General features: G+C 69.8%; 51 protein-coding genes and 1 pseudogene (1 of these 52 cut by a window edge). 23 read left to right on the top strand and 29 right to left on the bottom strand.

Annotation, left to right across the window (positions count from 1 at the left end):
* From ABT061_RS37155 to ABT061_RS37135, 5 genes are all read left to right on the top strand, one after another.
* Nucleotides 1-1,230, top strand: partial view of an MFS transporter gene (locus ABT061_RS37155; RefSeq protein WP_350926967.1) — the 3' portion only. It extends 201 nt beyond the left edge of the window; 1,230 of the gene's 1,431 nt are visible here — the last part of the coding sequence; its start codon lies off the left edge, out of view; the stop codon is at nucleotides 1,228-1,230.
* Nucleotides 1,231-1,361: 131 nt separating this feature from the next.
* Nucleotides 1,362-1,643 (top strand): metal-sensitive transcriptional regulator, encoded by a 282-nt coding sequence (locus tag ABT061_RS37150; RefSeq protein ID WP_350926965.1) that lies wholly within the window; start codon nucleotides 1,362-1,364, stop codon nucleotides 1,641-1,643.
* Nucleotides 1,644-1,701: 58 nt separating this feature from the next.
* A complete protein-coding gene (locus tag ABT061_RS37145; RefSeq protein ID WP_350926963.1) occupies nucleotides 1,702-1,917 on the top strand; it encodes a heavy-metal-associated domain-containing protein in 216 nt (71 codons plus the stop codon).
* Nucleotides 1,914-2,921, top strand: a complete 1,008-nt coding sequence (locus tag ABT061_RS37140; RefSeq protein ID WP_350926961.1) for a DUF8832 domain-containing protein — start codon at nucleotides 1,914-1,916, stop codon at nucleotides 2,919-2,921. Before ABT061_RS37145 ends, ABT061_RS37140 begins: the two co-directional genes overlap by 4 nt.
* A 31-nt stretch (nucleotides 2,922-2,952) precedes the next feature.
* Nucleotides 2,953-5,202: a heavy metal translocating P-type ATPase gene (locus tag ABT061_RS37135; protein WP_350926959.1), complete on the top strand. Its 2,250-nt coding sequence runs from the start codon at nucleotides 2,953-2,955 to the stop codon at nucleotides 5,200-5,202.
* 307 nt (nucleotides 5,203-5,509) lie between these two features.
* Here ABT061_RS37135 and ABT061_RS37130 read toward each other — a convergent pair whose 3' ends face one another.
* Entirely contained in the window at nucleotides 5,510-6,262 is a 753-nt protein-coding gene (locus ABT061_RS37130; protein WP_350926957.1) for an SDR family NAD(P)-dependent oxidoreductase, read from the bottom strand.
* A 470-nt stretch (nucleotides 6,263-6,732) separates the two neighbouring features.
* Here ABT061_RS37130 and ABT061_RS37125 point away from each other — a divergent pair, with 470 nt between their 5' ends.
* A complete protein-coding gene (locus tag ABT061_RS37125; protein WP_350926955.1) occupies nucleotides 6,733-7,125 on the top strand; it encodes a hypothetical protein in 393 nt (130 codons plus the stop codon).
* Nucleotides 7,126-7,408: 283 nt separating this feature from the next.
* On the opposite strand, the gene ABT061_RS37120 is transcribed toward ABT061_RS37125, so the two are convergent.
* The 3 genes from ABT061_RS37120 to groL all read right to left on the bottom strand — a co-directional run bounded on the left by ABT061_RS37120 (nucleotide 7,409) and on the right by groL (nucleotide 11,317).
* Nucleotides 7,409-8,326 (bottom strand): aldo/keto reductase, encoded by a 918-nt coding sequence (locus ABT061_RS37120; RefSeq protein WP_350926953.1) that lies wholly within the window; start codon nucleotides 8,324-8,326, stop codon nucleotides 7,409-7,411.
* Nucleotides 8,323-9,375, bottom strand: a complete 1,053-nt coding sequence (locus ABT061_RS37115; protein ID WP_350926951.1) for a glycoside hydrolase family 113 protein — start codon at nucleotides 9,373-9,375, stop codon at nucleotides 8,323-8,325. Before ABT061_RS37115 ends, ABT061_RS37120 begins: the two co-directional genes overlap by 4 nt.
* A gap of 316 nt (nucleotides 9,376-9,691) precedes the next feature.
* Nucleotides 9,692-11,317: a chaperonin GroEL gene (gene groL, locus ABT061_RS37110; protein WP_350926949.1), complete on the bottom strand. Its 1,626-nt coding sequence runs from the start codon at nucleotides 11,315-11,317 to the stop codon at nucleotides 9,692-9,694.
* A gap of 220 nt (nucleotides 11,318-11,537) precedes the next feature.
* Between groL and ABT061_RS37105 the strand changes: the two genes are divergently transcribed.
* Nucleotides 11,538-12,152, top strand: a complete 615-nt coding sequence (locus ABT061_RS37105) for a TetR/AcrR family transcriptional regulator (protein ID WP_350926947.1) — start codon at nucleotides 11,538-11,540, stop codon at nucleotides 12,150-12,152.
* A 158-nt stretch (nucleotides 12,153-12,310) separates the two neighbouring features.
* Here the strand turns inward: ABT061_RS37105 and ABT061_RS37100 are convergent, their stop codons facing one another.
* From ABT061_RS37100 to ABT061_RS37080, 5 genes are all read right to left on the bottom strand, one after another.
* Entirely contained in the window at nucleotides 12,311-13,843 is a 1,533-nt protein-coding gene (locus ABT061_RS37100) for a long-chain-fatty-acid--CoA ligase (RefSeq protein ID WP_350926945.1), read from the bottom strand.
* Between the two features lie 113 nt (nucleotides 13,844-13,956).
* On the bottom strand, nucleotides 13,957-14,766 hold the full coding sequence (locus ABT061_RS37095) for a helix-turn-helix transcriptional regulator (protein ID WP_350926943.1): 810 nt from the start codon (nucleotides 14,764-14,766) through the stop codon (nucleotides 13,957-13,959).
* A gap of 155 nt (nucleotides 14,767-14,921) precedes the next feature.
* On the bottom strand, nucleotides 14,922-16,493 hold the full coding sequence (locus ABT061_RS37090) for an ABC transporter permease (RefSeq protein WP_350926941.1): 1,572 nt from the start codon (nucleotides 16,491-16,493) through the stop codon (nucleotides 14,922-14,924).
* Nucleotides 16,490-17,380, bottom strand: coding sequence for an ABC transporter ATP-binding protein (locus tag ABT061_RS37085; protein WP_350926939.1), 891 nt, complete (start codon nucleotides 17,378-17,380; stop codon nucleotides 16,490-16,492). The genes ABT061_RS37090 and ABT061_RS37085 overlap by 4 nt, the downstream gene beginning before the upstream one ends.
* Entirely contained in the window at nucleotides 17,377-18,012 is a 636-nt protein-coding gene (locus ABT061_RS37080; protein ID WP_350926937.1) for a TetR/AcrR family transcriptional regulator, read from the bottom strand. Before ABT061_RS37080 ends, ABT061_RS37085 begins: the two co-directional genes overlap by 4 nt.
* 29 nt (nucleotides 18,013-18,041) lie before the next feature.
* On the opposite strand from ABT061_RS37080, the gene ABT061_RS37075 reads away from it, so the two are divergent.
* Nucleotides 18,042-18,317: a hypothetical protein gene (locus ABT061_RS37075; RefSeq protein WP_350926935.1), complete on the top strand. Its 276-nt coding sequence runs from the start codon at nucleotides 18,042-18,044 to the stop codon at nucleotides 18,315-18,317.
* A 41-nt stretch (nucleotides 18,318-18,358) separates the two neighbouring features.
* On the opposite strand, the gene ABT061_RS37070 is transcribed toward ABT061_RS37075, so the two are convergent.
* The 5 genes from ABT061_RS37070 to ABT061_RS37050 all read right to left on the bottom strand — a co-directional run bounded on the left by ABT061_RS37070 (nucleotide 18,359) and on the right by ABT061_RS37050 (nucleotide 21,622).
* Complete coding sequence (locus ABT061_RS37070; RefSeq protein ID WP_350926933.1) at nucleotides 18,359-19,438, bottom strand: threonine aldolase family protein; 1,080 nt, start codon at nucleotides 19,436-19,438, stop codon at nucleotides 18,359-18,361.
* 18 nt (nucleotides 19,439-19,456) lie between these two features.
* Complete coding sequence (locus ABT061_RS37065; protein ID WP_350926931.1) at nucleotides 19,457-20,032, bottom strand: helix-turn-helix domain-containing protein; 576 nt, start codon at nucleotides 20,030-20,032, stop codon at nucleotides 19,457-19,459.
* On the bottom strand, nucleotides 20,032-20,754 hold the full coding sequence (locus tag ABT061_RS37060; RefSeq protein WP_350926929.1) for an alanyl-tRNA editing protein: 723 nt from the start codon (nucleotides 20,752-20,754) through the stop codon (nucleotides 20,032-20,034). Before ABT061_RS37060 ends, ABT061_RS37065 begins: the two co-directional genes overlap by 1 nt.
* Before the next feature lie 90 nt (nucleotides 20,755-20,844).
* Nucleotides 20,845-20,979, bottom strand: a complete 135-nt coding sequence (locus ABT061_RS37055; protein WP_350926927.1) for a hypothetical protein — start codon at nucleotides 20,977-20,979, stop codon at nucleotides 20,845-20,847.
* 19 nt (nucleotides 20,980-20,998) lie between these two features.
* Nucleotides 20,999-21,622, bottom strand: coding sequence for a TetR/AcrR family transcriptional regulator (locus ABT061_RS37050; RefSeq protein WP_350926925.1), 624 nt, complete (start codon nucleotides 21,620-21,622; stop codon nucleotides 20,999-21,001).
* 159 nt (nucleotides 21,623-21,781) lie between these two features.
* On the opposite strand from ABT061_RS37050, the gene ABT061_RS37045 reads away from it, so the two are divergent.
* The 3 genes from ABT061_RS37045 (at nucleotide 21,782) to ABT061_RS37035 (ending at nucleotide 24,437) form a co-directional block, all read left to right on the top strand.
* The gene (locus ABT061_RS37045; protein ID WP_350926923.1) at nucleotides 21,782-22,516 is read left to right on the top strand and encodes an NAD(P)-dependent oxidoreductase; all 735 of its coding nucleotides are present in this window, start codon (nucleotides 21,782-21,784) and stop codon (nucleotides 22,514-22,516) included.
* A gap of 223 nt (nucleotides 22,517-22,739) precedes the next feature.
* Nucleotides 22,740-23,462 carry a DUF4386 domain-containing protein gene (locus ABT061_RS37040; RefSeq protein WP_350926921.1) on the top strand — a complete coding sequence of 241 codons (723 nt, stop codon included), beginning with the start codon at nucleotides 22,740-22,742 and terminating at the stop codon, nucleotides 23,460-23,462.
* 219 nt (nucleotides 23,463-23,681) lie between these two features.
* Entirely contained in the window at nucleotides 23,682-24,437 is a 756-nt protein-coding gene (locus tag ABT061_RS37035) for a helical backbone metal receptor (protein ID WP_350926919.1), read from the top strand.
* 72 nt (nucleotides 24,438-24,509) lie between these two features.
* Here the strand turns inward: ABT061_RS37035 and ABT061_RS37030 are convergent, their stop codons facing one another.
* Nucleotides 24,510-24,980 (bottom strand): hypothetical protein, encoded by a 471-nt coding sequence (locus ABT061_RS37030; RefSeq protein WP_350926917.1) that lies wholly within the window; start codon nucleotides 24,978-24,980, stop codon nucleotides 24,510-24,512.
* Between the two features lie 190 nt (nucleotides 24,981-25,170).
* Here ABT061_RS37030 and trpM point away from each other — a divergent pair, with 190 nt between their 5' ends.
* The 6 genes and pseudogenes from trpM (at nucleotide 25,171) to ABT061_RS37005 (ending at nucleotide 30,898) form a co-directional block, all read left to right on the top strand.
* Nucleotides 25,171-25,335: a tryptophan biosynthesis modulator TrpM gene (gene trpM / locus ABT061_RS48450; RefSeq protein WP_502991563.1), complete on the top strand. Its 165-nt coding sequence runs from the start codon at nucleotides 25,171-25,173 to the stop codon at nucleotides 25,333-25,335.
* Between the two features lie 245 nt (nucleotides 25,336-25,580).
* A pseudogene (gene trpB, locus ABT061_RS37025) lies at nucleotides 25,581-26,468 on the top strand (tryptophan synthase subunit beta); the annotation flags it as partial.
* Nucleotides 26,465-27,277, top strand: coding sequence for a tryptophan synthase subunit alpha (gene trpA / locus ABT061_RS37020; protein WP_350926915.1), 813 nt, complete (start codon nucleotides 26,465-26,467; stop codon nucleotides 27,275-27,277). The pseudogene trpB and the gene trpA, both read left to right, overlap by 4 nt.
* A gap of 695 nt (nucleotides 27,278-27,972) precedes the next feature.
* The gene (locus ABT061_RS37015) at nucleotides 27,973-28,542 is read left to right on the top strand and encodes a TetR/AcrR family transcriptional regulator (RefSeq protein ID WP_350926913.1); all 570 of its coding nucleotides are present in this window, start codon (nucleotides 27,973-27,975) and stop codon (nucleotides 28,540-28,542) included.
* A 70-nt stretch (nucleotides 28,543-28,612) separates the two neighbouring features.
* Nucleotides 28,613-29,788 (top strand): GDSL-type esterase/lipase family protein, encoded by a 1,176-nt coding sequence (locus tag ABT061_RS37010; protein WP_350926911.1) that lies wholly within the window; start codon nucleotides 28,613-28,615, stop codon nucleotides 29,786-29,788.
* 126 nt (nucleotides 29,789-29,914) lie between these two features.
* Nucleotides 29,915-30,898, top strand: coding sequence for a DUF2804 domain-containing protein (locus ABT061_RS37005; RefSeq protein ID WP_350926909.1), 984 nt, complete (start codon nucleotides 29,915-29,917; stop codon nucleotides 30,896-30,898).
* 24 nt (nucleotides 30,899-30,922) lie between these two features.
* Here ABT061_RS37005 and ABT061_RS37000 read toward each other — a convergent pair whose 3' ends face one another.
* Both ABT061_RS37000 and ABT061_RS36995 read right to left on the bottom strand, forming a co-directional pair.
* Complete coding sequence (locus ABT061_RS37000; RefSeq protein WP_350926907.1) at nucleotides 30,923-32,671, bottom strand: glycoside hydrolase family 2 protein; 1,749 nt, start codon at nucleotides 32,669-32,671, stop codon at nucleotides 30,923-30,925.
* A complete protein-coding gene (locus ABT061_RS36995; RefSeq protein ID WP_350926905.1) occupies nucleotides 32,668-33,957 on the bottom strand; it encodes an MFS transporter in 1,290 nt (429 codons plus the stop codon). The genes ABT061_RS37000 and ABT061_RS36995 overlap by 4 nt, the downstream gene beginning before the upstream one ends.
* A 362-nt stretch (nucleotides 33,958-34,319) precedes the next feature.
* Here ABT061_RS36995 and ABT061_RS36990 point away from each other — a divergent pair, with 362 nt between their 5' ends.
* Nucleotides 34,320-39,785: an ATP-binding protein gene (locus ABT061_RS36990; RefSeq protein WP_350926903.1), complete on the top strand. Its 5,466-nt coding sequence runs from the start codon at nucleotides 34,320-34,322 to the stop codon at nucleotides 39,783-39,785.
* A gap of 96 nt (nucleotides 39,786-39,881) precedes the next feature.
* Here ABT061_RS36990 and ABT061_RS36985 read toward each other — a convergent pair whose 3' ends face one another.
* A complete protein-coding gene (locus ABT061_RS36985; RefSeq protein WP_350926901.1) occupies nucleotides 39,882-40,832 on the bottom strand; it encodes a GlxA family transcriptional regulator in 951 nt (316 codons plus the stop codon).
* Nucleotides 40,833-41,009: 177 nt separating this feature from the next.
* On the opposite strand from ABT061_RS36985, the gene ABT061_RS36980 reads away from it, so the two are divergent.
* A complete protein-coding gene (locus ABT061_RS36980) occupies nucleotides 41,010-41,150 on the top strand; it encodes a hypothetical protein (RefSeq protein WP_350926899.1) in 141 nt (46 codons plus the stop codon).
* Between the two features lie 34 nt (nucleotides 41,151-41,184).
* Nucleotides 41,185-41,613, top strand: a complete 429-nt coding sequence (locus tag ABT061_RS36975; protein WP_350926897.1) for a DUF6010 family protein — start codon at nucleotides 41,185-41,187, stop codon at nucleotides 41,611-41,613.
* A gap of 140 nt (nucleotides 41,614-41,753) precedes the next feature.
* On the opposite strand, the gene ABT061_RS36970 is transcribed toward ABT061_RS36975, so the two are convergent.
* The 4 genes from ABT061_RS36970 to ABT061_RS36955 form a co-directional block, all read right to left on the bottom strand.
* Nucleotides 41,754-43,040, bottom strand: coding sequence for an RNA polymerase sigma factor (locus ABT061_RS36970; RefSeq protein WP_350926895.1), 1,287 nt, complete (start codon nucleotides 43,038-43,040; stop codon nucleotides 41,754-41,756).
* A 15-nt stretch (nucleotides 43,041-43,055) separates the two neighbouring features.
* Complete coding sequence (locus ABT061_RS36965; RefSeq protein ID WP_350926893.1) at nucleotides 43,056-43,475, bottom strand: YciI family protein; 420 nt, start codon at nucleotides 43,473-43,475, stop codon at nucleotides 43,056-43,058.
* Between the two features lie 309 nt (nucleotides 43,476-43,784).
* Nucleotides 43,785-44,279 (bottom strand): cupin domain-containing protein, encoded by a 495-nt coding sequence (locus ABT061_RS36960; protein WP_350926891.1) that lies wholly within the window; start codon nucleotides 44,277-44,279, stop codon nucleotides 43,785-43,787.
* Between the two features lie 55 nt (nucleotides 44,280-44,334).
* Nucleotides 44,335-44,706, bottom strand: coding sequence for a DUF4267 domain-containing protein (locus ABT061_RS36955; RefSeq protein WP_350926889.1), 372 nt, complete (start codon nucleotides 44,704-44,706; stop codon nucleotides 44,335-44,337).
* A gap of 87 nt (nucleotides 44,707-44,793) precedes the next feature.
* On the opposite strand from ABT061_RS36955, the gene ABT061_RS36950 reads away from it, so the two are divergent.
* Nucleotides 44,794-45,366, top strand: a complete 573-nt coding sequence (locus tag ABT061_RS36950; protein ID WP_350926887.1) for a TetR/AcrR family transcriptional regulator — start codon at nucleotides 44,794-44,796, stop codon at nucleotides 45,364-45,366.
* Between the two features lie 126 nt (nucleotides 45,367-45,492).
* Here ABT061_RS36950 and ABT061_RS36945 read toward each other — a convergent pair whose 3' ends face one another.
* Complete coding sequence (locus ABT061_RS36945) at nucleotides 45,493-47,997, bottom strand: heavy metal translocating P-type ATPase (RefSeq protein ID WP_350926885.1); 2,505 nt, start codon at nucleotides 47,995-47,997, stop codon at nucleotides 45,493-45,495.
* 1,005 nt (nucleotides 47,998-49,002) lie between these two features.
* Between ABT061_RS36945 and ABT061_RS36940 the strand changes: the two genes are divergently transcribed.
* A complete protein-coding gene (locus ABT061_RS36940; protein ID WP_350926883.1) occupies nucleotides 49,003-49,638 on the top strand; it encodes a DUF305 domain-containing protein in 636 nt (211 codons plus the stop codon).
* A gap of 345 nt (nucleotides 49,639-49,983) precedes the next feature.
* On the opposite strand, the gene ABT061_RS36935 is transcribed toward ABT061_RS36940, so the two are convergent.
* Both ABT061_RS36935 and ABT061_RS36930 read right to left on the bottom strand, forming a co-directional pair.
* Nucleotides 49,984-51,084, bottom strand: a complete 1,101-nt coding sequence (locus ABT061_RS36935; RefSeq protein ID WP_350926881.1) for a winged helix DNA-binding domain-containing protein — start codon at nucleotides 51,082-51,084, stop codon at nucleotides 49,984-49,986.
* Entirely contained in the window at nucleotides 51,081-51,404 is a 324-nt protein-coding gene (locus ABT061_RS36930; RefSeq protein WP_350926879.1) for an aldo-keto reductase family protein, read from the bottom strand. Before ABT061_RS36930 ends, ABT061_RS36935 begins: the two co-directional genes overlap by 4 nt.
* 222 nt (nucleotides 51,405-51,626) lie before the next feature.
* Here ABT061_RS36930 and ABT061_RS36925 point away from each other — a divergent pair, with 222 nt between their 5' ends.
* A complete protein-coding gene (locus ABT061_RS36925) occupies nucleotides 51,627-53,714 on the top strand; it encodes a DUF4132 domain-containing protein (RefSeq protein WP_350926877.1) in 2,088 nt (695 codons plus the stop codon).
* A 275-nt stretch (nucleotides 53,715-53,989) separates the two neighbouring features.
* Here the strand turns inward: ABT061_RS36925 and ABT061_RS36920 are convergent, their stop codons facing one another.
* The 4 genes from ABT061_RS36920 to ABT061_RS36905 all read right to left on the bottom strand — a co-directional run.
* Complete coding sequence (locus tag ABT061_RS36920) at nucleotides 53,990-54,625, bottom strand: class I SAM-dependent methyltransferase (protein WP_350926875.1); 636 nt, start codon at nucleotides 54,623-54,625, stop codon at nucleotides 53,990-53,992.
* A gap of 72 nt (nucleotides 54,626-54,697) precedes the next feature.
* Complete coding sequence (locus ABT061_RS36915; protein ID WP_350926874.1) at nucleotides 54,698-55,582, bottom strand: F510_1955 family glycosylhydrolase; 885 nt, start codon at nucleotides 55,580-55,582, stop codon at nucleotides 54,698-54,700.
* Nucleotides 55,583-55,631: 49 nt separating this feature from the next.
* A complete protein-coding gene (locus ABT061_RS36910; RefSeq protein ID WP_350926872.1) occupies nucleotides 55,632-55,784 on the bottom strand; it encodes a hypothetical protein in 153 nt (50 codons plus the stop codon).
* Between the two features lie 143 nt (nucleotides 55,785-55,927).
* The coding region (locus tag ABT061_RS36905) for a M48 family metalloprotease (RefSeq protein WP_350926871.1) at nucleotides 55,928-56,548 on the bottom strand (621 nt) is incomplete at its 5' end.

The following is a 56,548-nucleotide window of genomic DNA, read 5'->3' as shown; positions in this document are numbered from 1 at the left end:
CTGTCGGACCTGTTCGGCGCCCGCAAGGTCTTCACCACCGGCTGGATCATCCTGATCGCCGGCTCCATCGTCGCCGCGGCGGCGGGTAACGCCTGGGTGGAGATTCTCGGCCGCGGCGTCCAAGGGGTCGGCGGCGCGCTCATCGCCCCGGCCTCGATGACCCTGCTCATGATGCTCTTCGGACACAATCCGCGCGAGCTGGGCAAGGCCATGGCCCTGTACGGCGCCGCCGCCCCGGCCGGCGGCACCGCCGGCGTGTTCCTCGGCGGCGTCATCACCGAGTATCTGAGCTGGCCGTGGGTCTTCATCGTTTACGTGCCGATCGGCCTGGCCACCCTGGCCGCGGTCCCGGCTCTACTGCCTGCCGTCCAGGGCAAGCGCGGTTCGGTCGACGTGCTGGGCGCCATCGCGGTCACCGCGGGCATCGCCCTGGCCGTCTACGCCATCGTGCGCGCTCCCGAGCAGGGCTGGAGCTCGGCTGCGACGCTGCTGGAGTTGGCCGGAGCCGTCGCACTGCTGATCGTGTTCCTGGTCATCCAGCGCACCGTCCGCGAGCCCCTCATGCCGCTGGGCATCTGGCGCACCCCCGGCCTGGCCACCGCGAACCTGGCGATGGCGCTGCTCGGCGCCGCCTGGATCCCGATGTGGTACTTCCTCAATCTCTACCTGCAGCAGGTTCTCGGCTACGGCGCCTTCGCCAGCGGCGCGGCGCTACTGCCGATGACCATCGCCATCATGATCTTCATGATCGGCATCACCGCCCGACTGCTCGGCCGGTTCGGTGCCAAGCCGCTCATCGCCGGTGGCCTGCTCGTCCTGGCCGCCGGGGTGGCGGGCCTGTCTCTGGTCCGTCCGGACGGGGCGTTCATCTCCGACGTGCTGCCCGCCTCGCTGATCGCCGCAGTCGGCATGTCCCTGGCCTACATCCCCGCGATGATGACAGCCATGTCCGGGGTGCGGCCACAGGAGAGCGGGCTGGCCTCCGGCATCGTCAACACCACCTACCAGGTCGGCTCGGCTCTGGGCCTGGCCGTCATGACCGCGATCGCCACCTCCCAGGGCGCCGCTGAGCTGGGGAATCTGCCCAGGCTCACCGACGGATTCCAAGGCGCCTTCATCGGCGCCGGGACCGTGGCCGCCATAGGGGCCGTGCTCACCCTGCTGCTCATGCGCAAGGCCAAGCCGACGCCCACCGACACCGACGCGCAGCGAGAAGCGGCGCGCGCCTGACACGGTTCGGGGGCGTGCCCCGGCACGCCCCCTTCCGCTCTCCCCACGGTGCATCCGATTCACCAACCACCCGGAATACCATAGGGGGGTATAGTGTTAGAAGAGATGTAAAGCTGAACACAGGGGGACAAATGCATGGATACGCCGACACCAAGCAGGATCACCTGCGGCGGCTGCGCCGGATCGAAGGTCAGGCCCGCGGGCTGCAGCGGATGGTCGAGGAAGACAAGTACTGCATCGACATCCTCACCCAGGTCTCAGCGGCCAACCGGGCCCTGCAGTCCTTCGCCCTATCCCTGCTGGAAGAGCACCTGGCGCACTGCGTGGCCGAAGCCACCGCCAAGGGCGGGCCCGAGGCCGAAGCCAAGATCAAGGAAGCCTCCGACGCCATCGCCCGCCTTGTCCGCTCCTGACCCCACCCATAACCATCCTGATCAGCACACGGATCCACGCATGAAGAGGAGGGCCGGCATGGCCACCACCAGCACCTACACCGTCAAGGGTATGACCTGCGACCACTGCGTCAGCTCGGTCACCGAAGAAGTCACCGAGGTCCCGGGCGTCACCGGTGTCACCGTGGACCTGGCCACCGGCCTGGTCACCGTAGACAGCGACGGCCCCATCGACGACGCCATGATCACGGCCGCTGTCGAAGAAGCCGGATACGAAGTGGTGGCTCCGTCATGAACACACCCGTCAAGCTCGGCGCCTACGCCCTGGGGCTCGTTGTGATCTTCGGTGGAGCTCTTGGAGCCGGCACCGCGGTGGGCTCCACCGGAACGCCGCCCGCCGCCAACGGCCACCAGACCCATACGCCCCTACCCCCGAACCAGACGGCCGACGGTCATGGAGCTCACGCACAGCCGACTCCCAGCCAGGCAGTGACCGCGGCATCCATCCCAGGAGGGCTTCAAGTGTCCCAGGACGGCTACACCCTGACCCTCGAGACGACGACCGTCACGCCCGGCGAGCCGGCGGACCTCCGGTTCACCGTGACCGGCCCCGACGGTCACCCGGTCACCGGTTACCAGACGCTGCATGACAAGAAGCTGCACTTCATTGTGGTCTCCCGCGATCTGGGCGGCTTCCAGCATTTGCACCCCGAGCTGACCGGCGACGGCGTGTGGTCGGTGAAGCTGACACTGCCCGAAGCGGGCGCCTACCGGGTGTTCGCCGACTTCGCCCCCGAGGGTGGCACCGGCCTGACCCTTGGTGCCGACCTGCACGCGGACGGCGTCTACAAGCCCAAGGCGCTGCCGGCGGCCAACCGTACGTCCAAGGTCGACGGCTACATCGTAGAGCTCGACGGGGCACTCACCCCGGGTGCCTCCAGCAAGCTCACTTTGAAGGTGAGCAAGGACGGCCGCCCGGTCACCGATTTGCAGCCCTACCTGGGTGCCTACGGTCACCTGGTCGCCCTGCGCGCCGGAGACCTGGCCTACCTGCACGTGCACCCCGACGGAGAGCCGGGCGACGGCAAAACGCCCTCCGGCCCGGAGATCACCTTTTACGCCGAGGTACCCAGCCGGGGCGACTACCGGCTGTTCCTGGACTTCCAGCACGAGGGAGCCGTGCGCACCGCCGCCTTCACCGCCCGCGCCGGTGAACTCCCCACGCCGGCCACCACCTCAAGCCCGACGCCGACGGCCATCCCATCGGCGTCCGCCTCCCACGGCGATCACAACCACTGACCTCTGGCATGACGAGCGAAAGGAGCAGGTGATGTCTCCCCTCACCGACGACAGACCGCAAGGCACGGTCGAACTCTCGATCGGTGGCATGACCTGCGCGTCCTGCGCCAACCGGATCGAGCGCAAGCTCAACAAGCTCGACGGCGTCACCGCGACCGTCAACTACGCCACCGAGAAGGCCAAGGTCACCTTCGGCGAAGGCGTCGATCCGCAAGATCTCATCGCCGAAGTCGAGAAGAGCGGCTACACCGCCGCGCTTCCTGTGAAGCCGGACAGCGGCACACAGCAGGACGGATCACAGACCGACCCGGCCGATGAACTTCGGCCGCTGCGCCAGCGGCTGGTCACCGCGGTGGTGCTCGCCGTGCCGGTGATCGCGATGGCGATGATCCCGGCGCTGCAGTTCACCAACTGGCAGTGGCTGTCGCTCGTCCTGGCCGCACCGGTCGTGGCCTACGCGGGCTGGCCCTTCCACCGGGCGGCCTGGACCAACCTGCGCCACGGCGCCGCCACCATGGACACCCTGGTCTCGCTCGGCACCATCGCCGCGCTCGGCTGGTCGTTGTGGGCGCTGTTCTTCGGCAGCGCGGGTACCCCGGGTATGACTCACCCGTTCGCGTTCACGATCGAGCGCACCGACGGCTCGGGCAACATCTACCTCGAGGCGGCCGCGGGCGTGACCGCGTTCATCCTGGCGGGGCGCTACTTCGAGGCCCGCTCCAAGCGCCGCGCCGGCGCCGCGCTGCGGGCCCTGCTGGAACTGGGGGCCAAGGACGTCGCGGTGCTACGCGATGGCAAGGAGGTCCGCATCCCCTCCGATCAGCTCAAGGTCGGGGACCGGTTCGTGGTCCGGCCCGGCGAGAAGATCGCCACCGACGGCGTGATCGAGGAGGGCTCCTCCGCCATCGACGCCTCCATGCTCACCGGCGAGTCGGTGCCGGTCGAGGTGGGTCCCGGCGAGACGGTGACCGGCGCCACCGTCAACGCCGGTGGCCGCCTGCTCATCCGCGCCACCCGCATCGGCGCAGACACCCAGCTCGCCCAGATGGCCAAACTGGTCGAGGATGCCCAGACGGGCAAGGCTGCCGTGCAGCGGCTGGCCGACCGCATCTCCGGGATCTTCGTCCCGATCGTGATCGCGCTGGCCGTCGGCACGCTCGGCTACTGGCTCGGCACCGGCGACGGTGCCGGTGCGGCCTTCACCGCCGCGGTCGCCGTGCTGATCATCGCCTGCCCCTGCGCCCTGGGCCTGGCCACCCCGACCGCGTTGCTGGTCGGCACCGGTCGCGGAGCCCAGCTCGGCATCCTGATCAAGGGTCCCGAGGTCCTGGAATCCACCAGGAAGATCGACACTGTCGTGCTCGACAAGACCGGCACCGTCACCGAAGGCAAGATGACCCTCACCGACGTCCACCTCGCCGACGGCGAGGACGCCACCGAGGTGCTGCGCCTGGCCGGCGCCCTGGAGCACGCCTCCGAGCACCCCATCGCCCAGGCCGTCGCCCGGGGCGCCGCCGAACGCGTGGGCGAGTTGCCCGTTGCCGAGGACTTCGCCAACCTCGAAGGCCTCGGCGTCCAAGGCATCGTCGACGGGCACGCCGTGCTGGTGGGCCGCCCCGCACTGCTCGCCGAGTGGTCACAGCACCTGCCGGTGGAACTGGAACGGAAACTGCAGGCGGCTCAGGCGGCGGGCCGTACCGCGGTCGCGGCCGGCTGGGATGGGAAGGCCCGCGCGGTGCTGGTGGTGGCCGACACGGTCAAGCCGACCTCGGCCGAGGCCATCCGCGATCTCCGAGCGCTGGGACTGAGGCCGGTGCTGCTCACCGGCGACAACGAGACCGTGGCCCGGTCGGTGGCCGCCGAGGTCGGCATCGACGAGGTGATCGCCGAGGTGCTGCCCGCCGACAAGGTCGACGTCGTCAAGCGCCTGCAGGCCGAGGGCAGGTCGGTGGCCATGGTGGGCGACGGCGTCAACGACGCCGCGGCACTGGCTCAGGCCGACCTGGGCCTGGCCATGGGCACCGGCACCGACGCCGCCATCGAGGCCTCCGACCTCACCCTGGTCCGCGGCGACCTGCGGGTGGCCGCCGACGCCATCCGGCTGTCGCGCCGCACGCTGCGCACCATCAAGGGCAACCTGTTCTGGGCCTTCGCCTACAACGTGGCCGCCCTGCCGCTGGCCGCACTCGGCCTGCTCAACCCCATGATCGCCGGAGCCGCGATGGCGTTCTCCTCGGTCTTCGTGGTCGGCAACAGCCTGCGCCTGCGCAGCTTTAAGTAAGACCAACCTCATCTGAGACCGCTCGGCTTCGAGCGGACATCGTGATGGCCTCCGGCATTGCGCCGGAGGCCATCACGCCATTTTCCGGAAACCAGACCCGTGCGGACAGTCGCTGGCCCGAATCTCGGTGACTCCGGCAGCAGAGTTCGGTTCAGCGCCCAGCGGGCCTGGATCCCCTCGAAAGTTGAGCCGTCCTCACCGGCGTCGAGCAACTCCCGCACCATCGGCAGCGTGACGTGGCACGGGTGCCCTTGGCCCTCACCCGCGCCCTGCCAGGTCCAGGTTCAGATCCTCCAGCCGCACAGGTCTAGATGGACCGGTGCATGCCCCCGTCGACGGTGAAGGTCTCTCCGGTGATGTAACCTGCCGGCCCCGAGGCGAGGAACACGATGAGCGCGGCCGCTTCCTCGGCAGTCCCGAACCGACCGGCGGGGATCAGTTTGCGGGCGAACTCCTCCCGGGCCTCCTGCGTGGGAAAGTGGGTGCGGAGTTGCTCGCTGTCGATTCGCCCCGGCGCCACGCAGTTCACGGTGACCTTCTGCGATGCGACCGTACGCGAGAACCCCTTGGCCCAGAGAATGCACGCCGCGACCGCCGCCTGAGCCGCCGACACCGCGACGGGCTCAAGGATGCCGACGAGATTCACGACACGCCCCTGGCCGCCTGCCGCCATAAGGGGCAGAAATTCCTGGGCCAACCGCCGCTTGGAGTGGAAGTTGAGTTCGAACTGACTCTGCCACAGCGCCTCGTCGAGGTCGGCGCCCGCAGGTTCGGCGCGCCCGGCGTTGTTGATCAGGATGTCGAGTAGGCCAAGGCGTTCCTCCACTTGCCGCCTCAACCGTACCGCCGCGCTCGGGTCGGTAAGGTCGGCTGCCAGACAGAGGGGTCGCGGGTGGCCCTCGGCCGCGATCTCCTCCGCGAGTTCCTCAAGAAGGTCAAGCCGTCGCGCGACCAGAACGACCTGTGCTCCTTCAGCGGCCAACATGCGCGACGTCGCCATGCCGATACCGGCGCTCGCACCTGTTACCAGGGCGCACCGCCCTGAGAGCCCAAGATCCATCTTCTCTCCTACGCGTCAGTGCCGGCGTCCGACGGCACGCGGAAATCGGTACGGGCGCCGCAACACTAGGTCCACGATCGCAAGCATGTCAAGCAATCGCTTGATTTACTCCGGCCCCCTCGATGCCGGGCCGGTCAACCGGCGGTGATAGGGATCCCGGCGGTACTGACCTGTGCCAGCGCGAGCCGGGGAGTTCCGTTGCGGACGGCATGGGTCTGCCCACGCAGGGATTGCCGGTGTCCCGGCAGGGGCCCCGGTAGCAACGGGGCAGAATCCAACGAACCCGGCCCTGAACTGCGGTGATGTGGTGTTGCGTGCCGAGAGGGAAGGGACTGTCCGCCCTGGTTGTCGGCGCTGAGGGGATGATTCGCGGGTCAGCGAGGTTATAGGGGCGGTGTACTCGGCGCGGGCCTGTTCGAGGGTGTCGGGGTAGCGCTGGGTCTTCGCCGTCTGGGCGCCTGCATTTCCACATGTTCGGTGCCTTCGATGACTTCCTGCGCGAGCTCATCGGCGAGAGCACCGTCGGCCGGGACTTCCTGTGCAGCAGGGGTTTCTCGGGTGCCGGTGGGTGCGACGCGCCGCAGGAGCAGAAGCGCGAGCACAAGCAGCGCTGCAGCCGGCCCGCCGCTGATGATCGCGGCGGCGTGCAGTCCGGAGGCGAAAGCGTTGCGCACGGTTGCAGCCATCGCCTCGCCGAACTCGCCGGGGAGGCGTTCGGCGATGGCCGGCCGAGATTGCCAGCCGCCTCCCTCACCACGTCTGCGGGCGCGCCTGCCGGGGAGGCGGCCTGCACGTGGTCGCGGTACCCGGCTGCCATCACGCTGCCGGTGGCGGCGATGCCGAAGGCAAGACCGAGCTCGTAGGCGGTCTGCCCGGCTCTGGTTGCGGGCACCGTTGGCGGCCATCGCCCGCCGCCGGGCGGCGGCGTCCGGGTGGAAGCCGGGACCGTTCCTCCTTCGTCTGCGTCGGTAGCAACCGAGTGCAACCAGCGCTCGGTCCACGCCGCCGACGCCCGGGCGCGCCCGGGGCGCCGCCGAACTCACTGAAGGCCGATGACGCGCTCGCTGGAGTTCAGGTGGCGCTCGACAAAGACCACAAGATCAACGCGGTTTGGGGCTCATAACGTGATTCTTACCGGCACCCCTCCTACCTCGCGCTGAGGCGGTCCCGCAGTGCGTCGTACACGTCCATCGGGAGTGGACCCTTCTGGGCGGCTGCGACGTTGGCCCGCACGTGCGTTACCTGGGTCGAGCCGACGATCAGCGAGTGCAGATCCTGGTGAGTGAGGATGAAGCGGAGCAGGAGTTCCATCGTCGAGGCGCCGTCCGCCAGATCGTCCAGGTTGGCGGCGGCGAGTCGCGCATGGCGGTCGGCGAGCGGCCGGCGTATCGGCTCCGGTATGGCCTCGGGCGGAGCCATGAGCGGGCGGGCGATTGAGCCGTGCGCGATCGTCCCCGCGCCGGCTGCCGCGGCGGCGCTGATGAGTTCCTCGTGGGAGCGGTCGAGCGCCGAGTAGGGGAGGAGGAAGACGTCGAACGCCCCGATCGCGATGTGCTCCGGAAGGTTGGGCAGATTCCCCGACATGCCGGTGAAGCGGATCGCGCCTTGGTCCTGAAGGGCCTGCATCTCGGCGATGGTGTCCTCGGCCTGCATCTCGGCGACGCTCGGGCTCATGTGCACCATCAAGATGTCAAGGTGGTCGGTGCGCATCCGGCGCAGGCTCTGCTCGACGCACGCGCGGACGTTCGCCTTGGTGTAGACGTGCGGCGGAACCGCCCACGGGTCACCGTCCGCGGCGAGTGGGCAGCCGCACTTGCTGGTGAGGACGAACTCGTCGCGCCGGTGGGAGATCCAGCGGCCGATGTGCTCCTCGGCGTCGCCGTAGTCCGGTGAGGTGTCGATGAGGTTCACTCCCGAGTCGAGGACCGTGTTCAATACCGTGCGGGCCTGATCGTCGCTTATCGGGTTGCCCCACGCCTGTGGCCCGCGCATCTCCATCGCTCCGTAGCCGAGGCGGCTCGCCTGCAACCCGGTCCTTCCGAGCTTCGCGGTTGGCAGCGTCACGTCATCGTCCTCTCTTCGGTCCCGGCCGTCCTGGCGCGTCCGTATTCGGCCAGGGCGTGGAAGGCGGCCTTGGGTTCCCACGGCAGCCCCGGATAGGTCGTCCCTGTGCGGCCGTGCTCCAGGATCTTGACGATGCCGAAGCTGGCGGTGTCGAAGTCCCGTTCGGGCTCGGAGGCCGTCGGCAGGTCCCGGCGGGCGAACGTGTTGACGAATGCCGTGTCCGTGCCCTCCTCGTGGTAGATGTCGAGGAGCTCGCGCACGTATTCGGCTTGTTCTTCTTCGTCCCGCATGACGGCTGTGGTCAGGCGGGCGGGGCGGGCGCGTTCGTCCCATTCGACGATGGAGTCGCCGCGTCCGCCCAGAGCGGCGGCTCCGCGGTGGGTGGCGCAGCCGAACTCGGTGACGGCGAACGGCTTGCTCTGCGAGGTCTGCGCGCGGAGGCTCTCACGGAAACCGTGCGCGGTGGCCGCGTCGCGGTATCCGGCGTCGGTGGCGATCATGTCGAACGGAGCCCAGTCCACACCTTCGAAGGGCAGGGAGGCGTAGCTGACCGGGCCGCCGAACCGTTCGCGCACCGCGGCGACGGCTCGGGTGAGGAAGGCGTTGACGCGGGCGGGCACTTCGGGGAGCGCGGCGCGCAGCCGCGCGGGCTCGGCCATCATGCCAAGCCGCTCCTCCAAGCTGTCTCCGGGCAGAAATCCGCTGGTGAGCAAGCTGATCTCGGAACCGGTGAGGAATACGACGCGAGTCCCTGCCTGGCGCAGGCGTTCGGCCCGTTCGGCACCGTCGACGATGAATGTCATCAGCTCGTCTTGGGTGAGGCCGTTGGTGAACGGCGAGTACCAGACCTCCAGGCCCGCGCGGGCGGCGTGGTGTGCGGCGGTCTCAAGGCGGTCCAGGTCTCCTCCGGTGATGCGGACCGCGTCGCAGTGCAGTTCGTCGCGGATGATCTGCATTTCGCGGCGCACCGTGTCCGGGTCGAAGGGCTCGTGGGTGGTGGTTCCGGCAGATGGGAAGCCGGTGTCGTAGGTGACACCGTAGGCACGCATCAGGGGCCTCCATGTGTGGTTTTGTGCGGGTAGGACATGCGAGGGGATGCGGGCTGGGGCAGGCCGCGCTCTCGTGCGGCATCCGAAACAGCGTCCTGTCGCGCGGCGGGAGGTCGTGACGCTGCCACAGGGATTCGATCCGGTGCCGGTCGATGACCTCGGCCTGCGACGGCTCTCGACCACGACGGGCCGGTCCTGGTGGGGCTGTCGATGCCGAGCGTTCATGGCACGTATCCCCGATGCACATCGACGAGCCGGTCCCAAAGGCTGGGAAATCCGCCGACCCGTGTCCGCGACGCACAGGTTGAAGATCAGGTTAGAAGTCCATGTCGCCGCCGCCGGGCATGGCGGGGGCGGCTCCGGCCTTCTCGGGCTTCTCGGCGATGACGGCCTCGGTGGTGAGGAACAGCGCCGCGATGGAGGCGGCGTTCTGCAGAGCCGAGCGCGTCACCTTGGCCGGGTCGATGATGCCTGCCTCGAACAGGTTGACGTACTCGCCGGTGGCGGCGTTGAGACCCTCACCCGCGGGAAGGTTGCGTACCCGCTCGACCACGACGCCGCCCTCGAGGCCGGCGTTGACGGCGATCTGCTTCAGCGGCTCCTCCAGGGCCTTGCGCACGATGGCGGCGCCGGTGGCCTCGTCGCCGGAGAGCTCCAGCTTGTCGAAGGAGTTGGCGCCGGCCTGCAGCAGGGCCACGCCACCGCCGGGGACGATGCCCTCCTCGACGGCCGCCTTCGCGTTGCGAACGGCGTCCTCGATGCGGTGCTTGCGTTCCTTGAGCTCGACCTCGGTCGCCGCGCCGGCCTTGATGACGGCCACGCCGCCGGCCAGCTTGGCCAGGCGCTCCTGGAGCTTCTCGCGGTCGTAGTCGGAGTCGGTGTTGTCGATCTCGGCGCGGATCTGGTTGACCCGGCCGGCGATCTGCTCGGCGTCACCGGCACCGTCGACGATGGTGGTCTCGTCCTTGGTGACGATGACCTGGCGGGCACGGCCGAGCTGGTCCAGCGTGGTGGACTCCAGCCTGAGGCCGACCTCCTCGCTGATGACCTGGGCACCGGTCAGGATGCCGATGTCGCCCAGCATGGCCTTGCGGCGGTCACCGAAGCCCGGAGCCTTGACCGCGACCGACCGGAAGACGCCCTTCATCTTGTTGACGATCAGGGTGGCCAGGGCCTCACCCTCGATGTCCTCGGCGATGGCCAGCAGCGGCTTGCCGGTCTGCACGACCTTGTCGAGGACCGGGAGCAGGTCCCTGTTGGCGGAGAGCCTGCCGCTCACGATCAGCACGTATGGATCGTCCAGGACCGCTTCGAGCCGGTCGGAGTCGGTGATGAACAGCGGGGCGATGTATCCCTTGTCGAAGCGCATGCCCTCGGTGAGCTCAAGCTCCAGGCCGAAGGTGTTGCTCTCCTCGACGGTGATGACACCTTCCTTGCCGACCTTGTCCATCGCCTCGGCGATCATCTCGCCGATTTCGGGGTCGGCGGCGGAGATGGAGGCGGTGGAGGCGATCTGCGCCTTGGTCTCCACGTCCTTGGCCAGCTTGGACAGCTCCTCCGAGACACGCTCGACGGCGGCCTCGATGCCCTTCTTCAGGGACATCGGGTTGGCGCCGGCGGCCACGTTGCGCAGGCCCTCACGCACCAGGGCCTGAGCGAGCACGGTGGCGGTGGTGGTGCCGTCACCGGCGACGTCGTCGGTCTTCTTGGCGACCTCCTTGACGAGCTCGGCGCCGATCTTCTCCCACGGGTCCTCGAGCTCGATCTCCTTGGCGATGGAGACACCATCGTTGGTGATGGTGGGGGCGCCCCACTTCTTCTCCAGAACGACATTGCGGCCCTTGGGCCCCAAGGTCACCTTGACGGCGTCGGCGAGCTGGTTCATGCCGCGCTCGAGAGCGCGCCGGGCGTCCTCGTCGAACGCGATCATCTTCGAAGCCATTCTCTCTCCTGCTCTTGATGGGGGCTTGCCGGGACGGCGCCCGCGACGGACGGCCTGCCGGGCAGGTGGACGACCTGCCCGGCGGACCTCGTCGTCCCGGCACACGCCCTTGTGGTTGGCACTCTCCAGGTGTGAGTGCCAGGCGTCCCGCCGCACTCTACCCAAAACTTGCGTGACACGCACCTAGTGCGCATCACGCAGTATCGGATAGGGTTGACCCATGAACGACGACGCGCCGGACCTTCGGTCGCGCAACAGGCAGGCCACCCGGGAGGCGATCAGCCACGCCGCGCTGCGCCTGGCCATCGAGCAGGGCCCTCACGGGCTGGCCCTGGTGCGCGTCCATGACATCGCCACGGCCGCGGGCGTCTCCCCCCGCACCTACAACAACTACTTCTCCAGCAGGGCGGAGGCGATCTGCGCCTTCCAGGCCGACCAGTCCACGCGCGCGGGGCAGGCACTGCGCTCCCGGCCCGCCGGCGAACCGCTGGACCAGGCCGTCATCGCGGCCGTGATCGAGCTCTACACCAACCCCGAGCCCGACAGAGCCGGCCTGCGCATGATCATGTCGACGCCCGAACTGGAGGGCGAGGCGCTGAAGGCGTTCACCATGGCGGAGGGCCCGCTGGCCGAGGCGATCGCGGCGCGCACCGGCACCGACCCCGGACGCGACCTGTTTCCCGCCGTCACGGCCGCCGCGATCGCCGGCGCCATCCGCGTGGCGGGGCGGCACTGGCTCGAACCCGGCAACCCCGAATCCTTCGCCACCACCCTGCGCCGCGCCCTGACCTGTGTCTTCCCCACCGCGCCACCCCAAGGCCCGCAGGATCAGTGACCAGCATGTGAGATATCGCCCATCGGTCAGCCGGGCGTCGGCGTGGGACATGCAGACCTCCGGATGTGGTGAAGACAGGCGTCTCCCCCACATCCGGAGGTCTGCGTATTGATCAACTACCAGCTACGGTGTGTCACCGACCTGATGGCCGAGTACACCTAGCGCAGCTCGCGCTTGAGGATCTTGCCGGTCGCCGTCATCGGCAGGCTCTCGCGGAACTCGATGATCCGCGGGTACTTGTAGGCCGCCATGTTCTCCTTGCACCAGGCGACGAGCTCGTCCTCGCTCACCGTCGCGCCCGGCGCCGGGATGACGTAAGCCTTGACCTCCTCGCCGTGCGAGTCGTGGGGCACGCCGACCACCGCCACCAGCGAGACCGCCGGGTGCGTCATCAGCACCTCCTCCAGCTCGCGCGGGTAGACGTTGAAGCCGCCCCGGATGATCATGTCCTTCGTGCGGTCGATGATGGCGTAGTAGCCGTCTTCATCGCGAGTGGCGATGTCACCGGTGCGGAACCAGCCGCCCCGCATGACCTCCTCGGTGGCCTCGGGCCGCCCGTAGTAGCCCTTCATGACGTTGTGCCCGCGGATGGCGATCTCGCCGGGGCCCTCGCCCTCGATGGTGTTCCAGCCGTCGTCCACCAGCCGCATCTGCACGCCCCAGATGGGGAAGCCGATGGTGCCGGGCCTGGTGGGCCGCCCGAGCTGGTTGAAGCTGGCCACCGGGGAGGTCTCCGACAGGCCGTAGCCCTCCAGGATCGGGATGCCGAAGGTGCCCTCGAAGTCCTTGAGCACCTCGATCGGGCAGGAGGCCCCACCCGCCACCGCCACCCGCAGCGTCGAGGGCGCCTCGGCCCCATCGGCGTGGATCTTCGACAGCAGCGCCCAGAACATCGTCGGCACCCCGGCGAACATCGTCACCTTCTCCCTGCGCATGAGCTCCAGCGCCTCGCCGGGCTCGAAGCGCGGCTGGAGCACGAGGGTAGCGCGACGGCGCACGCTCACATTCATGACTGCGGTCTGGCCGAAGGAGTGGAAGAGTGGCAGCACGGCGAATGAGACGTCGCCCTCGGGGTCGGTGGGGAACATCTCGTCGCTGACGATGGTGTTGGTCAGCATGTTCATGTGGGTCAGCACGGCGCCCTTGGGCTGACCGGTGGTGCCGGAGGTGTAGAGGATGGCCGCGGTGTCGTCCGGCTCGGTCTGCACCGTCTCGAACTCCCCGGACATGCCGCCCAGCGCCGCCCAGAACGATTCGCCGTGCTCCGACTCGGTGGCCAGCGGTGTGGCGGGCAGGACGAAGAAGAGCTCGCAGCCCTCGGCGGCGTCGAAGGCCTCCCGCCCGCGCGCGCCCATGGGCAGCTCGGAGCCCTCGAAGCAGAAGAGCGCCTTGGCGTCGCTGTCGGTCAGGTGGTAGGCGATCTCGCGCGGCTGCAGCAGCACATTGAGCGGGACCACAATCGCCCCGGCCTTGAGGATGCCGAAGTAGACGAAGGGGAAGTAGGGCAGGTTCGGGCAGAGCAGTGCGACCTTGTCGCCCTTGCCGATCCCCCTGGCCGTCAGGAGGTTGGCCACCTGGTTCGCGATGGAGTTCACCATGGAGTACGGCAGACGCAGGTCGCCGAAGACCAGGGCGGTGCGGCCTGGAGCATTGCGGGCGCTGTCTTCCAGAATGATCGACAGATTGAGCATCGCGACCTTTTCCTCGGGGGTTCGAATACCTGCCCTGGCTGCGTCTCGGGAGACGTTCGTACGTCCCAAGGATGCGGCGCCGATGCGGTCAGGGCTTGTACGAACGTGTCGATTCAAGGCAGCCAGTCGATGGCGGCGGCCAGCGTGGAGGGGGCGGTCCCGAAGTTGCGCCTGAAGACCCGGGTGAAATGTGACCCGTCGGTGAATCCGGCGCTGTGGGCGGCCATCGTCAACGTCTCTCCTGCGGCTACCAGCCTGATCGCATGCTGAATGCGCTGCCAGCGCACATAGGGTCGCAGTGGAATGCCTACGTGTGCGCTGAACAGATGCGCCAACCGGCTTGGAGACAGGTGCACCGCGGCCGCAACCACGCCAAGGCGCACCGGCCCCTCGATCAGGAGAGTGGGGATCACGGCTATCGCCATCTCCACCGCCGGGTGAATCGGGATTTCTTCGGCACTACGTTGGCCCGTCCAGTCCTCGACGATCTTCAGGGCGGCCGCGGCCTCGACGGAGTGTTCGTGGCCGTTCGAGGGTTTCGCGAACGTGAGCGGCGCCGCCACCTGGCGGTGTCTCGGGCTCGGGCCGGCCTGCGTGAGGTGAGGGAAGGGCGGACCCCAGGTCGAGGCGTTGACCCCCGCACCCGAATGGGTGAGAAGGGAACGGCCTGGCGAACTGCCGGGTTCGAGTTGAGCCAGCAGGGCCCCGCGAGCTCCCGTGAGTATGGCGTGGCCGGTGTCGGGGGGAATGACCGCGGTCCGGGTGGTCAGCCGCTGGCCATGAACGTCGGCCACGGTGAAGGGCTCTGCGGAGACGATCAGGTGGACCGCATGGTGTGCGTGCAGCTGGGTCGTACCGATGGTTCCGCCGTACAGCAGGACGCCAGGGCGGAGTAAACACCAGCCGCGCCAGAGATGCGACATCACGCCTCCTTCTCCGGATGAGTTCGTCTCAACCTCTGATCGTCGCGGCGGAAGCCCTTTTCGTGAAGGTGCCGATCTCGGGCTCCGCTGCGCCGGCCAGGAGTTCCGGCATCTTTGGTCACGCGTTCGGCCTGCCCGGTGCGCCAGGAACGGCTTCAGGTGGAAGGCGCCAGGTCGCGGCGGCGCAGGAACGCCAGCCCCGCCGCCGTCAAGGTTCCCGCCACCACGGTCAGTCCAAGCAGCGGCACCACCGGTGACGAGGCGCCGCCCAGCAGCATCGCCGGTACATGCACGAACGGCGACAGCTCCAGGACGAATCCGCCGGCCAGCTTGAACTCCGCCAGCAGGTCCACGAGCAGGAAGAGGCCGAGCACGGTCCAGCTCACGGCGGTCGCCAGCCGGGGCAGCACGCCGAACAGCAGCGTCGTGATCCCGACCACGGTCCAGACAGCGGGGAGGTAGGCCAGCGTGGCGGCGGTGACGCGGGCCATGTCGCCGTCGTAGCTGAGACCCGCCGCCGCACCCAGCGCGGCCAGCAGCAGCGCGGGGCCCGCGATGGCGAACGTCAGGTGGCTCAACCCCCAACGCAGCCGGTCGACCGGGGTGGACAGCAACAGCTCCGCCCGGCCCGCCGCCTCCTCCCCACGGGCCCGCAGCGCCGACACCAGCGCCGCTGCGGCGACGAGCTGGCTGAGCACGTACATCACGAAGGTGAAGAACACATCCGAGATGCGGGCGTCGGCGCCGCCGACGGTCGCGGCCAGCTCCCGGAACTGCGGCGTGTCCAACTGGGTGTCCAGCCCGCGCGCCGCCACGCCGAGCAGCGCGCCCATCAGGCCGAAACCGATCGCGAAGCCCGCGAGCGTGCCCCGGTGCAGGCGAGCGGCCAGGCCGAACGAGCCCGACAGCGCCCCGGCAGCGGGTCCGGGGCGAGCGGGAACCAGGCCGCCGGCCACGTCACGCCGCGTGGACAACGCGAACGCGGCCGCGGCCAGAGCGGCGACGAACACCGCGATCAGCCCCAGCACCCACCACTGATCGCCGGCGTAGGGCTTGGTCAGCCGGACCCAGCCGAACGGCGACAGCCATGCCAGCCATGGGATGCCGCCGGCGTCGGCCAGCGAACGCAGCGCGAACAGCAGGCCGCCGGCGGCGATCGCGATGCCGCGTGCTGTACCGGATGCGGCGGTGAGCTGCGCGGTGACGGCGGCCACGGCCGCGAACGCCCAGCCGCCCGCGGCGATGGAGAGCCCGAACAGCAGGGAGGAGCCCGCGGGCAGGCCGTTGCCGACCAGGGCGGGTACCGCCAGCAGGCCCAGCAGCAGGTTGGCGGTGAGCACGACCGCGAGCGCGGCGGCCAGCGGGGCGTGGCGGCCGACGACGCCCGAGGAAAGCAGCTCTCGTCGGCCGGTCTCCTCCTCACCCCTGGTGTGCCTGATCATCACCAGGATGCTGATCAGCCCGCCGATCAGCGCGAGGGACGAGCCGAGCGTCCAGGCGGTCAGGCCACCGACGCTCGCGTCGTAGATGGGGCCGCGGGTGGCCAACTGCGCGGGATTGCTCATTGAGGCCGCCGCGAAGGAGTCGCGGGCGGCCTGGTCGGTGTACAGGGCCGTGGTGGAGGAGGCGATGCCGGCCGGCAGCACCGCGCTGATCGCGATCCACACCAGGAGCGGCACCCGATCCCTGCGCACGATGAGCCGGATCAGTGTCCAGGTGCCGGTCATCTCGTGGCTCCCTCGTAGTGGCGCAGGAACAGCTCCTCCAGCGTCGGCGGGTGGGTGGTGAGCGTGCGCACGCCGGCCCGGGCCAGTTCGGCGAGCACCGGCGTGAGCGCGTCGCCGTCCACCTGGCAGCGCAACCGGGTGCCGTCCACGGCGAGGTCGTGCACGCCGGACAGCGTGGCCAGGCCGGGCGCGGGCCCGATCAGCTCGGCTCTCACCGAGGTACGGGTGAGATGACGCAGGTCGGCCAGGCTGCCGGATTCGACGGTACGGCCGGCGCGGATGATGCTCACGCGGTCGCACAACGCCTCCACCTCCGACAAGATGTGGCTGGACAGCAGCACGGTGCGGCCGCTGCGCTTCTCTTGCAGGACGCACTCGTTGAAGAGCGTCTCCATCAGCGGGTCAAGGCCTGAGGTCGGCTCGTCGAGCACCAGCAGCTCCACGTCGGAGGCGAAAGCGGCCACCAGCGCCACCTTCTGCCGGTTGCCTTTGGAGTAGGTGCGGCATTTCTTGCGCGGGTCGAGCTCGAAGCGCTCCAGCAGCTCGGCGCGTCGCCCGGGGTCGAGGCCGCCGCGTACCCTGCCCAGCAGGTCGATGACCTCGCCGCCGGTCAGCGACGGCCACAGCGTGACGTCGCCGGGCACGTAGGCAAGTCTTCGGTGCAGTTCTGTGGCGTCCTGCCAGGGATCGCCGCCGAGTAACTCGACCCGGCCGCCGTCGGCGCGCATCTGGCCCAGCAGGATACGGATCGTGGTGGTTTTGCCCGCGCCGTTGGGGCCGAGGAAGCCGTGCACCTCGCCCGTCTTGACGGTGAGGTCGAGCCCGGCCAGGGCCCGGGTCTGGCCGAAGGTCTTGATCAGGCCGTCCGTGCGCACTGTGGCGTTCACTGTTGTCCCTCGAACTTCTCCAGGCCCGTCCGCGCCTGCTCGAACAGTTCGCGGCCGAGGAATTCCGGTCTGATCAGGTCGAGCTGGGCCTTGCCGACGCGCAGCGCGCCCTGCGGGGCGTAAAGGTCCGTGCCGAGCGCACGGGAGACATGCTCGTGCAGCACGGTGATGCCCAGCTTCATCGCCGTCAGCAGGGTCGCGCGGGCGCGGTGGTCGGCCTCGGAGTGGTCGCCGCGGGCCAGATTGTCCTCTGTCACGCTCACGAGCTCGTCGAACATGGCGGCGGCTCCGGGCGAGCCGTCCACGAGCGCCCGGCCAAGGTATTTCATCAGCGGCGGCGCGGTCCGATGGACGGTCTCGATGAATTCCGGCCTTTCCAGGTTGCGGCCGGTGACGCCCACACCGACCTGCTCGCGAACATAACTGAGGACATAGGCGTCGCAAGCCTGTCTCAGCTCCTCCTTGGTGCCGAAATGGTGCTGCACCAGACCGGGCGAGACGCCGGCCGCTTCGGCGATCCCGCGGATCGTGGTGGCCTTGACTCCCTGCTCGGCGAACAAGGCCATCGCGACATCGCGGATGCGGGCGCGCGCCGTCAGATCCCCTTCAGATATTGGTCGCATGTCCGGCATGCTATACCTATGTATTGGAAGCCGGTCAAGTGTACAGTTCGGGTGCGGCGGACATCGTCGTCGCGGCCTACGAAGCCGGTGAGCCGGCCGAGCGGCCCCGCCCGGTCGGTGTCCTCGCCCGGCTCGCCGAGGCGCGCCCGCCGCAGACGACCAAGCACCTGCAGTCCCTTGAGCGCACCGGCCGGCGCCGCGTCTACGCACTCCAACCCGGTCCCCCTTGGTGGCGGTGCGGCTCTCCACGGTCCATGACGGGCCGGGCGAAGTCCAGCACGCCGACGAACCGGCTCGACCACCTGGCTCTGTGAGAAACCACAGCCCTGGCGAGCGGCATCCATCGGCCCCGGGCTCACCCGCATGTCCCAGGCGTGCGGGTGTGACGGCGGACCGCGTCGAGGAGCTGGTCGATGTCATCGGCGCTGTGGGAGAAGGCGGTGACGAACCGGACGATCCCCGGCTCCCAGCGGTCGTGGTAGAAGGCGTAGCCCTCGGCGAGGAGTCCTTCGGTGACCTGCTGGGGCAGGCGGCAGAAGAGGATGTTGGCCTGCGGCGTGGCCAGAAGGCCGGTGCCGGGAATGGCCTTGAGGCCGTCGCCGAGCCGGGTGGCCATCGCGTTGGCCTGGCGGGCATTGCACAACCACAGGCCGTCGGTGAGGTACGCGTCGATCTGGACCGCGTGAAAGCGCATCTTGGAGGCGAGCTGGCCGGCGCGCTTGGCGCGGAAGGCGAGCTCGGTGGCGAGCGCGGGGTCGAAGGAGACGATGGCGTCGGCGGTCATCGCGCCGTTCTTGGTGGCGCCGAAGGACAGGACGTCGATGCCGGCCTTCCAGGTCATCTCGGCCGGGGTGGCGCCGAGATGGTCCAAGGCGTTGGCAAAGCGCGCGCCGTCCATGTGGACGCGCAGTCCTGCGTCCTTGGCGATGGCGGACAGGCGGCGGATCTCCTCCAGGGTGTAGACGCTGCCGCTCTCGGTGGCCTGGCTGATGCTCACCGCGGACGGCTGCACGCTGTGCACGTCACCGGCCCGGCGGCGCACCGCCGCCTGCAGCGCTTCGGGGGCGATCTTGCTGTCGGGGCCTGGGACACCGACGAGCTTGGCGCCGTTGGTGAAGAACTCCGGAGCGCCGCATTCGTCGTGGTTGATGTGGCTGTCGGGCTGAGAGAGCACGCTGCCCCACGGCGGGGTGAGGGCGGCCAGGCTCAGGCCGTTGGCGGCGGACCCGGTGGAGACCGGGAAGACATCGACGTCCCGCTCGAAGATCTCGCTGAGCCTGCGGCGGGCGCTGTCGGTGAAGGGATCTTTGCCGTACGGCAGGACCTGACCGGCGGCCGCGTCGGCGACGGCCTGGGCTATCTGCGGGGATGCCCCGGCCATGTTGTCGCTGATGAAGGCACGGCCGGAGGGGGTGACGGCGACGGTGGTGCTCATGACTGGTCTTCCTTGGTCTCAGCTGCTGATGGGGGAGGCGAAGACGACGGTGATGTCCACCTCCTCGGCGCCGGTGCGGTAGAAGTGCGGGGCGTCCCCGGCGAAGGCGAGCATGTCGCCGGGGCCCAGATCCCGCGGGGCGTCGACGGGGCCGGCGGTGACGTGCCCGGTGGCGATGAGCAGGTGCTCGATCGTGCCGGTGGCGTGCGGGACGCCGGGCAGCTCGGTCTCGGGCGGAATGCGCAGCCGCCAGATCTCCAGGCTGTTGCCGCTGCTGATGCGGCGCAGCAGTTCCCGGGAGACCTCGCCGGGCTCGATGTCCGTGCCGGGCCGGAAGACCGGCCCGGTGTCGGCGTCACGCGCCAGCAGGTCGGCGATCGGGATGCGCAGGGCGATCGCGATCGCATCCAGGGTGTCGATCGTCGGATTGCCGTTGCCGGCCTCCAACTGCGACAGCGTGGCCTTGCTCAGCCCGGCGCGCCGGGCCATCTCCGCGGCGCTCATGCCGCGCTGCTGGCGGCGCAAGCGGATCTTCGCGCCGACCGCGGCTGCGGTACTGCTCACCGGCTGGCGGCCGGACGGCAGGGGCGTCATCAGCGGCTCCTGTGCGTTGCGGTGTAGGACACGCGGATGCGGCCCTTCTTGGCCTTCAGCGTCGGCAGCACCACTTCTGCCAGGTTGCCGAGGCTGCGCACGTGCGTGCCCCCGCACGGCGCGGCGTGCAGCGCGTCCAGGTGCACCACGCGCCGCCCGTCGGCGAGGCACCGTGCGAAGACCGGCAGATCGTCAGCGACCGCGGCCGCCGCCGCGGCGCGCAGCGCGGCGGTCACCTCCTCCCGCCCTTCCGGGTCGGCCAGTCGCGTGTCCGTCTGGGGCGCCTGGAACTCGATGCGTGCCTGACCGGGGAAATGGTTGCTGCCGACCATCTCCCACCCCTGCATCCGCCCGACCGCTTCGACGAGGTGTCCGGCCGTGTGCAGCGCAGCGTGAGCTGTCCGGGTCTGAAGGTCGATCCGGGCTCGCACCTTCTGCCCCTCGGCGAGGGGCAGAAGGCTGCCGCCCTCGGGCGCCATCGCCACGACCAGTCCCGACTCACGGCTTCGGACCGGGATGATCTCCGTGTCCGCCAGCCACCCTCGGTCGGCGGGCTGGCCCCCGCCCTGCGGATGGAACAGGCAGTGCTCGACGGCCGCCCATGGCGTCCCGTCCCTCTCGCCGACCGCGATCACCCGCGTATCGACCTGCTCCAGGTAGGTGTCATCGAGATAGGCGCTGACCTGTGCGCCTACCCGAAGGGTCTCGATTGAATGAACCATACGTTCACTATACCGAACTATCGAGATAGTGAACCTAGCGTTCGTTTTAGTGAACGCCTCCGATCAAGGGGAGGCGATTGCGCACGCTGCTCATCCCGGAAAGTGACCACCGCCGCAGTAAATGCCGGGTTTGAGGATCGCACGCAACTCGCGGGCGGTCAGCGGCCGGCCGTCGATGCGCCGGCCGCCGGGCTCGGAGTTCTCGAGGTCCTCGATGCCGCTCACCCCCTGATCCACTGACGGGTTACCGCCAGCTTTCGCGCTGTCGCTGCAGTCCGTCGAGGATCAGGTCGAGTCCGACGTCGAACTCCTCGGTGTACGCGTAACCAGCCTTCAGGGCGCGATCGGCGATCATCTCGGCGAGGTGCGGGAACTCGTCGCGGGGCAGCCGCTTCAGGATCGAGCCCGCCACGTCCTCGAGGCCAACGGATGATGTGAAGGGCAGGCTGAGCTCCTGGAGCGTGAACCCGTAGATGTAGCTGTCCAGCACCGAGAACGCGTGTGCCGCGCCGGCGATCGAGAAGCCGCCCGCTCGCAGGCAGCCGATTGCCGCGTTGTGATGGCGCAGCGTCGCGTGGCCGGGGTTCGTCCGTGAGTCCATCAGCCGGATCGCCCACGGGTGGCGGATCAGTGCGCCGCGCATCGAGACTGCCCGCCGTCGCATCGCGGCCCGCCAGTCGACGTCGTCCGGCGGGAGCTCGATCTCGCCGAAGACGAGGTCGACCATGCCGTCGAGGATCAAGTCTTTGTTGCGGAAGTGGTGGTACAGCGACATGGCCTCGACGCCGAGCCGCTCGGCGAGCCTGCGCATGCTCGGCACACCGGTGCCGGCCTCGTCCGCCAGCGCGACCGCAGTGCGAAGCACCATCTCCTTACTGAGGTTGCGGCGGGGCGCAGGCGTTCCGGCTGTCTCGGTGTCCACAAGGTACTCCTGCCTGGTCTGCTTGGACGGCTTGACAACCTTACACCGCAAGGCTCTACCCTTACAGCGTAAGTGTAGAGGTGACGGCGGGCAGAGGAGAGGGTCGTGGAACCGATCGGTCCAGACGGAACCAGGAAGCCGGGCACGGGCAAGAGAGTGTGCATCGTCGGCGCGTCCGGGAAGCTCGGGCACTACATGGTGCAGCACGCATTGGACCGGGGGTACGAGGTCGTGGGCGTCTGCCGAGAGCAGAGCGTGACCAAGCTCGCCGAGTTCGAGGGACGGATCACGGTGATCCCCGGAGCGACCGACGCTCCTGCGGTCATCGCCCGGGCGGTGAACGGATGCGACGCCGTGCTCACGGTGCTGGTGCCCTGGGGGAGGAACCACTACGCCTCCGGTACGGCCCAGGCTGTGCTCGACCACGCCCGTCCGGGCGCCCGTTTGGTGTTCTCCTGCGGCTGGCACATCACCCGCGACGGGAAGGACGTGTACACCCGGAAGTTCAAGCTGTACGCGGCCGTGTTCGGGCGACTGGCGAAGCTTGCCCGTGTCGTGGACGTGGACGACCAGGTGGAGGCGTGCCGGAGGATCTTTGCCAGTGACACCCGCTGGACGGTCGTGCGTGGCAGCGACCTGGAGGAGGGCGACAGTCAGGGCCTGCCGGTGTGGAGCCGGCACGTGGGTGATCCCGTCCTCGCGAGCAACCTGACCCGCCGAGTGGACTACGCCCGTTTCATGGTCGAGGCGGTGGAGAACGACGCCCTCGTCCACGAGGCCCCGGCCATCGTCGGCCGGCTGACCCCATCGGCCCTCGCCCACGCCGGCAATCCGGCGTGAGCGTCCGGCTCGCGCGTCACGCAGGGGTCTCGCCGGGAAGCCCGGGCGAGGTACGTCCAGGAATCTTCGCCCCAGGCCGGTCCGCACAGGGCGTTGGACTCGCGGAACCGATGTTCACGAACTGGCTGTTCGCCGGAGCCGTACGAATCCCCGGATCCGACGCGCGTTCCCGCCACAGCCAGATTCGGCCGGCCGGGCCCGTACCCCGAGAAAGGACCACACCGTGACCGCGCCGAAGACGCTCGCGAGGATCGCGGGATCCCTCTACCTGATCGTCGCCGGGCTCACCAGCTTCGCCGGGCTGGTGAACACGCGCATCGCCGAGTCAGGGGACGCAGCGGCCACGGCCGACAACATCGACACCTCGGCCACCCTGTTTCGCATCGGCTTCGCCAGCGAGCTGGTGGGAGCCACGGCCTTCCTGCTGACGGGCATGGCCCTGTATCTGCTGCTCAAGCATGTCAACCAGATGGCCGCCGCCGCGATGGTCACCTTCGTCGCGGTCAGCGTCGCGATCCAGAGCATGAGCCTGCTCAACCAACATGCGGCGCTGACGATCGCCACCGGCCAGGTCTACACCGGTGCCTTCGGCCCGACAGGTTCCGACCAGCTGACTCTGCTGTTCGCCGGCCTGCAACGCGACGGGTACCTCATCGCCCAGACGTACTTCGGCCTGTGGCTGCTGCCGCTGGGTTACCTGGTCGTCAAGTCGGGCTACTTCCCCAAGGTGCTGGGCGTGCTGCTGGTGATCGGATGCTTCGGCCACCTCGTGGACGTGTTCGCGCGCTTCCTCGCCCCCGGCTTCGGTGCAGACATCTCACTGTTCGCCCTGACTCCTGCGGCGGTCGCGGAACTTTCGTTCATCGCATGGCTGCTGGTCAAGGCCGTGCGGGTGCCCGAACCCGACACGCGGGTCACCGCCGTCGCCCACTCCGGCCCTAGTTGAGTGCGCGGCTGACCGTTCACGGTCGGCAACCGCACCACTGAGGTACCCGGCTTCCGTGAAGAGCGGAACTGTGCCACCACTCCCGTTCGTCACCCTGGGCGGGGGCAGCGGCCGTCACAGGCGGTGGGACTGTCGAAATATGTCGCGGTAAAGTGACTTCTTTCAGGCGCTCGCTGAAAGTCGGGTCGGTTCCGCTTTCGTAAACGGAGGACATCGGTGATGTTCGACGATCTCGGCGTTCCTCTCGCGCCGCGCGGCGACGTATGCCGCGTGGTGTCGCTCGTGCCCTCGCTCACCGAGTCACTCGCCGAGACCGCCCCCGAACTACTGGTCGGCGCGACGGATTGGTGCACCCACCCGGCAGGCCTGGCGGTGCGGCGGATCGGAGGTACCAAGAACCCCGACCTGGCCGCGGTCGCCGGGCTGCGGCCGGACCTCGTGCTGGCCAACGAAGAGGAGAACCGCGCCGCAGACCTGGAGGCGCTGCGCTCGGCCGGGGTGGCGGTCTGGGTGACCAGGATCCGCACCCTGGAGGAGGCCTTCGCCTCCCTGCGGCGGATGCTCACGATCGCCTGTGCCCTGCCCGAGCCGGATTGGCTCACCGCCGCGGAGCGAGCGTGGTCGGCTCCGCCGGTCGGCGAGGTGCGGAGGGCGGTGATCCCCATCTGGCGTAAACCCTGGATGGTCCTCGGCCGCGACACCTTCGCGGGCGATGTGCTGCTCAAGCTGGGCATTCACAACCTCTACGTCGACCATCCCGAGCGCTACCCGAAGATCGCTCTGGCCGAACTGCTGGCGGCGGGCGCCGACCTCGTCGTCCTGCCCGACGAGCCCTACCGTTTCACCGAACGCGACGGTCCCGGCTTCTTCCCCTCAATACCGGCCGCGCTGGTCAGTGGCCGGCACCTGACCTGGTACGGACCGTCCCTGCTCCAGGCTCCCGGAGTGCTGAGAGCCGCTCTGAATTCACAATGAGCCGGAACACCGCGGATAGACCATGACACCGCGCCCGCCCCTCTGGGCGGACGCGGCGGGAACGGGAGCCGTCTAGACGATGGAGCGGATGGAGCCGGTCCAGAGGCCGGCGGCCTTCTGGTAGACCGTGAACAACTCGCGGTCGAAGTACGGTGAGACGCCGGTGTCGTACCGGTTGTCGCCATCGGTGTCGGAAACGCTGATCGTGATGCCGTTGAGATAGCCGGTGCGGGTGTCGTCCGTGTACTGGGTCAGCCACGAGGAGCCGAGAGAGCCTTCACCGGTGAACGGGGAGTCCACCCCGATGGGCCGGTCCGCGGGGAAGCCCGTGACCTTCATCGCGAACGTCGATCCGGTCGACCGTTCGAGGCTCTCGCCCGGGTAGGGACGACTGCCGTCGGGCTCGGGGCCGGCGGGGTAGCCGAGGACGTCGACCGTGGGCGCGAGCGGCTGGTTGAACGCGACTCCCTGGCCGCCGACGTTGTCGACCAGCCTTCCGCTCGGCGTCCACCCGGACCTGAGCAGGCCACCGAGCATCTCCACCGGGGCCCACCGTACGGCGCGCAAAATCCACGGCCCGCGCCAGAGAACGCAGTCGAGTCCCGGCAGTCAGCAGGATGGCGAGGTCGCCTGAAACAAGCAGGTCACCGAGCTCTTCTCATCCTGAGTAGCGGCCCTCTTCGATGAGTTGCAGGACGAGGACGGCCTGCACGAGTGCGGTTAGGCTTCAGTCATGCCCATTGCCGCCCGCCTTGCCGCTGGTTGCCGCCCTCGCGGCTGCCGGGCGCCTGCGCGGCGCGTGCACGGCCGCCGGGTGCGGTACGTGATTGGCTCCGATCCTGGTCAGGTCAACGGGATGCGATGGCCTTACGCGCCGCGCATTGCGCGGGGTGTCTGAGGGGATTTCTTCTCCCCCACCCCGCCCTTCCCGAAACCGGGGCGCTGCCCCAGATCTCCAGGCATGCCCTTCGGCAGTGGCCTCAGACGCCGGCCGGGCTGCTTGTGGGCTCACGCCTTTCAGGAAGGGGCGAGGTGGGGAAAAGGCCCGTCCACCCCGCCGCGCGGATACATGTTCCGTGACCATCACAAGCCAGACATCCGGGGCGTATGCCCCGGCGTAGGAGCATGTCGCATGTCCAGTGAATTCTTCATCCCGGCGCCGGCTCGCACGGCGTCGCCACCGCAACGGCCTGTGCGCTGTTCGGTCTCGAATGCACCGTCTACATGGGCGAGATCGACACCGAGCGGCAGGCGCTCAACGTCGCCCGGATGTGGATGCTCGGTGCCGAGGTCATCCCGGTCAAGTCCGGTTCCCGCACGCTCAAGGACGCCATCAACGAGGCGTTCAGGGACTGGGTCGCGAACGTCGACCGGACGCACTACGTCTTCGGCACGGCTGCGGGACCGCATCCCTTCCCAGGCATGGTGCGCGACTTTCACCGCGTCATTGGCGTAGAGGCCCGCCGCCAGATCCTGGAGCGGGCCGGGCGGATGCCGGACGCGGCCATCGCCTGCGTCGGCGGCGGGTCGAACGCACTCGGTCTCTTCCACGGCTTCCTTCCCGACAGCGGCGTACGTCTCATCGGCTGCGAGGCCGCCGGGCACGGCGTGGAGAGCGGTGAGCACGCGGCCTCGCTGTCCGCGGGCGAGCCGGGCATCCTGCACGGTTCGCGGTCGTATGTCCTGCAGGACGAGGAGGGCCAGATCACCGAGCCCTGCTCGATCTCGGCCGGTCTGGACTATCCGGGCATCGGGCCCGAGCACGCGTATCTGAGGGACATCTGCCGCGCCGAGTACCGCCCGGTCACCGACGATGAGGCGATGCAGGCGTTTCGGCTGCTTTCGCGGACCGAGGGCATCATCCCGGCGATCGAGAGCGCGCATGCGCTCGCCGGAGCCCTCGAAATCGGCAAGGAGCTCGGTAAGGACGGGCTGATCATCGTCAACCTGTCCGGGCGCGGCGACAAGGACATGGACACGGCCGCCCGTTACTTCGGGCTGCACGACGCCGCCGAAGGGGAGTCGAAGTGAGTGGCAACATCCAGCTGTTGAGCGACACCCTCGCCCAGGCCAGGTCCGAGGGCCGCGCCGCGCTCATCGCCTACTTCCCGGCCGGCTTCCCGACCGTCGACGGTGGCATCGAGGCGGTCAAGGCGGTCCTCGAATCCGGCGCGGACGTCGTCGAGGTCGGCCTGCCGCACAGCGACCCGGTACTCGACGGGCCGGTCGTCCAGACCGCCGACGACATCGCCCTGCGCGGCGGCCTCAAGATCGCCGACGTGATGCGCACCGTCCGCGAGGCACACGCCGCCACGGGCAAGCCCGTCCTGGTGATGACGTACTGGAACCCAATCGACCGCTACGGCATCGAACGCTTCACCACCGAGCTCGCCGAGGCCGGCGGCGCGGGCTGCATCCTGTCCGACCTGCCCGTCCAGGAATCCGCGACCTGGCGCGAGCACGCCGAGAAGCAAGGCTTGGCCACCGTCTTCGTCGTCGCGCCGAGCAGCAAGGACAAGCGGCTGAAGGAGATCACCGCGGCCGGTTCGGGATTCGTGTACGCCGCCTCGCTGATGGGGGTCACCGGCACCCGCGCCTCCGCCGGAGAGGCCGCGGTCGCCCTGGTGCGTCGCACCAGGGCGACCACCGAACTCCCGGTCTGCGTCGGCATCGGCGTCTCCGACGCCGAGCAGGCCGCCGAGGTCGCGGGCTTCGCGGACGGTGTGATCGTCGGTTCCGCCCTCGTCAAGGCGATGCTCGACGCACCCGACGAGGCGGCCGGGCTCGCGGCGGTCCGGGCGCTCACAGCCGAGCTCGCCAAGGGTGTGCGCAGGGGTTAGCAGAGTCCTGGTCAGGCTCTGCGCCGCGCTGTGGTGGCACGGTCATTGCGGGCGACGGCCAGCGGTGCGCTGCAGGTGCTTCAGCCGTTACCGGGAGAAGAGCACCAGCGTCAAAGGCGAAAGCATCGGCCTGTGGTACTCCGGAAAGGCCCACCGCCACCTCGGTGGTGTGTCGTTGTGGATTTTCGGTCATGCCGGTGACACTGGGGATCACGAAGGAGTCGGTCACCGCAAAGCCGTCACGCACCTTCCCCTACGTGCCTTCCGCCTCCTGAAACTCCACGGATCTTTCGGCGCAGGCACCGGCACCGGCACCGAGCAGGAGGGGGATGAGGGCTGAGTCGCGGAGGCCACGGCGATCGGTGGCATCCGGCTCAAAGGCCGTGCACCTGTCTCCAAACCGGGCTGCGGCTCTTCGGCCGGCCCCGGGCCGCGACCACCCCGGGGCCGCGAACAGCTCAGTCCAGGTCAGCCGCACTGATCACCATGAGGACAACGAGTGTGCGTGGTGGTCTTCCAGCCCAGCTACTTGGCGACCGGCTTCACATGGTCACTCAGGGCTTCGCCTCACCCTTGGGCAGTTCACGACGCGGTACGGATCTCCTGCTCAGTCGGCGGATTCGTGAACGACAGGCCAATTTGCCTAAAGGTATTAGGCAAATACATAATGGGTGTCGCTAGATGGGAGGAAGGTTATGGTTCGAGCAGGACTGACCACGGAACGCCTGACCCGGGCGGGGGCGGAACTGGCCGACGAGGTCGGCTTCGACCAGGTGACCGTCTCGGCGCTCGCCCGGCGGTTCGACGTCAAGGTCGCGAGTCTGTACTCGCACCTGAAGAACTCCCAGGACCTCAAGACCAGGATCGCCCTGTTCGCCCTGGAGGAACTCGCCGACCGGGTCGCCGCCGCCCTGGCCGGGCGCGCCGGCAAGGATGCCCTGGCCGCCTTCGCGAACGTCTACCGCGACTACGCCCGGGAGCACCCCGGCCGCTACGCCGCCGCCCAGCTCAGGCTCGACCCCAAGACGGCGGCCGCCAGCGCCGGTGTCAGGCATGCGCAGATGACGCGGGCGATCCTGCGCGGCTACGACCTGACGGAGCCGGACCAGACGCACGCGGTCCGGATGCTGGGCAGCGTCTTCCATGGCTACGTCAGCCTGGAGATGGGCGGAGGCTTCAGCCATACCGCAGTCGATCCGCAGGAATCCTGGTCCTGGATCGTGGATTCCCTCGACGCCCTGCTGCGGAACTGGACCGCACCCTGACCATCAGGGGGCCGCGCCGCGCACCGGCGCATCCGAACAATCCGAAAATCTTGATCAACAGGCTGAGGCAATGAACACCGAGCACGACTGGATCACCACACCCGTCACCGCGGACATCCTGCGCGGCGTCCTCGACGTGGAACGCACGGCGCACGGCCTGCTGCCGCACCGACTGCCCGCTCGGGCCCGTCGGCAGATCCCTGACGACCAACTGGCCGTGGCCGAGGCCCAGTCGTCCGGCGTGCGGTTGGCCTTCCGCACCCGGGCCACCGTCATCGAACTGGACACGCTGCCCACCAAGAGGGCCTACCGAGGTCTCCCGACCCCGGCGGACGGCGTATACGACCTGCTGGTCGACGGCCGTCTCACTGCCCAGGCCACGGTGACCGGCGGTAAGGTCCGCACGATCGACATGGCCACCCAGTCCGTCGAACTGCGCGAAGGGCCTCACGGCACCGCCCGGTTCACCGGTCTGCCCGCGCGTGACAAGGACGTCGAGATCTGGCTTCCTCATACCGAGATCACCGAGCTGATCGCCCTGCGCACCGACGCCCCGGTCGAGCCTGCGCCGAACAGCGGGCGCAGGGTGTGGCTGCACCACGGCAGTTCCATCAGCCACGGCTCGAACGCCACCCACCCGACCGCCATCTGGCCGGCCCTGGCCGCCGCCCAGGGCGGAGTGGAACTGGTCAATCTGGGATTCGGCGGCAGCGCGCTGCTCGACCCGTTCACCGCCCGCGCGATGCGGGACACCCCCGCGGACCTGATCAGCGTCAAGATCGGCATCAATGTCGTCAACACCGACGTGATGCGCCTGCGCGCCTTCACCCCTGCGGCCCATGGCTTCCTCGACACCATCCGCGAGGGGCATCCGACCACGCCGCTGCTGGTCGTGTCCTCCATCCTGTGCCCGGTCCAGGAGGACACCCCCGGCCCCCTCGCGCCCGACTTCGACGGCGGGACCTTGCGGTTCAAGGCCACGGGCGACCCGGCCGAACGCGCCACCGGGCGTCTGACGCTCAACGTCATCCGCGACGAACTCGCCCGGATCGTCGAACAGCGGGCGGCTGACGACCCGAACCTGCACTACCTCGACGGCCGCGACCTTTACGGCGAGACGGACTACGCCGAACTGCCGCTGCCCGACGAGGTCCACCCTGACCCCGCAGGACACCGCCGCATCGGCGAGAACTTCGCGCGGCTCGCGTTCGGCGCCGGCGGCCCGTTCGCCACCAGGACCGGCTGACCAGAATCGCGGCCGTGCTCACCCCTCCCCCGCTGGGCTGGTCCGACGGGGAGGCCGCACCGGTGGTGCCCGCGCGCCGCGTGCCCCGGGGTGGGAGCCCCGGCCGTGCGCCACTACCCTCTGGCTATGCCGACCCACGAGCGGGAGATCACCGCCCCCGTCGATCTGTGCCTGCCCGACGGACGCCTCAACCCCGACGCGGTCGGCTGGAGCAGGCGCCCGCTGCACCGCGCGAACCTGCGCGGCTGGGGCAGGACCAAACGCTGGGAGTACTGGGGCATCGTCACCCCCGGCCACATCGTCGGGCTGGTGGCCTCGTCGCTCGACTACGCGGGCGTGCACGGCGTCTACGTGCTCGACCGCGCGACCGGCGTGGAGATCACCAAGGACGTGGTCGTGCCGCTGGCGCGCGGCGCGGTGCTACCGGACCGCAGCGGCGCGGGCCGGGCGTCGGTACGCGGTCCGGGCCTGCGCATCGACATCGACCAGCGCCCCGAGGGCACCTCGCTGCGGGCCGCCGTGCCCGGGGTGCGGCTCGACGTGGAGGTGCCGCTGCCCCAGGGGCACGAGTCGCTCGGCGTGGTCGTCCCGTGGAGCGCCCGGAGGTTCCAGTACACGGTCAAGGACGTCGGCAGGCCGGTGCGCGGCACGCTGACCGTCGGGGGGACCCGACACGTCCTCGACGAGGCGACCTCCTTCGCGGTGCTCGACCACGGACGGGGCCGCTGGCCGTACTCGATCACCTGGAACTGGGCGGCGGGCAGCGCGCCGGGGCGGGCGATCCAGCTCGGCGGCAAGTGGACCGACGGCACCCGCTCGACGGAGAACGCGCTGTTCGTCGACGGGCGGATGCACAAGATCGGCGATGAACTGGCCTGGGTGTACGACCGGCGCGACTGGATGCGGCCCTGGCGGATGAGCGGTCCCGGGGTGGAGGTGGTCCTCCACCCGTTCCACGAGAAGATCTCGCGTACCGAACTGGGTGTGGTGGGCAGCGAGACCCACCAGTGCTTCGGCCACTTCTCCGGCCGCGCCCGGACCGACGAGGGCGAATGGGTCGACCTCGACGGTCTGGTCGGCTGGGCCGAGGAGGCACGCCAGCGCTGGTGAGGACCGGGCCGGCGGCGGCGGGGTTCAGCCCAGCCGAAGCCGCCCGTTGACGGTCCGCACCAGTTCGGCGGGGAGTTTGAGCACCTCGCGGTCGTAGGTGAGCAGGCCGTTCAGCTCGTCCTCGACGTCGGAGAGCTGGGTGTAGACGGTCGCGCTCAGGCCGCGCGGCACGGCGGGCACGATCTGCCGGTAGTGCAGCCGGGCGAACGCGCCGCCGAGCTGCGCCGCCGTACGGCATCTGCGGTAGCCGAACTCGCGGTCGTTGAAGCTGTGGCCCTCGACGCGCAGCGAGTAGCCGCCGTACTCCGACAGGACCAGCGCCCGCCCGTCGCGCCCGGCGGGCGGGCGGAAACGGCGGAAGTACACGTGCAGGCTCCGCAGGTCGCCCGCGCCCTGGTCGTGCCACCCGCTCGCGTGGTCGACCGTCCGGGTGGGGTCGAGCGCGGTGAGCTCCCCGGCGGCGCCCGCCGCGTCGAACTGGCCCCAGCCCTCGTTGAACGGCACCCACACGGCCAGGCCCACCACGTTGCGCAGCAGCTCGACGGTCTCCCGCAGCTCGGCTGCGAACCGCTCACGGCCCTCGGCGTCGCCGCGCCCGAACCACCGGTGGCGGCGGTCGTCGAGGCGCAGCGGTGTCAGCACCGGCGCGGTGATCACCAGCGGGTGATAGCGGCCGCCGCCGTTCACCATGTCCTGCCAGACGAGCATGCCGAGCCGGTCGCAGTGGTGGTACCAGCGCATCGGCTCGATCTTGATGTGCTTGCGCAGCATGTTGAAGCCGAGCCGCTTCATGGTCTCGATGTCGCAGACCATGGCCTCGTCGGAGGGCGGCGTGTACAGGCCGTCGGGCCAGTAGCCCTGGTCCAGGACCCCGGCGTGGAAGTAGGGGCGTCCGTTGAGCAGCAGCCTGGGCACGCCGTCCGCGTCGCGCCCGACACCGAAGGAGCGCATGCCGACGTAGCCGCGTACGCCGTCGGCCCCGAGACGCACCGACACGTCGTACAGATACGGGTCCTCGGGGCTCCACGGGCGGACGTCCGGGATCGGGATCCGCACCGGCACGCCCGCGTCCGCCTCGACGGACGCGACCACCTCACCGTCGGCGAGGATATCGACGGCGGCCCGCCCCGAGGCGGCGTGCACCGTCACCTCGACGCACGAGGCGTCCAGGTGCGGGACGAGCGTGAGCCGCTCCACGTGTACGGCGGGCACGCACTCGGCCCACACGGTCTGCCAGATGCCCGACTGGGCGGTGTACCAGATGCCGCCCCGGCGCAGCTTTTGCTTGCCGCGCGAGTGGTGCCCGGTGTCGGAGTCGTCCCGCACGGCCACGACCAGCGTGTTAGGGCCCTCGCGCAGGGTGTCGGTGATGTCGCAGGCGAACGGCAGGTAGCCGCCGGTGTGCGTGCCCACCTCGACCCCGTTGAGCAGCACCCGGCAGGTCTGGTCGACCGCGCCGAAGTGCAGCAGCACCCGCCCGCCCGGGACGGCGAACCCGTCGGGCAGGGTGAGCGCGCGCCGGTACCACAGTGTCTGCCCGGGCAGGAGTTGCCGCCCGACACCGGACAGCGGAGCCTCAGGGGAGAACGGCACGATGATGTCGCCGTCGTAGCCGTCGTAGCCGTCGAGGGCCTCGGGCTCGACCGGGGAGACGGCGTAACGCCAGCGGCCGTTGAGGTTGAGGTAGCTGTCGCGGACGAGCTGCGGCCTGGGGTACTCCGGCAGCACGGCCTCGGGGTCGAGGGCCGCGCCCCAGCGGGTCAGCAGGGTCATGCGGTCCCCCTGCGGCGCAGCGCCCGCACCGGTACGGCCATGAACACCACCACGACCGTGGCGGCCAGGAAGATGGCCGGTGAGGGGACTTGTTTGAGCACCCCGAGCTCCTCGTAGTAGGCGTCGGCCCCCTTGATCACGGCGGCGCCCAGGAAGGGACCGACGATCATGGGGATGAGAATCGCGAAGACCATCCGCAGTCCCTGGACGTGACCGGCGCGGTCCGGCGGCGAGTGGTCGCGGACGATCGCCGCGATGGGCGCGAGCACCAGCATGAACCCGGACATCATGACGAGCCCGGCGGCGATCACCGGGATCATCCCGGTCGCGACGGACATCAGCAGCAGACCCGTGCCGTACACGGCGATCGCGGGTGGCAGGAAGCGCACCTTGCCCACCCGGTCGATGAGCGGCCCGCAGGCGACGCTGATCGCCGAGGAGCCGGTCAGCACCACGGCCAGGACGATCGCGTACCCCTCGATGTTCAGGTATCGCTGCAGGTAGATGATCAGGTAGGGCAGGAAGACCTGGGTGGAGATCCCCCAGATCGTCCACGCGGCCAGGGCCAGGTAGAGGACGGGGTTGGCCCGTATCGCGCTCGGCCGCAGCCCGTGCACGAGTGAGGCCAGGTAGGCGCCCTCCTGGCGTACCGGGTCCGGGCGGTCGCGCACGAGCACCCAGGAGACGGCTCCGACCACGACGATGATCGCCCCGATGAGCACGAAGAACAGCCGCCACTCCCCCGCGCGGGTCAGCGAGTCGAACCCGCCGAAGACGGCCAGCATCGACACCAACGGCATGATCGCCAGCACCGACTCCACCCGGCCCCGGTTCGCCGGGCGGGTCACGTCGGTCACCCACGCCTGGAAGGCCGCGTCGTTCGCCCCGGCGCCGAGGAACGACATCACGCAGTCCAGCGCGATGACCGCGACCACCGTGGCCGTGACGGCTCCGGCCGCCGGGGCGACGGCCGCGACCGCGTCGACGGTGACGAAGCCGAAGGCCGCCGTGGCCAGCCCCCACAGCACGTATCCGGCGGCGATGAAGGAGCGGCGGCGTCCCGCCCGGTCGGAGAGCGCGCCGACCAGCAGGGTGGCCACCGTCGCGGTCGCCGCGCTGGCGGCGACCATGGTGGCGATGGCGCCGGGGTCGTCGCTGACGGTGTCGTAGAGGAACACGTTCAGGTACATGTTCTCGACGGTCCATGCCACCTGTCCGGCGAAGCCGAGCACGATCAGAGCCGTCCACGAACGTCCGCCCAGCTTGGCGGCGATCTCTGTGGTCACGGCGAGAGACTACAGGGGGTTTTATCACAATTTTGGGTAGACTTGGTGTCTGTCGAAACCGCGAAAATGTACTTTCTCCCGCCTTGCCGCACAAGAAAGGTGAGCCCACCACCGACAAAGGGCGTAGCAGATGAGCCCACTGAGTGGGCGAGCCTGGGAGAAGACAGACCGCCACTCCGCTCACGCATGCCCGGTCAGGCTCGGGGGGCCCACGGCTTTTGATCGGTTTCTACAACTGGAGCCGTGTAGCGTGCGCTGTCTGCGACATGGCGTTACCAGCTGGTAGACGGAAGGGTGAACACTGCCGGGGGGCCGCCGTGTCACGGCGCGCACATCGTTGGTCTACAGGAAGGCTCGGTCGGGTGTTCAGTCGTGTCGCCATCGTCAATCGTGGTGAGGCCGCTATGCGGCTCATCCACGCCGTACGGGACATCGCCGCGGAGAGCGGGACACGGGTCGAGACCGTCGCCCTGCACACCGACGTCGACCGCACGGCCACCTTCGTCCGCGAAGCGGACCTGTCCTACGATCTCGGTCCCGCGTCCGCGCGCCCGTACCTCGACCTGAAGGTGCTGGAGCGCGCTTTGGTGGAGACCGGGGCCGACGCCGCATGGGTGGGCTGGGGCTTCGTCGCAGAGGACCCGGCGTTCGCGGAGCTGTGCGAGAAGGTTGGGGTCACCTTCGTCGGACCGAGCGCCGAGGCCATGCGCAGGCTCGGTGACAAGATCGGCGCGAAGCTGATCGCCGAGGAGGTCGGCGTGCCGGTCGCACCGTGGAGTCGCGGTGCGGTCGAGACCCTGGACGCCGCCCTGGCGGCGGCGGCCGAGATCGGCTACCCGCTGATGCTGAAGGCGACCGCGGGCGGCGGCGGGCGCGGCATCCGCGTGATCACGAACGAGGCCGAGCTCGCCGACGCCTACGAGCGCACCAGCCAGGAGGCCGCGCGGGCGTTCGGCAGCGGCATCGTGTTCCTGGAGCGCCTGGTCACCGGTGCCCGGCACGTCGAGGTCCAGGTGATCGCTGACGGCGAGGGCACCGCGTGGGCGCTCGGCGTCCGCGACTGCTCGGTGCAGCGGCGCAACCAGAAGGTCATCGAGGAGTCGGCATCGCCGGTGCTCAGCCCTGTGCAGACCGCCGAGCTCAAGGCGTCGGCCGAACGGCTGGCCGTCGCGGTCGGTTACCGCGGTGCGGCGACCGTCGAGTTCCTCTACCACCCCGGCGACAAGATGTTCGCGTTCCTCGAGGTCAACACCCGCCTGCAGGTCGAGCATCCGATCACCGAGTCCACCACCGGGTTCGACCTGGTCAAGGCGCAACTACGGGTGGCATCCGGCGGCAGGCTCGAAGGCGGGCCGCCGGTGGAACGCGGGCACGCCATCGAGGCCCGGCTGAACGCCGAAGACCCCGACCGCGACTTCGCGCCCTCCCCCGGCCGCATCGCGCGGCTGGACCTGCCCGCCGGGCCGGGCATCCGCGTGGACACCGGCGTCAGCGAGGGCGACACCATCCCCGCCGACTTCGACTCGATGATCGCGAAGATCATCGCCTACGGCCGCGACCGCGACGAGGCGCTCGGCAGGCTGCGCCGGGCGATGGCGCAGACCACGGTGATCATCGAGGGCGGCGCGACGAACAAGAGCTTCGTGCTCGACCTGCTCGACCAGCCCGAGGTGATCGACGCCAGCGCGGACACCGGCTGGATCGACCGCGTCCGCGGCGAGGGCAGGCTCGTCTCGCACCGGCACTCCGCCATCGCGCTGGCGGCCGCCGCCATCGAGGCGTACGAGGAGGAGGAACGCGTCGAGCGGCAGCGGCTGCTGTCGACGGCGTTCGGCGGACGCCCGCAGGTGCAGCACGAGAGCGGCCGGCCACTGGACCTCAAACTTCGTGGCGTCGGCTACCGCGTGCGCGTCGCGCGGGTCGGTGCGCATCGGTTCCGCGTCGGCGTCGAAGCAGGTGGCGACGTCCGCACCGCCGACGTCGAGCTCGACCGCTTCGACCGGCACACCGGGCGGATCGTCGTCAACGGCACCCGGTACCGCCTGCTCACCGACACGCACGGGCCGATCCACCTGGTCGAGGTGGAGGGCGTGACGCACCGGGTCAGCCGCGACGAGGGCGGCGTCGTCCGCTCGCCCGCGCCCGCGCTGGTCGTCGCCACGCCGCTGAAGGTCGGCGCCGAGGTCGAGGCGGGCGCGCCGGTGCTGGTGCTGGAGAGCATGAAGATGGAGACGGTGCTGCGGGCGCCCTTCAAGGCGCGGCTGAAGGAATGCGTCGTGTCCGTGGGCAGCCAGGTGGAGACCGGTGCACCGCTACTGTGGCTGGAGCCGCTCGCCGACGACGACACCGCGGCCGAGGACACCTCGGCCACCGAGTCCGTCGAGCTGGACCTGCCCGCCACGCCCGGGAAGATTCCGGTGTGGGAGCGCACCACGCGCGGCCAGGAGGACCTGCGCAGCCTGCTGCTGGGCTTCGACGTCGACCCGCACGACGAACGCCGGGTGCTCGACGACTACCTCGCCGCGCGCCGGGCGGCCACCGAGAACGGCCACCGGCCGCTGGCCGAGGAGCTCGAACTCATCGACGTGTTCGCCGACCTCGCCGAGCTGAGCCGCAACCGGCCGGCGGGCGAGGACGGCGGCGGTGACGGCCACGTGTACAGCGCCCGCGAGTACTTCCACACCTACCTGCAGAGCCTCGACGTCGAGCGGGCCAGGCTGCCGGAGGCGTTCCAGGCCAAGCTCGCCAAGGCGCTCGGGCACTACGGTGTCACCGAGCTGGAGCGCTCCCCCGAACTCGAAGCCGCGGTGTTCCGGATCTTCCTCGCCCAGCAACGCGTGTCCGCCGACGCCACGGTCGTCGCGACGTTGCTGCGCGCGTGGCTGCGCGAGCCGCCGCCGGACGAGACGCTGCGCGAGCCCGCCGGTCTCGCGCTGGAGCGGCTGGTCGCCGCGACACAGGTCCGCTTCCCCGTGGTCTCCGACCTCGCGCGCGGCGTGGTGTTCGCCTGGTTCGCCCAGCCGCTGCTGCGCCGCAACCGCGCCCGCGTCTACGCCGACGTCCGCAAGCACCTGCGCCACCTGGACACGCACCCGGACGCGCCGGACCGCGCGACGCGCATCGCCGAGATGGTGCGCAGCACCGAGCCGCTGGTGCGGCTGCTCGGCCAGCGGCTTGTCCGCGACGACCTGGACAACGCGATCATGCTGGAAGTGCTGACCCGGCGGTACTACGGCAACAAGGGTCTCACCGGCGTCCGTACCAGCGAGGTCGCGGGCTGCACGTTCGTGGTCGCCGAGCGCGCGGACTCGTGCGTGGTCTCCTCCGCGGTGAGCTTCGAGGCGTTGGGCAACGCGCTGCGCGGGCTCGCGGAGCTGGCGGGCGACGAGGACGCCATCGACGCCGACATCTATCTCGCCTGGGAGAATCAGCCGGAGGACTCCGAGACGATGGCGGTCGCGCTGCACAAGGTCGTCAGCGCGCACCCGCTGCCGAACCAGATCCGCAGGCTCACCGCCACCGTCGCGGGCAGCGGCGGCGCGGTGATGCACCACCACTTCACGTTCCGCCCGTCGACCACCGGGATGGCCGAGGAGCGGCTGATCCGCGGCCTGCACCCGTACATCGCGCAGCGGATGCAGCTGGAGCGGCTGAGCAAGTTCGACCTCACCCGGCTGTCGTCGTCGGACGAGGAGGTCTACCTCTTCCAGTGCGTGGCGCGGGAGAACCCGTCGGACGACCGCCTCGTCGCGTTCGCACAGGTACGTGACCTGACCGAGCTGCGCGAGCACGACGGCAGGCTGGTCGCGCTGCCGACGGCCGAGGACACCATCGCCACCTGCCTCGACTCGATCCGCCGCGCGCAGTCGCGGCGACCGTCGAAGAAACGCTTCAACACCAACCGGATCGTGGTCTACATCTGGCCGCCGAGCGACCTCACCCGCGCGGAGCTGGAGATGATCGCCGGACGCGTGCTGCCGACGACCGCGGGCGCCGGGCTGGAGGAGATCCTGTTCATCGCGCGGCAGCGCGACCGGAAGACCGGCGAGCTGGCCAAGATCGCCGTGCGCATCTCCTTCGACGCCACCGGCGGCACCGCGCTGACCGTCGGCGAGCCGTCGGACGAGCTGGTCGAGCCGCTCGACGACTACCGGCAGAAGGTGCTGCGCGCGAGCAGCCGCAACACGGTGTACCCGTACGAGCTGACCGGCCTGCTCGGCGACTTCGTCGAGCACGACCTCGGCGACGACCACGCGCTGGTGCCGGTCGACCGGCCGAAGGGGCACAACACCGCGGCGATCGTCGCGGGCGTGGTCAGCACGCCGACCCGGCGGCACCCGCAGGGCCTCACCAGGGTCGTGCTGCTCGGCGACCCGACCAAGTCGCTCGGCGCGCTGTCGGAGCCGGAGTGCCGCCGCGTGGTCGCCGCGCTGGACCTGGCCGAGCGGATGCGGGTGCCACTGGAGTGGTACGCGCTGTCCGCCGGCGCCCGGATCTCCATGGAGTCGGGCACGGAGAACATGGACTGGGTGGCCGCGGCGCTCAAGCGGATCGTCGAGTTCACCCAGAACGGCGGCGAGATCAACATCGTGGTCGCGGGCATCAACGTCGGCGCGCAGCCGTACTGGAACGCCGAGGCGACGATGCTCATGCACACCAAGGGCATCCTGGTGATGACGCCGGACTCGGCGATGGTGCTCACCGGCAAGCAGTCGCTCGACTTCTCCGGTGGCGTGTCGGCCGAGGACAACTTCGGCATCGGCGGCTACGACCGGGTGATGGGCCCGAACGGGCAGGCGCACTACTGGGCGCCGAACCTGGCCGCCGCGCGGGACGTGCTGATGTCGCACTACGACCACACGTACGTCGCCCCCGGCGAGGAGGCGCCGCGGCGGGCGAAGACGATCGACCCCGTCGACCGCGACATCTCCGACTTCCCGCACGTCCTGGTCGACAGCGACTTCACCACCGTCGGCGAGATCTTCTCCGCCGAGGCCAACCCGGACCGCAAGAAGCCGTTCGACATCCGGACCGTGATGCGGGCGCTCTCCGACCAGGACCACCCGGTGCTGGAACGCTGGGCGGGCATGGCCGACGCGGAGACCGCAGCGGTGCAGGACGTGCATCTCGGCGGCGTGCCGGTGTGCCTGCTCGGCATCGAGTCACGGGCGGTGCCCCGGCGCGGCTTCCCGCCCACCGACGGCCCGGACACCTACACCGCGGGCACGCTGTTCCCGCAGTCGTCGAAGAAGGCCGCGCGGGCGATCAACGCGGCCAGCGGCAACCGGCCGCTGGTGGTGCTGGCGAACCTGTCGGGCTTCGACGGCTCGCCGGAGTCGATGCGGAAGCTGCAACTGGAGTACGGCGCCGAGATCGGCCGCGCGATCGTGAACTTCCGCGGGCCCATCGTGTTCTGCGTGATCTCGCGGTACCACGGCGGCGCGTTCGTGGTGTTCTCGAAGGCGCTGAACCCGAACATGACCGTGCTCGCGCTGGAGGGCTCGTTCGCCTCGGTGCTCGGCGGCGCCCCCGCCGCCGCGGTGGTGTTCTCCGGCGACGTCAACGCCCGCACCGCGGCCGACCCGCGCGTGCGGGACCTGGAGGCCCGCGTCACGGCCGCCTCCGGCGCCGACCGCGCCGCGTTGACCGCGGAGCTCGACGAGTTCCGCTCGTCGGTCCGTGCGGAGAAGCTCGGCGAGGTGGCCGCGGAGTTCGACCGCGTGCACAACATCCAGCGCGCGGTCGAGGTCGGCTCCGTCGACGCCGTCATCCGCGCCGCGGAACTGCGTCCACGGATCATCGAGGCCATCGAGTCCCGCCTGCGCTGACAGTGAGGCGCCACGGTGAGGACCTCGCCGTGGCGCCTCACGCCGGCCTGCTCGTACGCCAGGCGCCTGCACCGGTTATGGCGCAGAGGCGGAGTCTCAGGAGGTGTTCGTCCGGAAAGCGGAGCGGTAGGACTGCGGCGTGACGCCGACGACGCGCTTGAACCGCTCCCGGAACGCGGTGGCCGAGCCGAAACCGGCCTGCGCGGCGATGCGTTCGACGCCGTGGCCGGTGGTCTCCAGCAGGAACTGCGCACGCCGTACGCGTGCTCGCAGCAGCCACTGCAGCGGGGTGGTGCCCGTCTGCTCGCGGAAGCGGCGGCTGAAGGTCCTCTCGCTCATCCCGCTGCGCATGGACATCTCCGCCAACGTCACCTCCTGGGCGAGGTTGTCCTCGATCCACGACAGCACCGGCTCCAGCAGCGAACCCTGGGGAACCGGCGGCTGGGTGTGAATGATGAACTGCGCCTGCCCGCCCTCCCGTTCCAAGGGCATCACCGACAGCCGGGCCGAGTCCGCGGCGACCGCCGAGCCGAAATCCCGCCGGATGATGTGCAGGCACAGATCCAGGCCGGCGGCGGCCCCGGCCGAGGTCAGGATCTGGCCGTTGTCAACGTACAGAACATCCGGTTGCACATCCACCCGCGGGAACATCTGGGCCAGCCGACGAGCCGCCACCCAGTGCGTGGTCGCGCTCAGCCCGTCCAGCAGCCCAGCCGCGGCAAGGGTGAACGCCCCCGTGCAGATGGAGGCGATCCGGGTGCCGGCGGCCGCGGCCGCGCGCACGGCGTCGAGCACCTCCCGAGCGGGCGGGGTGGCCTGCTCGGAGCATCCCGGCACGACGATCGTGTCCGCCTCCCGCAGCGCCTCCAGGCCGTGCGGGGCGATGAGCGTGAAGGCGTCGCAGGCCACCTGCGGCGTCGCGGCACAGACCAGGACCCGGTACGGCCGGCGCCCGTCCGCCAGCCGGGCACGTCCGAACACCTCGATCGGCGTCGCCATGTCGGCCGCCACCACATGGTCCAGAGCCAGGACCGCCACCGTGTGCATGAGGACACCGTAAGCGAGAACCCGCCAACCACGAACAGCCAGGTGAAGCCTCTGACGTGGTCATCTTCGCAGCTGGGGCCGGTTGGCGAGAACCCGTTGGAAATTGTCGATTCAGCCCATGGGGAGCCGAGGACGGCCGGTCTAGCCTTGCGCTGCGAGATCCGCGCAGGCGAGCTGATGCATGCACAGGTCGTGCTGTACGACGGTTTCGCCCCTATGGCCGCCGCCCTGACCTGGCTGCCGGGGACCGGCGGACTGCCGGCCCTGCGGCGCCTCGACAAGGCGGCGGAGCGGAGCAGGCAGGTCCGCGTCAACTGAAGCACCCCTACCTCAGAACGGATTGCCACACCCCATGTCCATCGTCATGCCGATCGTCATCGGGCTGATCTGCGTTTCCCTCATATCCCTGATCCCCGAACCGCATCGACGCCAGGTCAACGCCGTGTTGGTCGGCGGTGCGGGCGCCGCCTACCTCAGCGGGGGCGGACTCGGGTACTGGGAGTTCGTCCTGCCGGTCGTCATGACCTATGTCGCCTACCGAGGGCTCAGGAGCTGGACCTGGATCGGCATCGGCTGGCTGCTCCACACCGCCTGGGACGTCCTGCACCACCTCAAGGGGAACCCCATCCTCCCCTTCGCCGAGCATTCCTCCTTCGGCTGCGCCATCTGCGACCCGGTTGTGGCGCTGTGGTGCTTCGCGGGCGGGCCGTCGATCTTCGACTGGGTACGTGCCCGCCTGCCCCGCAAGCCCGCGACGCCGATCGGCCCTGCCGGGGAGTAAAGAGGCCGAGCTTGCAGTTCCTCGCCGTCGATGGATTCAACGGTTCAGGCCGCGTCGTCGGCGGCGTGACGCACTGCCCGGCGACCGATGTTGATCGCCGGGCAGTAGTCCGCCGGGCCGGCGAGCCCGCACGAAACACATCAGCCGAGGTCGGCGAGTTTACGCTCCAGCACCGCCCGCTCGCGCTCGTTGCCGCACAGCCGTACGGCGAGCTCCAGTTCGGTGCGCGCCTCGCCGGTGCGGCCCAGGCGGATGAGCAGTTCCCCGCGAACGCTCGGCAGCAGGTGCGAGTTCGACAGCGCCTCGGCGGCCACCAGCTCGTCCACGATCGGCAGCGCTGCAGCCGGTCCCTGGGCCATGGAGACCGCCACCGCCCGGTTGAGGTCGACCACCGGTGACGGCGCGAGCCGGCCAAGCGTCTCGTAGATGAGCACGATGCGCTCCCAGTTCGTCACGTCGACCGACGGAGCGACGGCATGGCATTCGGCGATCGCCGCCTGCAAGCCGTAGGCGCCCAGGCCCCGGCCGACCTGCTCCGCGCGGGCCAGGGCGGCTCGCCCCCGGCGGATCGCGGCGCGGTCCCAGCGGCGGCGGTCCTGGTGCTCCAGCAACACCGGCTCGCCGTCCGGCCCGGTACGGGAGGGGAAGCGCGCCGCGGTCAGCTCGAGCAGCGCCAGCAGGCCGTGGACCTCGGGCTCGTCCGGTACCAGACGGCTCAGCACCCGGGCGAGGCGCTGTGCCTCGCTCGCGAGGTCGAGTCGGATCAGATCGTCACCGGAGCTGGCCGAGGACCCTTCGGTGAAGATCAGGTAGACCACGCTGAGCACCGAGCCGAGCCGCTCGGTCCGCTCCTCGGCCGACGGCACCTCAAACGGCACCCGGGCCGCCCCGAGGGTCTTCTTCGCCCGAGTGATCCGGGCCTGCACGGTGGCGGCCGGAACGAGAAACGCCTTGGCGATCTCGTCGCTCGTCAGGCCGCCGACCACCCGCAGGGCGAGCGCTACCCTCGCCTCCCGCGACAGCACGGGGTGGCAGGAGATGAACATCAACGCGAGCACGTCGTCATCGATCTGGTCCGGATCCCACAGCACGTCCTCGGCGTCTCGGGCCGAATCGGCGGGTGCGCTCCCCGAGACGACATCACCCTCGCTCAGGTTGTGGGCGAGGGCGGCGTACCTCTCGTCAAGAGCGGCGCGCCGGCGGAACGCGTCGATCGCGCGGCGCCGGCCGACGGTGAGCAACCACCCCGCGGGGTTGCGGGGTACGCCGTCGCGTGGCCAGGTCACGAGTGCCTCGGCCAGCGCCTCCTGGGCGAGGTCCTCGGCCAGCGCGAAGTCGCCGGTGTACCGCGCGAGCGCACCGACGATCCGTGCGGACTCGATCCGCCAGACGGCGGCAACGGCCTCACGGCCGGTGGGATCGGCCATCTCCTGTCGATCCGCTCAGAGCTGACCGGTGGCCTCGCGCCACGCCCGCTCCTTCTGGATCCACTCGTTGTCCTGTGGAAACTCGTCGATCGTGGTGACCCGGCGGATCTCGGTCTTGAAGCCCGGGCCGGTGATCGGTGACCGCTTGGCCCACTCGACGGCCTCCTCCTTCGACGCCACGTTGAGGATGTAGAACCCGCCGAACAGCTCCTTGGTCTCGCCGTACGGGCCGTCGGTGACCACGGGCGGCTCGGCGGAGTAGTCGACGACCACTCCCTCGGCGGCGGCGTCGAGTCCCTCCGCGGCGACCAGCACACCGGCCCGGATCATCTCGTCGTTGTACCTGCCGATGGTCTCGAGCATCTTGCCGAAGTCGATGTCCGCCATCCCCGCGAAGGCCTCGTCGGTGGCGCGCATGATCAGCATGTACTTCATTGTTCTGTCTCCCTGGGTTGTCCGGGCCCCTCTCTCGGACCCTCTCACTTCTAGGTCGAACGGGAATGTCGTGGATCGACACAACCGCCGATCTTCTTCCGGCACTTGGATTCGAGGGTTCCCCGCAGCGTCCTCGCCGTGGAACAGGCCGACGTCCTGCCCGCCTATGCCACTCACCGCGATGAGCACCGGTACGCCGGAAACCGCCTTCGCGAGGCTGGTCCCATCATCAGCGACCCGTTCAAAGAAGCCGGATCCAAGGCGTGTCGCCCCTCGTTTCCTGAGCCTGCCAGTTGCTCATCGGCGGTTTCAGGCTCTGGCCTGGTTCCAGGTCGTGCTGTTGAGGAAGTAGGTGTCGTAGAGCTCCTGGACCTCCAGCAGGCTTTCGGGCGGCACCTTCCCGTAGGCGATGCGCTCCAGATGGCGGAAGTATTCGAACCGTTCGACGCCGGGGGTGATGACGATGAGGATGTCGGCGTCCTGTCCCGGTGCGGCGGCGAAGGCGTGTGCGACACCGGGCGGCACGATGACCAGATCACCGCGCTGGGCGGTCACGACCTGCTCGCCGGACAGCAGTTGGGCGGTGCCGTCCAGCATATAGAACAGCTCGGCCGAGTTGGAGTGGTGGTGCGGCTTGGCGCCGTCGGCGCCGTCTGCCAGGGTCACCCGCTGGGTGGACAGCGCGCCGCCGGTGGAGCTGCTGTCGGCCAGTAGCCGGATGGTGGTCGGGGCCTGGCCGATCACTTCGGCCTTGGCGGAGCGGACGATCACGGACTCGTCGAAGTCCGGCCTGATCAGCGACATCTGTGCGACTCCTTGCCTGGGGCGAGCGTTTCCGTTCGAAGACAGTTTCTGATCTTCAGAGAGCGAAGAGCAAGGCGGCGTTGATGAGCACCACCACGGCGGTGGCGAAGTGGATACCGAAGGCGGCGGCCTTGGTACCGCCGTGGCGCAGGACGATGACGGTGTCACCGAGCGGGAGGAGGGCGACGACCAGCATGTACCAGGCCTCGGCGTGGGCGCCGGCGAAGGCGAGCAGGGCCAGGCCGAGGATGCCGTAGCCGGCGTCGCGCAGTCCCTTGATGGTCAGGTAGGCGGCGTCGCCGTCGTGCTTGGCGGGGACGCCATAGCCGGCGGCCGCGGCCCGGGGCGCCAGGAGGAACCGGACACCGATGAAGATGACGAAGAGGTTGAGTACGACGGCCAGGCCATAGGCGAGGGGGGCAAGCATGATCTTCTCCGGCTTCTATCAGTGCTAGGAACATGATCGAGGCTAGCATAGCGTTGATAGGAGTGCTAGTGATGCTAGAATCATCTCGTGCCGATTCAAACGCGCCGGGAGCGTGAGCGGGCAGAGCGGGAGCGGTTGATCATCGCAGCGGCCCGGGAACTGGTCGAGGCCGAGGGCTGGGAGGCGGTGACGACCCGTCGCCTCGCCGAACGGGTCGAGTACAGCCAGCCGGTGCTCTACAGCCACTTCAAGGGCAAGGACGCCATCATGGCGGCGGTCGCGGTGGAAGGCTTCGCCGATCTGGCCGTCGAGCTGCGCGCGGCCCGTACGTCGGCGACCGCCCCTCGCCGGGCCCTCGCCGACGTCGGCGCCGCGTACGCCGCGTTCGCCGAGCAGCGACCCGCGTTGTACGACGCGATGTTCACGCATGCCGTCGACCTGCCGTTCGCCGGCCCCGAAGCACCGGCCGCCCTGCACGCGGCCTTCGACGAGCTACGCGAGGCCATACGGCCACTGGCCGGGGAGGACGACCTGGGCCTGCTCACCGAGACCCTCTGGGGAGGCCTGCACGGACTGATGACGCTCATGCGTGGCGGCAGGCTCCGGCACGAGGGCCACGAGCGGCGCCTGGCGCTGTTGCTCGGCCGCTTCTCGCACTGACCCGCTGATCACAGCGTCCTCCCGCGTCTCGACGGCGGACTCCCGAACCTGACCGCGGCGGCGGGACCCGGCGCGGGCGCCTTTGGCCTTCACCCGTGCCCGACGGCCGGCCAGGTCCAGATGGGGTCACCACATGTGCTCGGCCGTCCGAGGTTCCTCCGCGCCCTGGCGCGTGCCCGAGGGTGAGGGCAGCCGCAGCCGCTTGAGGGTGAGGGCGTTGACGGCGACGATGACGCTGGAACCGGACATGGACAGCGCGGCGATCTCGGGGCGCAGCATCAGGCCGAAGGCGGGCTCGAACACGCCCGCGGCGATGGGCAGGGCGATCGCGTTGTAGCCGATCGCCCACCCGAGGTTCTGCCGCATCTTACGCAGCGTGCCCCGGCCGATGAGCAGCGCGGCGGGCACGTCGAGGGGGTCGGAGCGCATGAGCACGACGTCGGCGGTCTCGATGGCGACGTCGGTGCCGGCACCGATGGCGATCCCCAGGTCGGCCTGGGCCAGCGCGGGGGCGTCGTTGACACCGTCACCGACCATGGCGACCTTACGGCCACCGGCCTGTAGCTCGGTCACCTTGGCCGCCTTGTCGCCGGGCAGCACCTCGGCGATCACGGTGTCGATCCCCAGTCGCCGTGCGATTCGCTCGGCGGTGGCGGTGTTGTCGCCGGTGAGCATGACCACCTCGACGCCGAGCTCGTGCAGGGCGGCCACCGCCGCCGCCGAGGTTTCCCTGGGGGCGTCGGCGATGCCGATCACCGCGGCGGCCGTGCCGTCGACCGCGACCATGACCGCGGTACGGCCGCCGGCGGCCACCTGCTCCCGGTGAGCCGCCAGCTTGCCGAGATCCACGCCCTCGCGCTCCAGCAGGCGCCGGTTACCCACCGCCACCCGGTGCCCGGCCACCTCGGCGACGGCACCGTGCCCGGGCACGTTCTCGAACCGCCCGGCCCGCAACGCCTCCAGGCCGAGCGCGTCGGCGTGGCCGACGATCGCCTCGGCCAGCGGGTGCTCGGACTCCCGCTCCACCGCGGCCACCAACCGCAGCAACTCGTCGGCGGCGATTCCCTCGGTGATGACGTCGGTGACCTCTGGTTCGCCCTTGGTCAGGGTGCCGGTCTTGTCCATCACCACCACCTGGATGCGGGCGGAGGTCTCCAGCGCGATCGCGTTCTTGAACAGCACGCCCCGCTTGGCGCCGAGCCCCGTACCCACCATGATCGCCGTAGGGGTGGCCAGGCCAAGCGCGTCGGGGCAGGTGATGACCACCACGGTGATGGCGAACAGGATCGCCACACCGAACGGCGCACCGGCCAGCAGGAACCAGGCGGCGAAGGTCAGCGCACCGCCGATCAGCGCCATCAGCACCAGCCAGAAGGCCGCCCGGTCGGCCAGCCGCTGTCCAGGAGCCTTGGAGTTCTGGGCCTGCTGCACCAGTTTGACGATCTGTGCCAGGGCGGTGTCCGCGCCCACCCTGGTGGCGCGCACCCGCAGCGTGCCGTTGCGGTTGATGGTCGCGCCGATGACCGTGGAGCCCGGCTGCTTGTGCACCGGCAGGCTCTCGCCGGTGACCATGGACTCCTCCACCTCGCTCTCACCGTCCTCGACCACCCCGTCGGCCGGAATCTTCGCCCCGGGACGGACCAGCAGCAGATCGCCTTCGAGAACCTCGGCGGTGGGCACCTCGACCGGTTCGCCGTCGCGGACGACGACCGCCTTGGGCGGGGCCAGGTCGAGCAGGGCGCGGACGGCGTCGTTGGCACCGCCGCGGGCGCGCATCTCGAACCAGTGCCCCAGCAGCACGAAGGCGGCCAGCACGGTGGCGGCCTCGTAGAACACCTCACCACCGCCGGTGAGGGTCACGATCACCGAGTACAGCCAGCCCGCGCCGACCGCCACCGCGACCAGCACCATCATGTCCAGGGTGCCGGCGCGCAGCGCCCGCACCGCCCCGGTGAAGAAGATCCAGCACGAGTAGAAGATCACCGGCAGGCTGAGCAGCAGCGCCCACACGTCCTGGCGCAGCCCGAACGGGACCGGCAGGTTCAGGCCGAGCACTTCGGTGCCGATCGGCGACCACACCACGATCGGAATGGAGAACAGCAGTGCCACCAGGAACCGGTTGCGCATGTCGGCCACCATCGCGGCCATCGACATCCCGCCGTGACCCATCATCTCGTGCGGAGCGGCCACGCCCTCAACCCCACCATGATCCACGTGCCCGGCGGCCCCGGCCCGCGCTGTGTCGTCCACACGGGTGTCGCGACCGGGTGCGTGCTGTTTCGCCGTGCTGGTGCCGCGGGAGGTGGGAAGGTGATCTTTGTGGTCGAAGGGTGGCGGGTCCGGCTCGGTCATCGGATCACAGATGTGAGAGGGCACTGACTGACCGGCGCAGTGGTAGCCGCATTCGATCACCCAGGTGCGCAGCTCGGCCAGACAGGTGCGGGTCGGGTCGAACACCACGGTCGCCGTCTGGGCGACCGGGTTGACCTCCACCTCCAGCACTCCCGGACGGCGGCCGAGCCGGGCCGCGACGACGTTCTGCTCCGTGGCCCACCGCAGTCCGCTGACATCGAGGACCGCAGTGCTGCGCTCCTTGCCGGCGCCGTGCCGGGTGTCCATGTGATCTGTCATGGGCCTTTCTCCTTCATCTCGGAGGGCGCCGAGATCGAACCTCTCCTATCGCCAATCGCGCATTCCCCCGCGAAACGCGATCCCGGGTGAAGGGCACCGTCGGCATCCGGGCCCGACGAGCGGCAGGCTCGGCTCACGGCGGCGTTTCCGGGCCGCACATCACGTCGTTCTCCTTGAGAACACCATGCCCGGATCCGAGAGATCTCCAATCGGAGGGAATGGCCCACTGGTTCCGCTGCCGGAGTCCTGGTCGGGTTTCCCCGAGGGTACGTCGGCGTTGCCCGGGGTACATGGCGGCGCGCACGGCGAGGCCGGACGTCGGTGCCGGATCCCGTCATGGGCATGCGGGGCATGCGCATACCTCTCCGTTGTTCGCCCCCCGTAAGGGCGTCCTGCCGCATGCCTACGCCGGATCATCCTACTATCATAGATAGTAGGATGCCCGGAAAGGCCAGCCAGACCGTGACTGCGAGGGGAAGACGATGGGCGGCTCAACTCGCCGGTTCGCGTTGCGGGTGTCGCACCGGCTTCTTCTGATCGCTCTGGTTCTGGGCGTCGCCGGGATGCACACGCTGGGGCATCTGGACCATCAGCAGGGACACGGCGGTACGCCTGCCGCCTTCGAGCATGCCTCTACCGCTGAGCACGGAGTGCCGGAGGCGCGCTCCATGCTCCTTCCCGCTCTGATGCCCCAGGCCGGGCAACTGGTCTCAGGGCGTGATGACACTCCTCCGGCCCTTGATCCGAGCTCCGTCTGCCTGGCCGTACTCACCTCGTTTCTCCTTCTCCTCATCGGTATGGCGGCCATGTGGACGCGGCGAATCTCGCAGGCCCGAATGGCCGATGCCTCGCCGATGTCGCTCGCCCGCCCGCCCCCGCGCAGGACGGCCCTACGCCTGGCGTGTCTCTCGGTTTTGCGGCTATAGGCCGATCTTCACCGCGGACGGCATCGAAGATCCGGCCGCCGACGATCGACACGCAGATACGACCGACCGAAAAGAGACCATGGAAATGTTCGCCGACCACTCCGCCCTTCGCAGGCTCGCACTGACCGCCACAGCGGGAGCCGGCGCTCTCGCGCTGCTCACCGCCTGCGGCGGCGGGGACGACGCGATGACCGGCCACACCGGCATGACCAGCAGTGCTCAGGCTCCCGCCACCACCGCGAGCCAGCAGCCGGGAGCCTCCTTCAACGAGGTTGACGTCACCTTCGCGCAGATGATGATCCCGCATCACGAGCAGGCCGTGGAGATGGCCAGGCTGGCCGAGACGCGCGCCTCCGACCCGGAGGTGAAGGAATTGGCGGCGAAGATCGAGGCCGCGCAGGGACCGGAGATCGCCACCATGACCGACTGGTTGTCCCTCTGGAAGGCTCCCGCCCCGGAGGAGGGTCACGGCGGGCATGTCATGCCCGGCATGATGACCGAGGAGGACATGGTCAAGCTCCAGAAGGCAAAGGGCGCCCGGTTCGACCGGATGTTCGCGGAACTCATGATCGCCCATCACAAGGGGGCGATCATGATGGCCAAGACCGAGCAGAGCGACGGGGCCGACCCCAAGGCCAAGGAACTCGCCAGAACCATCGAGAGCGCCCAGCAGGCTGAGATCGAGCAGATGCAGGAGCTTCTCGACCGGCTGTAAGCCACAGAGCGGTCGGCGGTGTCCGGATGTGCTCTACAAGGACATCGCCGACCTTCGGTGTTGTGGTTCATCCGCCGCACTCAGGGGCCGTGGCCGAGCGTCCGCCCTGGTCAGAGCCAACCTGAGGTGAGCGCCCGGCCTGATCGCCGTTTGGTGCCGTCGCCGCCGCCGTCGGCGTGGGCGGGGCAGATCAGGTCCGGGGTCGACGAGAACCTTGAGGCGCGGGGCGGCGTGGGTCTCCCAGCGCCGTGGACAGGCGCCTGACCGTGCAGGCCCTTCGGCAGCGTGCACCGGAGCGTGCCACCCGAACCCGTGCTCAGGGGAAGCAACCCGCGGGTGTGCCGCTCAGCGGGGAGACGCGGCGATCTGTACGCGCCGGCTGTCGTTGCCGGAGAGGAACGACGCCAGCGCCCGCCCCTGCTCGGCCACGGTGGTGCGGTCGGTTCGGGAGAAGCGGCGCAGCGGGGTGACGATCACGGTGCCGACCTTGACGCTCCAGGTCGCGGCGACCCGGCCGTCGACCAGGACAACGCGAGCGCCGGCGACCGACAGGCCGCGGTGGGCGTCGTCGATGATCCGGCTGCGGTCGTGGTAACCGAGGAGCGCGTTGTCGAACGCCGGCAGGAATCGCACCGGGGCGGGTGTGTCGGGGTCGGGGCGCGGCGCGTCGGGGAGGTCCAGCAGCTCCCGGCCTCGCTCGTCGCGGAAGGTGACCAGCTCCTCGCGTATCGCGGCCACCGCGGCCGGCAGTCCGGCGAGGCCGCACCAGGCGCGCAGGTCGGCCGCGGCGGCGGGGCCGAACGCGGCCAGATAGCGCCGTACCAGCACTTCGCCGACCGGATCGGAGCCCTTCGGGGCCGGCGGGTCGATCTCGCGCCCCAGCCAGGAGGAGAGCAGGACGTTGCGCACTCCCGCCCTCGTGCGCCACACCCCGCGCGGCGGCAGCTGCGCCACCGGGACGAGGGCGGCGATCAGCATTTCGCCCAGCGCCCGCGGTCCCGGCGCCGGCCAGCGCTCAGCCAGCGCCCGCGCGAGCTCGGTCATCGAACGGGGCTCGTCGTCGGCCATCACCGCCCGGCCTGCCGCCGCGAGCTCGTCGAGGTCTACCCCGGCGAGCTCGCGGCGGTAGTTCCCGAGTACCCGTTGGCGCAGCATGCCGTCGTGGCGGGCCCGCCAGGCCAGGGCGTCGTCGGCGGCGAGGAGGTGGACGGTGCGGCGCATGAGGTGGGTCCGCACCACGCTCCGCCGGATCAGCAGGTCCGAGAGCACCGCCGGGTCGAACGCGCGCAGCCGCGCCCAGAGCCCGACGAACGGTTCCTGCGGTTCCTGCGCCTGCAGGCCGCACAGGTGCGCGACGGCGTCGAGGACCGGCACCTCTGCGTGATCGAGCAGCAACTGTCGGGCGAGCGTCGCGCGGTTGAGCGCCCGGGTGTCGAGAACGGTCATCGGCTCATGCCGCAACGCGCTCGTCGGCCGGCTGCCGGGGCACCCGGTTCATCCGCGCGTTCCGCGCCTCGGGCCGACCTTTGCGGTAGCGGCCGGTGAGCAGGCCCATCAGCGGCGGACTCCACACCGGCGATGGGCCTGCCATAGCGCTCGCAGGTGGGCAGGACCTCGCGCTCGATGCCGCGGTTGACGATCGAGTACGGGGACTGCTCGGTGCGGAAGCGCTGCAGATCGCGCCGGTCGGCGTCGAGGGTCGAGGGGGGCGTGGTGGTGGCGGTCACGGCGTTCGGGTCCTTCGGGTTGTTGTCGTTGACTGGCACGCGACAACAGTCGCAGGCGAAGCGGCCAGGGAGTGTCCGCTTCTCCGGGCGATATGGGGATCATGCCGAAGACTTCAGCGCGACTACTGTCGTTGCTCTCGCCGGCGGTGCGGCCGGAGTGGAGTGCAGTATGCCCGCCGCCACCGACGTTCTGTCATTCGCCGCTGCTATAGATTGCGCCACCATCACCCGCCAGATCCACCTCTGACAGGAACTATCGGCATGCACCTCTCCCCCCTCGCGCAGCGCCTGCTCAATCTGATCGACGGGACCGCGAATGACCCCACATACTGGCCTGACGTCTCCCAGCTGAGCACCGGGCTGGGCGCGTCGGTCCGGGCCGGCGATGGCAGTTCGATATCGGCACGGTACGTGGTCGACGAGCAGCGGCTGGCCGTGGCGGCCCGCGAGCTGGTCGGATTCCTGATGCCGGACGGAAAACGACCGTACGAACCCTTCTCCGTGCTGGTGGCGGCGGGGCTGGCGGGCATGGACGCCGAAGTGGGCGCCCAGCTCACCGAGGAGCGCGGGCCGATCGCGCTCGCCGAGATGAAAGTGCTACTCGGCTGGGACGTGGAGCGGCGGGCGCTGCTCGCCGAGGCGATGCGGGAACGGTCAGAGCATGCCGCCCCGCTGTCCGGCGTGATCGAATGGCTCAGCGGCCAACCCGGCTACCTGGACTTCGCCCGGACGGCTCTGGAGGCGGCCGAGGCCCGCGTCGCGGCGATCCACGCCGGCGAGATTCCCTACCGGGCGGAGAAGGCGTTCGAGGACGGAGAGAAGGAGATCCTCGGCCGGGCCGTACGACTGGCGCTCTTCCGGGACGAGCCCTGGCTGCCCGAGCTGCTGGACAGGCTGCTGCGCGGGATCGCGGTGGCGCCCACCCAGGCCAAGACCCTGCCCTCCCAGGGACTGCTGTTCGAGATCGCCCGCGCGGTGCAGGACCACCCGACGCCCGAGGCGATCTCCGCGCTGCGCGCCGCCCGCCAGGCCACCCGGCACGCCGGGGTGCCCAAGCAACTGGACCGCATGTTCAAGCGCATCGAGGCCGCCCTGGCCAACCGGCTGGAGGTGGCGTTCCGGATACCCGACGGGCGGGTGCGGCAGGCCGTCGGCGAGCACACGGCGGTGATCTCAACCGACGGCAAGGTCGAGCTGTCGTGGTGGCACGGGGACAGGAAGCTGAAGGCGGTCCCGGCGGCGGTCAAGCGGGAGCACCCCGAGGAGGTCAAGCGGCTGCGCGAGCTGGCCAAGCAGACCCTGCAGCAGCAGGCCACCCTGAGCCGGGCGCTGGAAGCCGGATGCGCCGGCGAGACGGCTCCGCCGTATCGGCAGTTGGAGGGTCACCCGGTCACCGATCGGCTGATCTGGGAGTTCGAGGTCTCGCCCGGTGTGTGGCGCAGCGAGCTGGGGTTGACCGTGCCGGACGTGCCGGTGCGGCTGTGGCATCCGGCCCGCGCGTCCGTGGAGGAGGTGCGGGCCTGGCGGGAGGTGGTGCAGGGCAAGGAACTGCGCCAGCCGTACAAGCAGGCCTTTCGCGAGGTCTACCTGCTCACCCCCGCCGAAGAGGAGACGCGCGACCACTCGCGCCGGTTCTCCAACCACCTGCTCCGGTACGGCCAGGCCAAGGCACTGCTCACCGATCGCGGCTGGACCGGCATGTCGCTGGGCCACTGGGACCCGGCCGGAGGGTCCGACGAGTGCACCGCCGCCAAAAAGCTGCCCGGCGGCCTGACCGCCACCTGGGACTTCCACCTGGACGAGCACTCCTACGAACGCGACGGCTACGGCACCACCGTCTCCATCTGCGTCAGCGGCGACATCCGTTTCCTCGCCGGCATCTCGCCGGTCCCGCTGGCCGAGGTTCCTCCGCTCGTCCTGTCGGAGGCACTGCGAGACGCCGACCTGGCCGTCGGCGTCACCTCCACCGGCCTGGACCCCAACGGCCACGGGGACTACTGGCAGTCCTACAGCTTCGGCGACCTGGCCGAGAGCGCCCAGGTCCGGCGCGACGCGCTGTCCCGACTGATCGGGCGTACGACTATCGCGGACCGGTGCGTCATGACCGACCGCTTCCTGGTGGTTCGAGGCGATCTACGCACCTACAAGATCCACCTGGGGTCGGCGAACATCCTGATGGAACCCAACGACGCCTACCTGTGCATCGTCTCCGCACGCGACCCCCACCCCGGGCTGTTCCTTCCGTTCGAGGAGGACGGCCGGTTGGCGCTCATCCTCAGCAAGGCTTTCCTGCTGGCGAACGACACCGCCATCACCGACCCCTCCATCACCCGCCAGCTCCGGGCTTGATCCACAATCGCGCGCCGTTCATCCCGAGATCGCCGGGCGGACCACCGCAGGCTCCTTACCCAGGCTTTCGGTGTCGCGGTTCATCCGCCGCGCTCACGAGAAGTAGCGCTCAAAGGAATTCCCCCTGCTCGTTCCGCCGCTGTGCGGACGGCCACGGCCGAGCCGGAACCGGCCGGCCGGCATTCCTCGGTGGATCGCGACAACCTGTGGCCATGAGCGTGCCACGACGCGGTCGCTACCGGTGAGATCGGACCAGGACGCGTCCTGGTCCGATCTCACCGGCGGGCCACGCCGAGAACGAGATAGGACAACGGCGTGCGAACCTTGGGGAACAGGAACCGTTCCAGCCGCTCAAGGGTGAATCCGGACCGCTCGATCACCGCCGCGGTGTCGCGGCCGGTGTGGCAGCCCCCGAACAGGCCGGGCCATATCGTCGCGTCCAGCAGACACTGGACGCGAATCATGCCGGGCGAGTCGGCCCGGACGTGCTCCAGGAAACGCAGCTGCCCTCCGGGCTTGAGCACCCGGCGCACCTCCCGCAACGCCGAGCCCTGGTCGGGAAGCGAGCACAACACCAGCGACATGACCGCGGCGTCGAAGCTCGCGTCCTCGCCCGGCAGCCGGTCGGCGAGGCCGTCGACGACGTCGATCGGAACGAGTGCCTTGCCGGCATTGGCCCGTGCGAGCCGACGCAGACACGGCTCCGGTTCGACCGCAAGCACCCGGGTGACGGCCGGCGGGTAATGAGCAAAGGTCAGCCCGTTGCCGGCGCCCACCTCGATCACCTTTCCCGAGAGCCCGGCCAGCAGCGCCTCGCGACGCTCGGCCAGACCTGCGCGTTCCACCACCTGGCTGACGCGGGCATAGAACCGCGCGAAGATCGGATGGCTTATGCCGGTCCTCGTCATCATCCCCTCCCGCTCCCATCATCACCTGCCGGCTCACCGGTGGCTCTGCCGCCACCCGAGCTGGAGCGATAGACCTCAGCCCGAGGCGGGACGGTAGATCACGGAGAACCGGCGTCCTCCGTCTGTTGACTCCACGACGGTTGCGTCCTCCATGGCCGCGAGGAGACGCTGCCGGTCGACAGCCGTGAAGGCGGCGACCTGGCCTGGCAGCCGGCCCGCCACCTGCCAGGTCCTGCCGGAGTCCGTGCTGGTGTGCACCTGGCCGTCGGTCCCGGCTCCGACGAGATCGTCTTTGCCGACAGAGTCCACGTGGGACATGAGCGGGGAATCGGCGAGCGCGGTGAAGTTCACGCCGCCGTCATCGCTGACCCGGAGCCCGTTCGGTGTGGTCGCGTACACGCGATTCGGCTTCTCGTGATGAGCGGCCAGATCGATCACCTCTGCTCTCGCCCCCGGCACCCAGCTCTTGCCTTGATCATCGCTGCGCCGTATCCGCCCCTTCTGGCTGTCGTAGGCGTAGAGGGTGGCGCCCGCCGGTTGAATGGCGTGGAAGTCGGCGGTGCCCGCCTCCGACACCGAGGTCCAGGTGGCACCGGCGTCCGTCGTGCGGATCAGCCCCAGGTGCGGGGAGACCCCGGATGAGGCATCGGCCTCCCCCGGGTGTCCGCTGGCCAGGAAGGTCCCGGGCCCGACGACGGTGAAACCCATGTGGTCCTGGATCCGATCGGCCATACGCCGAGCCGTGTTCGTGGACCGGATCTGAAACAGGCCGTAATGCCCCGCGACATAGACCGTGCCATCCGCCGGATCAACACCGAGACCGTGAACGTGCCCGATTCCGGGATCGGCCGAATCGGCGGCGCCCGATGAGGGCTCCTCGGTGCACGCCGTGCCGGCAAGAGCCAGGAAGGCCAGGGCGACGCCCGTACGCAGGCAAGGACGCCGGTTGATGGAGACCATGACAGCACCCTACCGCCACCTACTATCTACCATCGTAGTTAGTAGGTGGCTAGAACAGCGAGACGCCGTGGCAGTGATGGGCCAGGAACGAGCCCACCCCGGGAATCGCCGCCACGGCCGCGGGGCCGATGAGAAGGAGGGCGACCGCGGCCAGGCCCGCGACGCGTTCCCGGGCTCCGAGCGGAGCCGCCGGGCTGAGCATGCGCCGGACACGGGTGAGGGCGGTCTCGCCGCCCGCGCCCAGCGTGAACGCGGGTGCCCGTCCCGTGGCGATCCGGACCAGTGCGGCGGCGATGTGGATACGCGGGTGGCGGCGGGCCGCGACGTCGTCGGCGAGGAGCTCGATCAGCCGCGCGATCTCACTCCGGGCTCGGGCGAACAGCGGCAGATGGGGAGGGCGCGGCAGAAGGCTTCGGCGGCGGCCAGGGCGAGGTGGTGGCGCCCGCGCAGGTGCGCCTGCTCGTGAGCGAGGACGGCGGCGACCTGTTCGGGAGCCAGGGATCGCAGGGCCGCGGTCGTGATGACCGCTCTGCCGTCGCGGCCGGGCAGGCAGTAGGCGGCGGCCTCGTCGTGATCGAGCACGACCGCGTCCAGCGCGCCGTCGTGGCGGCCGAGAAGGTTCAGCATCTCGGCGTGCCGCCGTCGTTCCCGTCGTGCTCTGACCAGGATGGCCGCTCCGCAGTAGGCGATCCTGCCCGCGATCAGCCCGGCGCCGAGCAGGGCGACGCGAGCGCCCGGGGAGGTGAGGGACGCGCCGTCGGAGAGCATGTCCGCGCACGCCTCGAAGAACTCGGCCAGGCCATGGCCGATCACACTGGCCGGGATCGCGACAGCGAGCATCGAGAAGACCGCGGAGGCGGCCGCGGAGGCGCAGGCGGCCAGCCAGACGGAGATCGCCAGACGAGGTGCGCGATCAGCCCATTCGCCCCGGCCCAGCAGGCGGGGCAGTGCGACCACCGCGACCAC

It is taken from the genome of Streptosporangium sp. NPDC002544 (assembly GCF_040295965.1).
Lineage (GTDB): Bacteria > Actinomycetota > Actinomycetes > Streptosporangiales > Streptosporangiaceae > Streptosporangium.
The sequence above is the reverse complement of the archived record's forward strand: the minus strand, read 5'-3'. Positions and strand labels throughout refer to the sequence as shown.

Coding starts and splice junctions, on each gene's coding strand:
- ABT061_RS37150 (WP_350926965.1), top strand. CDS start 1,362: ATGCATGGATACGCCGACACCAAGCAGGATCACCTGCGGCGGCTGCGC.
- ABT061_RS37145 (WP_350926963.1), top strand. CDS start 1,702: ATGGCCACCACCAGCACCTACACCGTCAAGGGTATGACCTGCGACCAC.
- ABT061_RS37140 (WP_350926961.1), top strand. CDS start 1,914: ATGAACACACCCGTCAAGCTCGGCGCCTACGCCCTGGGGCTCGTTGTG.
- ABT061_RS37135 (WP_350926959.1), top strand. CDS start 2,953: ATGTCTCCCCTCACCGACGACAGACCGCAAGGCACGGTCGAACTCTCG.
- ABT061_RS37130 (WP_350926957.1), bottom strand. CDS start 6,262: ATGGATCTTGGGCTCTCAGGGCGGTGCGCCCTGGTAACAGGTGCGAGC.
- ABT061_RS37125 (WP_350926955.1), top strand. CDS start 6,733: ATGTTCGGTGCCTTCGATGACTTCCTGCGCGAGCTCATCGGCGAGAGC.
- ABT061_RS37115 (WP_350926951.1), bottom strand. CDS start 9,375: ATGCGTGCCTACGGTGTCACCTACGACACCGGCTTCCCATCTGCCGGA.
- groL (WP_350926949.1), bottom strand. CDS start 11,317: ATGGCTTCGAAGATGATCGCGTTCGACGAGGACGCCCGGCGCGCTCTC.
- ABT061_RS37105 (WP_350926947.1), top strand. CDS start 11,538: ATGAACGACGACGCGCCGGACCTTCGGTCGCGCAACAGGCAGGCCACC.
- ABT061_RS37100 (WP_350926945.1), bottom strand. CDS start 13,843: ATGCTCAATCTGTCGATCATTCTGGAAGACAGCGCCCGCAATGCTCCA.
- ABT061_RS37095 (WP_350926943.1), bottom strand. CDS start 14,766: ATGTCGCATCTCTGGCGCGGCTGGTGTTTACTCCGCCCTGGCGTCCTG.
- ABT061_RS37090 (WP_350926941.1), bottom strand. CDS start 16,493: ATGACCGGCACCTGGACACTGATCCGGCTCATCGTGCGCAGGGATCGG.
- ABT061_RS37080 (WP_350926937.1), bottom strand. CDS start 18,012: ATGCCGGACATGCGACCAATATCTGAAGGGGATCTGACGGCGCGCGCC.
- ABT061_RS37070 (WP_350926933.1), bottom strand. CDS start 19,438: ATGAGCACCACCGTCGCCGTCACCCCCTCCGGCCGTGCCTTCATCAGC.
- ABT061_RS37065 (WP_350926931.1), bottom strand. CDS start 20,032: ATGACGCCCCTGCCGTCCGGCCGCCAGCCGGTGAGCAGTACCGCAGCC.
- ABT061_RS37060 (WP_350926929.1), bottom strand. CDS start 20,754: ATGGTTCATTCAATCGAGACCCTTCGGGTAGGCGCACAGGTCAGCGCC.
- ABT061_RS37050 (WP_350926925.1), bottom strand. CDS start 21,622: ATGGTGCTTCGCACTGCGGTCGCGCTGGCGGACGAGGCCGGCACCGGT.
- ABT061_RS37035 (WP_350926919.1), top strand. CDS start 23,682: ATGTTCGACGATCTCGGCGTTCCTCTCGCGCCGCGCGGCGACGTATGC.
- trpM (WP_502991563.1), top strand. CDS start 25,171: ATGCCCATTGCCGCCCGCCTTGCCGCTGGTTGCCGCCCTCGCGGCTGC.
- ABT061_RS37015 (WP_350926913.1), top strand. CDS start 27,973: ATGGTTCGAGCAGGACTGACCACGGAACGCCTGACCCGGGCGGGGGCG.
- ABT061_RS37010 (WP_350926911.1), top strand. CDS start 28,613: ATGAACACCGAGCACGACTGGATCACCACACCCGTCACCGCGGACATC.
- ABT061_RS37005 (WP_350926909.1), top strand. CDS start 29,915: ATGCCGACCCACGAGCGGGAGATCACCGCCCCCGTCGATCTGTGCCTG.
- ABT061_RS37000 (WP_350926907.1), bottom strand. CDS start 32,671: ATGACCCTGCTGACCCGCTGGGGCGCGGCCCTCGACCCCGAGGCCGTG.
- ABT061_RS36985 (WP_350926901.1), bottom strand. CDS start 40,832: ATGCACACGGTGGCGGTCCTGGCTCTGGACCATGTGGTGGCGGCCGAC.
- ABT061_RS36980 (WP_350926899.1), top strand. CDS start 41,010: ATGCATGCACAGGTCGTGCTGTACGACGGTTTCGCCCCTATGGCCGCC.
- ABT061_RS36975 (WP_350926897.1), top strand. CDS start 41,185: ATGTCCATCGTCATGCCGATCGTCATCGGGCTGATCTGCGTTTCCCTC.
- ABT061_RS36970 (WP_350926895.1), bottom strand. CDS start 43,040: ATGGCCGATCCCACCGGCCGTGAGGCCGTTGCCGCCGTCTGGCGGATC.
- ABT061_RS36965 (WP_350926893.1), bottom strand. CDS start 43,475: ATGAAGTACATGCTGATCATGCGCGCCACCGACGAGGCCTTCGCGGGG.
- ABT061_RS36960 (WP_350926891.1), bottom strand. CDS start 44,279: ATGTCGCTGATCAGGCCGGACTTCGACGAGTCCGTGATCGTCCGCTCC.
- ABT061_RS36955 (WP_350926889.1), bottom strand. CDS start 44,706: ATGCTTGCCCCCCTCGCCTATGGCCTGGCCGTCGTACTCAACCTCTTC.
- ABT061_RS36945 (WP_350926885.1), bottom strand. CDS start 47,997: ATGACAGATCACATGGACACCCGGCACGGCGCCGGCAAGGAGCGCAGC.
- ABT061_RS36940 (WP_350926883.1), top strand. CDS start 49,003: ATGGAAATGTTCGCCGACCACTCCGCCCTTCGCAGGCTCGCACTGACC.
- ABT061_RS36935 (WP_350926881.1), bottom strand. CDS start 51,084: ATGACCGTTCTCGACACCCGGGCGCTCAACCGCGCGACGCTCGCCCGA.
- ABT061_RS36925 (WP_350926877.1), top strand. CDS start 51,627: ATGCACCTCTCCCCCCTCGCGCAGCGCCTGCTCAATCTGATCGACGGG.
- ABT061_RS36920 (WP_350926875.1), bottom strand. CDS start 54,625: ATGATGACGAGGACCGGCATAAGCCATCCGATCTTCGCGCGGTTCTAT.
- ABT061_RS36915 (WP_350926874.1), bottom strand. CDS start 55,582: ATGGTCTCCATCAACCGGCGTCCTTGCCTGCGTACGGGCGTCGCCCTG.
- ABT061_RS36910 (WP_350926872.1), bottom strand. CDS start 55,784: ATGCTCAGCCCGGCGGCTCCGCTCGGAGCCCGGGAACGCGTCGCGGGC.